The following is a 56056-nucleotide window of genomic DNA, read 5'->3' as shown; positions in this document are numbered from 1 at the left end:
GTTTTCACTTTGTTGGTCTACTTATCAGAAAACTGCGGGCGACACACCCTATACTTTAAAGACAATCTCGTGCCGGTGCGGGGTGGAGTGACGGCCTTAGAGTCAGGTGAGAACGACTATACTCTTGGTGCAATAGCCACACAAAAAGCGTGTGAGAGATTACCTCAATTCTCCTGGAGCGGCAAGCGCCTGAAACCGGCCTTTGTTTCGTCGGAACAACGATAGCCGCCGCGGCTGGCTGATAGTCATCGTATCATCGGTGAAACCTGATGAAAGCACCGCCAGGATGTAGGTTTCAATTCAAAAAAACCTCGTAACTGATTAATTATTAATCTTTAACCCATCCAAAACCCGACCGGACCGGGGATAGGAGGGCTTTCACTACCCCCCCCGTGCCCGGTGCGGCGCAAATACCCAGTTTCACGGTAAGCCATGCACCGCAGGCCCACACCTGGAGGGCAGGTGCCCAGCAATTTCTACACAACAAGAGTTGTTTTGTGACCCCACCCTCCATAGAATACCCAGGGTCCAATCTCTGCCGACAAAATAACTTTCCAACAACAAGCTGCAGGGATCCACAAGCCTCGGTTCCACACCATTCCGTACCGCGCTTTGGATTTTTTGCGAGCGGGAGTCAACTCTAACAATGAATATAAAGGTTGTGGTTTTCGGAGAAGGAAACAGCGGAAAAACAACTTTGGTGCGACTCTTCGCACCCGCGGCAAAAGGCGTGGAAACACAGTCCCGGGAGGGGCACGCCATCACCGTCGGGCTGGATTTCGGCATTCACACCCTTGCGGGTTATTCGCTTCATTTTTTCGGCACACCGGGCCAACCCCGGTTCGAATTCGTCCGCCGGGTCATCGCCAGGGGCGCCCACGTCGGCATCTTGCTGGTGGACAGTGAGCTGGCGGTCGCAGAAGGCGTGCCACCCCGCGCCCGTGTTATTGAGCAGGAGATGATCGATCAGGGCCTGCCCCATATCATCTGCGCCAACAAACGGGACCTGCCCAATGTGCTGCCGGTGGCGGACATTCAGACTCATTTTCAAAGCGAAGTGCTGCCCATCTCAGCCAAATCAGGCGAAGGCGTGGAACACATGAAAGCGTCTTTGACCACACTGCTGGAAACGCACTACGGCGAATCAAAACGCGGCAACGGCACCTCGGGCTAGCGCCTTCTCAAATATTGGGGGGGCAAAGCCTCCCCGCGGGGCGCGGAGTGGGAGTGCCCCCGAGCCGTTGCCACCGCCCGCCAATATTCCGGGCGGGACCCACCGGGCACTGCTGTCAACCGGGCGGCCACCCCATCCTGCGCCCACCCAAAACGTGCAGATGCAGGTGAAACACCGTCTGACCCGCCGCCTCATTGCAGTTTATCAGCGTGCGGTATCCCTCCGTGGCAATGCCCTGTTCCTCCGCCACGCGCTTCGCCGCCAGATACAACCGCCCCACCAGAGGCCCGTGTTCCAGCTTCAGATCATTGAGGGTGGCAATGTGCTGCTTCGGCACCACGAGCACGTGAACCGGCGCTTGCGGATTGATATCTTTGAACGCCAGCACGTCATCGTCTTCATAAACCACATCGGGCTTGATCTCACCGGCGACCATTTTGCAAAACAGGCAGTCCGACATGTGCAAATCCTTCTCGGTCAGTCTTCAGAGAAAACCGTGCCAATGGTACCACGCCGCCCGGCTGGGGCGCTTGCAAGGCGCCGGGGAAATTCCCATCATAGGCGGGCCCGGAAACGCTGCCCCGACACTTGATAAGGAGAACACCATGAAAGTCACGCTGGTGCACGTGCGCGTCAAAGCGGAGCATGTGAACGACTTTATTGCGGCCACCAGACTCAATCATTACGCCTCGGTGCAGGAACCGGGCAATCTGCGCTTTGATGTGCTCCAGGATGCCACCGACCCGCAGTCGTTCATTCTGTACGAGGCCTATCGCAGCGAGGCGGACGCCGCCGCCCACAAGAAAACGCAACACTACCTCAGCTGGCGCGAAACGGTGGCCGGCTGGATGGCGGAGCCGCGCCGGGGGGAGCCCTACAGCGGCCTGTTTCCCGTGGTCAGCGAATGATCCCGCCGCGCCCGTTTCAGCTCTCGCGCCTGCCCCGCATCCATTTTGGCACGGGACAGATCCAGGCGCTGCCGGCCCTGGTGGCGGCACAAGGTTCCCGCCTTCTGCTCATCACCAGCCGCACCGCTTTTCCGGCCTCGCCCCACTTCCAAGCCCTGTTGGACGGGCTGCGTGCCGCCGGCCTGCACTGGCATCACGAAACCGTATCCGGCGAACCCAGCCCGGCCACAGTGGACGCGCTGGTGGCGCGTTATCACGGCATGGGCCTGGAGCTGGTGGTGGGCATCGGGGGCGGCAGCGTGCTGGATGCCGCCAAGGCAGTGGCCGGGCTGCTCCCCAGCGGCGATTCGGTGATGGATTATCTGGAAGGCGTGGGCAGAGGGCGCCCCTACCAGGGTCCCGCCCTGCCCTTCATCGCCGTTCCCACCACAGCCGGCACCGGCTCCGAGGCCACCAAGAACGCGGTGCTCAGCGTGATCGGGCCCGAGGGCTTTAAAAAATCCTTTCGCGACGAGCGCCTGGTGCCTGTGGACGCGGTAGTGGATCCGGCACTGCTGGCCACCTGCCCCAAGCCGCTGCTGGCCGCCAACGCCCTGGACGCGCTCACCCAGTTGATCGAGTCTTATGTCTCCAGCCGCGCCCACGCGGTGTCCGACGCCCTGGCCCGCGATGGCATAGCCCGCCTCGGCCAGGGTCTGTTTCCCGCCTTGGAGGACAACAGTCAGGCCGCCGCCGGCCGCACTGCCCTGGCCTATGGGGCGCTGCTGTCCGGTATCACCCTGGCCCAGGCGGGGCTGGGGGCGGTGCACGGGCTTGCCTCCCCCCTTGGAGCCTTTTTCCCCATTCCCCACGGGGTGGTCTGCGGCCGCCTGCTGGCCCCCTGCACGGCGGTCAATCTGCAAGCCCTCAGGGACCGGGCACCGGACCACCCGGCCCTGGGAAAATACGCCGACGTGGCCCGACTCCTCAGCGGACGCGACCATCCCGACCCCGGCGCCGCCACAAACGCCCTGGTGAAACTGTTGGAAGACTGGACCCGCCGGGTGTCCCTGCCCCGCCTGGGGGACTTCCGCCTCCGGTCGGCGGATTTCCCCAAAATCATCGCCCACAGCCGCGGCAGCAGCATGAAAACCAATCCCGTGGTGTTGACGGACGCCGAGTTGCACCAAGCGCTGGAACAGGCGCTGTAAACCGTGACGTGCCGCCGCGCACTGCTCCTGGCCCTGGTGGCGGCACTCAGCCCGTTGCCCGCCGGCGCCGGCGGGCTGCCGCTGTGGGAGCTGGGCGTCGGTGCGGGCGGCGTGGTGCTGCCCCACTACCGCGGCGCCCAGAGCGTAACCGCCTACGCCCTGCCTTTTCCGTTCGTGCAATACCACGGCGAGCGCCTGCAAGTGGATGAAGAGGGGGTCCACGGCCTGCTGTTTCGTTCCCCCCGGCTGGAAGCGGATGTCAGCCTGGCCGGCGGCGTGCCCGTACCCGAGGATGCCGATACCGCCCGTCGCGGCATGCCCAGCCTGGACCCCACCGTGGAGATAGGCCCGTCGCTGGATATCAGGCTGGGCCCACTCAAGCCACGCGGACACGCCCTCTGGCTGCGCCTGCCGGTACGAGCCGCCCTGGCCTTTGACCGGAAACATGTGGATCACGCAGGGTGGGTGTTCAGCCCCTATGTGGAATATCTCAAGTTCAATGGCCGCCACAGCGGACCGTGGTCATTCTCGCTGTCCCTCGGCCCGCTGTTCGGCGACAAAAGCTACCACGAGTATTTCTACGAGGTAGCCGCCACCCACGCCAGCGCCGCCCGCCCCGAGTACCATCCGGCTGCCGGCTATGCCGGCAGCCGGGTCACCCTGGCCATGCAAAAAAGAACGCGGGGGTACTGGATCGGGGTATTCGCCCGGCTGGACTCACTCAGCGGCGCCACCTTTTCCGACAGCCCCCTGATGGAGCAGGAATTCTATTTCGCCACCGGCATCGCCGTTGCCAAGATCATCGCCAGCGCCAAAGAACCCGCCCGCCGGCAACGCGGACACTGAAACAGACCGTCCTCAACGGGCCTGATTGCAGGCCCGCATGCGCATGCCGCGCATCACGTATTTCATTTTCAGGCTGCGGTCACCGCCGATTTCCTCGATCAACACGTCCATATTGCCCTCGAAGTGATCACCGGCGTAGGTGATCTTCGCCTCGCCGGTCATTTCGCCCCGTTCGTCGGCACAGTTCACCTTCCAGGACACGTCATTACCGTCCACCTCGGGTTCGCTCATGTTACACCGCATGTTGGACTGGACGCTGTTGGGCACCAGGTCGTTCTGGTTGATGCACTTGCGCGATTTGATGGCCGGCATGGGAAAAGAACCACCTTCCACGTGCACCGTCACCGTGGTCTCCCACAAGCCCGGCACCACATTGGGGGCGGCGCCGGCCAAGCTGGAAGCCAGCGTCAAAACCAGACCCACGGCTCGCTTGCTGAACTCGCTGCTGGACACTGTCGTTGTTCTCCGTTTCCTGAGGGGACGCCAGTCTAGCATGGCACCGGTCAATTCACCGGGGGAATGGGGGTGGCGGTGAAAGTTTCGGTAAACCAGGGTTCGGCCAGGCCATCGAGGATAGTGCGCAAGCGGGTGTACTGAGTCTCGTCGATGCTGCTGGCCAGGCCCCGGGCCTGATGCCGGTAGGTGGACTCCACATCGTAGATATAGCAACCGCCCTCGATATCGGCACAAGTGGACTTGCAGGTGTTGGCCAAAGGGTCGTCCACTTCGTAGCACACCGACGCGCTGCTGGTCTGTACGGGCTCCATGAAATAGGGGTTGACATCATCATTTTCGTCAGCCCACAGCCCCTGTTCCATGGCCGACTGGGTCTTGTTTCTGGCCCACAGGCCATCGAAATCCACCCAGGACGCCTGAAAACGGCCCCCTTCAGAGCCGGCCGCCACGAAGCGTCCGCCGTCGGACATTTCCGCGGCGAAAACCGTGCCCAGATTCTGCACATAACCGCTGCCGTCGTTGCGGTCAATCAGGCGCGTCCCGAAATTGGGTGAGGCGGGGTCGATGTCCCACTGGAAGGCATAGGCCGCCAGGTTGACATTACCGCTGTAGCCTTCGCTCCGGGTGGTGAGCAGCTGAGCACCGTTGTCATGGCGGGAAAAATAACTGGTGAGCACCCGGCCGCCGTGGGCGACCCGGGTGATTTGCTGGGCAAAGGTCGCCCCATCGGCCGGGTCGGCGCCGATCACGTATGCGTAGCCATCGCTAGCGCCTGCCGCCACCCTGCTGCCGTCGGGAGCGAAGTCCACCACATTGACAGCCGTGCCGGCATTGAATGAACCCAGTTCCGCCGGCGGCATTACCGTGGCATCCCAAATCCGCACCACCCCGTCGGCGCCGCCGCTGGCCAGGCGGGTGCCGTCGGGAGAAAACACCGCAAACGCCGCACCGCCGGGATGGGCATTGGCGAGGGTGGCCAGCACCGTGCCGCTGGGATCCCACAGCATCAGCTTGCCGTCGGCACCGGCGGTCACCAAGCGGGTGAACGCCGGGTCGAACACCGCCGAATTCACCGCGCCCGTGTGACCGCTGTAGGTTTGCAGCACCGCACCAGTGGTGGCATTCCACAACCGCGCGGTGCGATCCACCCCGGCAGTCACCACCTTGGTGTCACCGTCGGCAAAAAAAGCGGTGTTGACGCCGGTGCGGGCGGAATTGTCCGGATCCGGCCCGTGGCCGATGAAGGCCTGCAAGGGCGTGCCCAACTGCACACTCCACAGCCGCGCCGTCCCATCACGGCCCGCCGTCAGCAGACGGTTGCCGTCACTGGAAAACGATACCCGCGACGCGGCACCCTGGTGACCGTTGAAAGGCTGGAACTGGTTCATGGCAAAGGGGTTGTAGGTGTCCACCACCCCGGTGCTGCGGCCCAGGAACACCACATCGTTGCCCGGACCGTAAAATGAAGCAGCGCGGGTGGGCGCAGTAATATAGGCGCTTTTGACCAGGGTCAGCGGAGTGCTGGGGGTTGCAGGCACGCTGTAAAAATAATGCCACCCCCCAAGGGCCAGCAACAAACGGGAACCGTCCGGGCTGAAGTGGAGAAAGTCATAACTGCTGCCGGCGAGATCCTGATAACTGTAAGCCGTTTGGATTTCCTGTCCGCCCACGGGGGAGGCATCCACCGCCGCCCAATGAAACAGGCCCAGCTGGGCACTGTCTGTGCCGCGGGAGGTAGTGGTAAAGACCTCACTGCCGTCCGGGCTGAAGGCGGCCCGCACATCCACCGTCTGGGTGCTGGTGTCGCTGGGACCGCTGTGGCGGAAAATCAGCTCGGTGTTGCGGGAGGGATCCCACAGGCGCGCGGTGGCGTCCCAATAGGCGGTGAGCACCCGAAAGCGGCCGGGATCGCCCGGTACCGCGGCAATATCCAGGCTGCGGAAACTGCGATTGCCACAATAATAGGTGGTGCCATTGGGGTCGAAAGTCCCCTCCACCACCGGCATAAACCATTGCTTCTGACTGCCGAGCAGCACGCCGTCGAGCTGCCAGTGCCATACCGTGGCGGCATTGCGGCCTTCACTGGCGCTCACCACCCCCGTGCCGTCCGGCGTGTACACCGCCCGGACGCGGGCAAGGCACAAGCCCTCCGCCGCATGGGTAAACGCCTTAAGCTCGCTGCAGTCGCTGCTGGCCAGGCGCAGGGCCCGGCCATCATCGCCGCCGGTCAGCACCTCGCTGCCGTCAGCGGAAAACTGCACACTGCGCACCGCCGCACCACCGTGGGGCGAACATTGCAGCAGTTCGGTGCCAAAAGTCGCGCCCATGGGATCAATATCGAAAATGCGCAAAGTGCCGTCTGCGCCGCCGCTGGCCAGACGCCGGCCGTCAGCGCTGACGGCCACCGCATTGACCTCGCCGCTGGCGGAGGCGGTAAAGCTGGGCAACAAGGCCAGATTGGCATCGTCACCATTCCAGACGATGGCAGAACGGCCGGTGTTCAGACCCAAAGAGGTGTACAGCGCTTCGGTATAAATTGTTTTCAGCAATTTTTTGTAGGCCGCCCACAGATGGGACCCTTTCAGGTCAGCGGGCTGCAAGTCCGCCGAGCGCGTCAGGGCGCCGCGGCTGTCGTCCGCCAGCACGGCGTTGAACAGGGCACGGCCGCCCGCAAACACATCTTCCGCCACCGCGGAGAAGTGCACCTTGGCATTGACCCCCCCCACAAAGGCGTGCCAGGTGAAAGAATCGCGCGCCGGATTGATTCCCAGTTCCAGGGCATAGTCGATGGTGCCCTGCACCACCCACAGGGCCGGATCGGTGTCCGTGGCAGGAATGCGCTGGATGCGGATCACGCTGGCGTCGTGGTGAAACTCGTCCTGACTGATGGGGGCGTATTTCATCACAAAGGATTTCGCCACCCCGCCGGGATCGGACTGGAACTGAAATTCAATCTGCGGCGGCCGGCAGTCAGACTGGTTGCAGGTAAAGGCCGGGCCCTGCATCAGATCGCGGGTCACGGTCATGCTACCGGAACTGCTGCCGTCGGCTTTCAACGTCCAGTCCATGCGGCCGATCAGACGGGTCTTGTCGGCCAACGGCGCCAGACCCACGGTAAAACTGTAATCACGCTGATCCACCGGCGCGGAACAATTGGCCACGCACTGGTATTTATATTGAATGGACAGACCCGTGCCGCTGTTGGTCTGCACGTCCGGGTTGGTGTACTCCACCACCGTGCCCTCGGCATTGGGCGGCGTATAGCGGGCGATGCTGGTGAGAATGCTGGTGGAAGAGGTGTAATCGAACACCGCCCGTTTCAGGGCGATGCGGATGGCGCGGGCGAAACACAGGCCCTGCAGTGCGCCATTGGCAAGCAAGGTGTACGGGGGTTCTTCCGGACCCCGACCGGGGCAGTTGGTTTGGGTGGCACTGTTTTGGCCCTCACCAAAGAAGGGGTCAAACATCAGGTTGAACGAAGTCTGGCCCGGATCGGAAGGCAGGGTCGCCGCCCCGGTGGACACTGAAATCGCCTTGAATTCGGGCAAAGAAAAACCCGTGGGCCGCCAGTTGGAATCGGCGGAAACCGGATTAGCCTCGGTGAGGGACAGCGGCAAGTCCACGGCCAGTTGATTATCGGCAGGAAGCCTGATGGCCGCCGAGGACTCGCCGCCACCCGAGCTGCCGCCGGAACAGGCGCCTAACGCAACCAGCAAGCCCCCAAGCCCCAAGACAAACCCGACCCGGGCCCAAACACCCCGGTGACCAGCGCACTTCATTCTAACCATTCGGCCTCACCTCAATGCAAAAACCCCGGAGGTTCCCGCCTCAATCGTTCGTCCGTCTGGATGCCTGCAATCTGCCGCGTGCAAGCTGCAGGTTTCGTAAAGCGCGTGGGCTCCAAGGCACACGGTGATGACTGCAAGCTAACGCGTGAATTAATCTTTCGCTGGTATTGTTGTTCTCTGTTTTATGATGCGTAGGAAAGACGGCCCAAAGGGCCTTAAGCTGATTGGCCAGGCGTCTTGCACGCCCGCGCCCGGCATCGAAAAACCACTGGGCATTCCGATTGCCCTTGACACCACTTCGCTACGGAAGGGTTTGCCCAACGTTCGCTACAGTACCGAACTTAAGCGCCACTAGTTTACCTTTTTCGGCCAGGGGCGAACAAGTCTTACATTGTTAGACATTCCGCACACGCACCCCGATCCCAGGGATCCCGCCCCCGCCCGTCATGACGCAGGCATCCACGCCCCTCACAGACACATTCCGGGTCATTAATATTAGCAAGTTATAATATACTAATACCCTTCCGGCCTTCCGCAACCCAGGAAGGTTAAGGGGTCAGAGCCCTTTAAGAAAGGCAACTGTCCAGCCCCCCTTGCCCCGGAACAAGACGATGTCTCTTGGATGCTGCAACGAGGTTCCGCGCTATCCTCCCATTCCCAACGCAATCCCCGAAGCGATATACCACTTCCCATCCACCCGCCGCAGATCAAGGGTTTCCCTGGTCTTGACGCTGCGTCCCGATGGCAGAAAGTGGTATTCGATCATCTGGGTGACACGCGCCGAATTGGCTTTGATGGACGGCCTTGTTCTTTTGTACCGGAACTCGATCTTCTCGTCGCTGGAGAACAAGCGTTCCATGTCGCTGACCACTGCCTCGAAGGGTATGCCGCTGGCGCTGTAGCCGGGCAGGATGATTGAGGCATAGAGATCGAGATCTTTGTTGTCAATGGCTTGTTTGCGGACTTCAAGCAGGCGGCTCACTTCTTTAATGGACTGTTCGACGGGGATTTCTTTTTCGCAACCGGCCAGCAGAATCAGCAGCAACGCCGCAGCGGCGATGGATGAATACTGCCGCAGCGTCATTGGCGACATGGACATGGTGTCTTACTCCTTACCGTTAAGCATTAATCCTGGAACGGGCGCCCTAAAAAAACTTGACCTGACGCTCATTCCATATGCTCGACCACCAACTGCGCCCGCCGTTCACCGCGGTATTCGTTGACGTCCAGCTTGTATGCCAGGCGGACACTGTCGGCCTCAATCGTGTCCTCGGCATTGAACCATATGGCATCGATGCTTCGCTCCAGCTCCGGAAGCCGCAGAGCAAGTTTGAGATGGCGCTCACCGACAATGCGGCGGGAGGCAACGTTGAACCGGCCGTCGAACACGGGCTCGGGGAAACCCTGCCCCCAGGGGCCGGCGGCGCGCAGGGTTTCGGCGAAACCGATATCCAGTTCCCGGGGGGACAGTTCACCGTCGGAGTGAATAACCCCGTGCAGATCGTCCTTCCCCAGATGACGTTTCACTTCTGCATCAAAGGCGACACGAAAGGCCTCGAACTGGTTCATGGGCAACGACAAACCAGCAGCCATGGCGTGGCCACCAAATTTGTTGAGCAGACCGGGATGGCGCGCCGCCACGGCGTCCAGGGCATCGCGGATATGCAAGCCGGGCACGGAGCGGGCGGAACCCTTCAGCTCGCCCTCTCCCGCGGCGGCAAAGGCGATCACGGGCCGGTGCAGCTTGTCTTTGAGGCGGGACGCCACCAAGCCCACCACGCCCTGGTGCCAATGGGGTTGATACAGGCACAGGCCGGTGGGCAGGACCGCGCCCTCATCCAGGGCCAGCGCGCTGAGTTCCGCCAGTGCTTCGTCCCGCATTTCCGATTCGATGGCACGGCGTTCGCGGTTGAGGGCGTCGAGCCGGGCGGCCAAGGCGCGGGCCTGCGTGAGATCATCGCTGAGCAGGCAGGCGATACCGATGGACATGTCCTCCAGACGCCCGGCGGCATTGAGCCGCGGCCCCACCATATACCCCATGTCGCTGGCGCCGATCCGCTCCCGCGGCCGCCCGGCCACCTGAAGCAGCGCCTGCACGCCGGGACAACACTGGCCGGCGCGGATACGGGCCAGCCCCTGGCTCACAAGAATGCGGTTGTTGTGGTCCAACGGCACCACGTCCGCCACCGTGCCCAGCGCCACCAGATCCAGCAAAGCCGCCAGATTGGGCTCCGTGATGCCGGCGCGGGCGAACCCGCCGCTGTCCCGCAAATGGGCCCTGAGCGCCAGCATCACGTAAAAAATGACCCCGACTCCCGCCAGGTTTTTGCTGGGGAAGCTGTCGCCGGCTTGGTTGGGATTGACAATGGCGTCCGCCTCCGGCAGCGCAGCGCCGGGCAAATGATGATCGGTCACCACCACCGCCATGCCCCGCTCCCGCGCTGCGGCCACCCCGGCCAGGCTGGAAATGCCGTTGTCCACCGTCACCAGCACCTCCGGCCGCAGGGATTCGGCGGCAACGACGATTTCCGGCGTGAGGCCGTAGCCGTAGTCGAAACGGTTGGGCACCAGAAAGTCCACGTGCGCCGCCCCCATGGCCCGCAAAGCCCGTACTGCCACAGCCGTGGCGGTGGCACCATCGGCGTCGAAATCCCCCACGATCAGAATGCGCTGACGATCACGCAGCGCCCGGGCCAGCACGGCCACGGCGGCGTCCATGCCTTTGAGCTGAGTGAAGGGCAGCAGCTGCCGCAGGGAGCAGTCCAGCTCCCGCGGATGAGATACCGCCCGGCTGGCGTAAATGCGGCGCAGCACGGGGTGCACATCGTCGGGCAGGATCAGTTCGCTGTCCCCGGCGGGGCGGCGGATGATGACTTTTTTCAATTCGGCTCCCTTCGCTGCATTGCCAACCCATTGAAATCAGACACAAACCAGACTGGCCCGGGCGCGGTGGCACCAAATCAAACCGCCGCAGCGTGGCTCAAACCTCCCTGCCACCCCCTATGGATATGGAGAAGCACAGGTGAAGGCGCTCCCTGAACGTTTAGTCCACCCTCACCCCGCCCTTCTCCCTGAGGGAGAGGGGACCGAAGGCATTACCGGCATTCAGTGCCGGCAAGGAACGGTGACGGCGCCACCAACGCTTTTGCGTTCTACTTGTCACGGAGAATATTGAATGTATTGTGTGAAGTGTGAAGTGCTGCAAACGGCCGCGGCGCACGGCCTCCGCCGCAGGCGCCAGCCAGGCATGATGCAGCACATTCAAGCCGTCCCGCCAGGCGTCCATATCGCCCATGGAAACCGCTTCGGACAGCCTGTCCCACACCAGCCAGTGGTGGCCCGCTTCCATCTGTTCCAAGCCCTCGGCCAGCCCAGCGGGCAACGGCTGGGTGTGCATCCCGGACGCCTGCGCCAAGGCGACCGCGAGGGCTTGTTCGCCCCACAGCACGTCGCCGGCTGCGGTAAGTCCCTCCGGCAGGCGGCCCCCGCCCCAGAACCACAAGCTGTTCACCACCGGCAGACCGCGCTGCCGGCGCACCCGGTTGACGGGGCTGGCATGGAGCAGCATCTGGGCTTCATTGAGCAGACTGCGCCAGCTTGCGGCATCGGGACCGTCGGGCATGTGGGCAAGCACGTCCTGCCCCACCACTTCCGACAAGGGCGAGGTGACCACGGCGGCGGCCCGGCTCAGGCGAAGATAAGCCCGCCCGCCACGGACCAGCTCCAGGGCCATGCCCAGCTCGGCGAAATGGGGCGCCAGCTCGGCGTTGAGCTGGGCGCGCTCTTCCGGTTCCAGTGCCAGTGCGCTGTTGCCCAGCATCACCAGGCGGTCCCGGTCGGCCCGCAGGTGCACGGGGTCGGCCCGCAGCCAATAGTCCTGCCCGGCATCACCCCTGTCCATTTGCCGGGTGAGGGCGGCGATGGGCAAATCCGCATTGTCTTCTGAATGAAGACCAAAACAGGCGCACAACGCGGCTTCGAAACTTCCCCCACCGCCGGCGCTGCGGTCGGCGCGGCTGAGCATGGCGGTGGTGGCGGACAGATCCAGCCCGGCCAGCCAGTCGCCTTCCCGGGGAAGGCCGGGCGGGCCGAAGAAGCCGGGGGCGAAGAGGGTGAGTTGGGCGGGCATTGTCTGATTGCCGTGGGTCTGGGTTGGATCGGGAAATTGATATTTTTGCCCCCCCTGATCCCCCTGTCTCATAGAGGGAGTGGAAGGCTGGAACTGTGGCGAACCGGGCACTCCGGTTTCTTGCTCTTCATTAATTTTAAAAGAACGGGCCGGGAGGGGGGACTTTCCAATTTCAGCCAACAAGCCCGTAACAACCCCCTCACGGCCAACCCCCCCCTTCGCGGACAATCACCCCCCCCGGTTCTGACGGGGCCGCGCCCGCCGGCTCACACACCAGCACCCCCGCGACGGCCAACAGCGCAGCACCATGATACAGCAAGGGCAGGCGCTCACGCGCCCATGGCGGCACACCCTGTTCCTGAAGCAGTTTTTTCAACGGGCGGGTGCCGCCCCGCCCCGCGGGCCGGCACCGTTCGCCGCCGCGGCGGTAGCGCACCGTCACGCGCCCGCCCGGACAACAAGCCAGCCGGATACCCTCCCCTTCCCCACGCCGGGCACGCAGGCGCGTGCCGTCGGGCAGGATCAGGGGCCCGGTCAAAGACCATTCCACGGCGAATTCCGGGTCAATGGGCGGCAGGGGCGGACCGGCGTAGAGCGCGTCCCGGTAGCGGCGCACTTCGGCGCCGGGCCAGTGAACCAGGGGTTCGGCGTCGGCGCGGGCGCGGAGCACGTTCTGCTCGATGTGGAGCAGACGGGCGGCGTTGGGCAGGGGCAGGCCTTTTTCCTTCAGCCAATAACGCAAAAGGTTGCGGCGGCGGGGACCGTCCATGGTCAGCAAGGAGGCGATGCTGAGGGTGCCCGGCGTCGTTCCCGCCGCTTGCACGAGATCGCCGGCGGCCAGTTGATCCAGCAAAGCGGCGGCCTCGGCCTGGTGGCCCGCCGCCCGGGCCAGGGCGCGGCCGGCGCCGGGCCAGCGTTCGGCAATGCCGGGAATCAGGGCGTGGCGGAGGTGGTTGCGGTCAAAGCGGGTGTCTTCGTTGGAGGGGTCGTCGATCCAGTGCAGCATCTGCCCGGCGGCATAGCGGGCGAGTTGAGCGCGGCTGTAGTCCAGCAGCGGCCGGAGGTGCAGCCCGTCCCCGAAAGCCGCCGCTTCGGGCATGGCCGCCAAACCGTGGGGGCCGGCGCCGCGCAGCAGTTGGAGCAATAACGTCTCGGCCTGATCGTCTCGGTGATGGGCGGTGAGCAGCAGTGTGCCCTGCTCCACACATTGGCGCAAGGCGCGGTAGCGGGCCCGACGCGCGGCGGCTTCAGGGCTCTCTCCCGGCGCGGCGCGGACGGTCACCTGGCGACCGAGGTAGTCGACGCCCAGCGCCTGGCACACCTGCCGGCAGTGAGCCGCCCAGGCGGCCGATGTGGCTTGCAGACCGTGGTCGATGTGAACGGCGGCCAGTGGCGGCAAGCCGTCCCGCACACTGGCCAGCGCGTGGAGCAGAACGTGGGAATCCCGTCCCCCGCTGTAGGCGACGAGCAGGCGCGCAGCAGGAAGGTGGGCCTGAAGGCGCTGCGCCAGGGCTTGCGGTGAAAACTGAGGGTGAGCGGACGTCACATCAGCCGGTGAAATGGCCGAACTGCATCAGCCGCTCGCTGCGCCGGGCCAGCAGCGCGCCGGTGTCCAGCGCCGTAAGCTGGGCGATGTGTTCCGCCAGGGTGTCTTTGAGACGCTGGGCCATGGCGTCCACGTCCCGGTGGGCGCCGCCCAGGGGTTCGGGCACCACCTCGTCCACCAGTTTGAGTTCCAGCAAACGGTCGGAGGTGATGCCCATGGCTTCGGCGGCATCGGACGCTTTCTCCGCGCTTTTCCACAAAATGGAGGCGCAGCCTTCGGGAGAAATGACGGAATAGGTGCCGTATTGCAGCATCAGCACACGGTCGCCCACACCGATGGCCAGCGCGCCGCCGGAACCGCCCTCGCCAATGACCGTGCAAATGATGGGCACCTTGAGGCGCGCCATCACCAGCAGGTTGCGGGCAATGGCCTCGGACTGGCCCCGCTCTTCGGCATCAATGCCGGGATAGGCACCGGGGGTGTCGATGAAGGTGAGGATGGGCAGTTTGAACCGCTCGGCGGTTTCCATCAGCCTGAGGGCTTTGCGGTACCCTTCCGGGCGCGGCATGCCGAAATTGCGGCGGACTTTTTCTTTAGTGTCGCGGCCCTTTTGGTGGCCGATGACCATCACCGGCCGGCCGTCCAGTCGCGCCAGGCCGCCAACGATGGCCCGGTCATCGGAAAAGCTGCGGTCACCGTGCAGCTCTTCAAAATCGGTGAACATGCGTTCCACGTAATCGGAGGTGAACGGCCGCATGGGGTGGCGCGCCAGCTGGGAAATCTGCCAGGCGTTGAGCTTGGAAAAAATGGATTCCGTCAGGCCCCGGCTTTTCTCCTCCAGCTTGCCGATTTCTTCCGACAAGTTGATATCGCTGTCGCTGCTGACAAAGCGCAGTTCTTCGATTTTCGCCTCCAGTTCGGCGATGGGCTGTTCGAAATCCAGGAAATGGCGTTTCATGAAAAGGCGTGTCCGTGGGTGTCGCGCGTGGGGGCGTTATTCTAGCGTCGCGGGGGGCGCTTAGCCACCGCCAAAAGGGGCACGAGCCAGCCCCCTCTCAAATGTAAACCTGGAACTCGGCCGCCTGCTGCAATACCAGGCGGGCAAAGGCCGAGGCGGCCGGACTCAGCCGCTTGCCCTCGCGGTGGACCAGGTGCCACTGCCGTCGCAATGGAAACCCCTGCACGTCCAGGACGCACAACTGGCCGGAGTCGATTTCCGCCCTGACCGTGTGGAGTGATACTACACCCAGCCCCAGGCCCGCCTCCACGGCGTGTTTGATCGCCTCGTTTTTGTTCATTTCCATGGCCGCCTGAAAAACGTGCCCCCGCTCAGCGAAAAATTTTTCCAGGGCGCTGCGCGTGCCCGAACCTTGTTCGCGCCCGATAAGGGGCTCATCCAGCAGTCTTTCGAGGGGGATATTCTTCTTGGCCGCCAAGGCATGGCCGGCGGCACCAATGACGACCAGGGGGTTGTCCATGAACGCCTGTGCCACCAGACGGTGGCCCTCGGGTGGCTGCCCCATCAAGGCCAGGTCAATGCTGTTGTCGCCCAGGTGCTTCAGCAGGGTTTCACGATTGACCACGTTGAGACGAAGGCGCACATCCGGATGAAGACCACGAAACACGGCGAGCAGGCGCACCGTGAAAATGCTGGCGGTGCTGGCCGCCGACACGGTGAGGGTGCCGCCTTTCAGCCCTTGCATATCCGCCAGGAGCTGGTCGAGGTTGGTCAGTTCGCGTTCCAACACCTCGCTCACCCGCAACACTTCCCTGCCCGCCTCGGTGAGGTGAATGTGCTTGCCCATGTGTTCAAATAGGGGGATCCCCAACGCGCCCTCCAACTGCTTGATCTGCATGGAAACGGCCGGCTGGGTGAGATGAAGCTCGGCACTGGCGCGGGAAAAACTCTCGCAGCGGGCCACGGCGGCGAGAATCTCGAGTTGTCGCAAAGTCAGCCTTCTCATAAACAATACTTTTATTTTGTGAAAGTAATTCTTAATTTTTCTTATATACCATATTTTTTATACTGCATTGAGAAATATATTGTCCCGTTGCAACCGTATTGGAGGAACTCATGGCAAACGATCAATCCGGCCGCTATGCCGATCTTGATTTGAAAGAAGAAGATCTCATTGCCGATGGCAAACACCTGCTGGTGGCCTACCGCATGAAACCCGCCCCGGGGCACGGTTTTCTGGCCGTGGCCGCCCACGTTGCGGCCGAATCTTCCACCGGCACCAACGTGGAAGTATCCACCACCGATGATTTCACCCGGGGGGTGGACGCCCTGGTCTATGACATCGACGAGAACGCCTTTGGCGACCAGGGCGGACTGATGAAAGTGGCCTACCCCGTTGAACTGTTTGACCCCAACCTGACCGACGGCGTCTTCAACGTCTCTCACATGTGGTCACTGATTCTGGGCAACAACCAGGGCATGGGGGACCATGAAGGCTTGCGCATGCTGGATTTCCTCGTGCCCGAGTGCATGATCAAGCGCTTTGATGGCCCCGCCGCCAACATCACCAACCTGTGGAAGGTACTGGGCCGTCCCGAAGTGGACGGTGGCTACATTGCCGGCACCATCATCAAACCCAAACTGGGCCTGCGGCCCGAACCGTTCGCCAAGGCCTGTTATGACTTCTGGCTGGGAGGCACTTTTATCAAGAACGACGAGCCCCAGGCCAATCAACCGTTCTGCCCGATGAAGGAAGTGATCCCGCTGGTGGCGCAGGCCATGGACCGTGCCCAGCAGGAGACCGGTGAAGCCAAGTTGTTTTCCGCCAACATCACCGCAGATTTCCATCAGGAAATGATTCATCGCGGCGAATACATCCTGGAAGAGTTCGCCAAATACAACTCTGCCGATCATGTCGCCTTCCTGGTTGACGGCTTCGTCACCGGTCCCGCCGGCGTCACCACCTGCCGACGTGCCTTTCCCGACACCTTCCTGCACTTTCACCGGGCGGGTCACGGCGCGGTGACGTCCTACAAATCCCCCATGGGCATGGATCCCCTGTGCTACATGAAGCTGGCCCGGCTGATGGGCGCCTCCGGCATCCACACCGGCACCATGGGCTACGGCAAGATGGAGGGGCATGCCGGCGAAACCGTGCTGGCCTACATGCTGGAACGCGATGAGTGCCAGGGACCCTACTTCTACCAGAAATGGCACGGCATGAAGGCGACCACGCCCATCATCTCCGGCGGCATGAACGCCCTGCGCCTGATCGGCTTCTTCGAGAACCTGGGCCATGCCAACCTGATCAACACCTGTGGTGGCGGTGCCTTCGGCCATATTGACAGCCCGGCGGCGGGGGGTAAATCACTGGATCAGGCGTACCAGTGCTGGAAGGAAGGCGCCGACCCCGTCGAATTCGCCAAGACGCATCACGAGTTTGCCCGCGCGTTCGAATCGTTCCCCGGCGACGCCGACAAGCTGTTCCCGGGCTGGCGTGAGAAACTGGGCATCAATGCCGCCTGAGCGGCCCGCAAACCCACACTGGAAAACAATAAAAGCGGGCGGTGACGCGGTGCGTCACCGCCTTCTTTTTTTCTGCCCGGCCTCGCAGCACCGCCCGGACCCCACGCTACGAGCAGCCGCTCAAGCCGCCTCCGGTGCCGGAGACCGTGCGTAAACAGCCCCCTGAATGCTGCGAAACAGCCAGCCGAACAATCCGCCGGTGAGGCGAGCCAGGTCTGAAGAGCAGTGCGACGACGACCACTCCCCATCCGGAATGAATGCCGCGGCACTCGACGTCAATCCGGGAAGCAACAACCATCAGGAGGATCAGCGGGGTAACATTCACCGGACGTTTTTTCATGGCACCCCCCCGCAACTATCGGGTACCCTGTCGGGGCAGAACAAATGCGTTTTTCAGATCGGTCAACCGCTGGTTTAGAGGAATATTCAGGGGTGCGGAAAAATACGTTTCCACTTTTCTTGCTCAGCCTCCTGATCGGCGCTGCGGGGGGCTGCTCGGCGGTGCGTGGCACCCTTTCAGGGTCTGATTTCGGCAATGCCGTATTGCGATCTTATGACAAAAGCGTCAGTGCGATTGGCACAGGAGTCAGCCGTTCCACCAAAAAGATAGGCGACTTCCTCAGCGACGCCGACGACAAATGGCTGAGGGGAATACTCAAATCAAAAAAAGCATCCCCGGCAGGCCGCCCCCCAGCTTCGAGAAAAAAGGCCAGCCCGCCCCCTCCGTCAGGAGTGGACCCCTCTGCCGGCGCGGCTGCTTTCCGGTGGCCCGTCGCGGCCGGAAAAAACACCGTTGTCACTTCACAGTTCGGTTGGCGAATGAGAGGCCGGCATCGCGGAATTGATATCGGCGGACCGACGGGAACACCTGTTTATGCCGTGGCCGCCGGAACGGTGATCTTTGCCGCAAACCACAGGAACGGTTATGGAAATCTGGTGATTGTGCATCACGCCAATGGCCTCACTTCCCATTATGCGCACAACGACGTGATCAAGGTGAAAGAAAATCAAGTGGTGCAACAAGGCCAAATCATCGCTTTGTTGGGCTCCACCGGCCGGTCCACCGGCCCGCATTTGCACTTCGAGGTGAGAGCGGGAGATCGTGCGGTGAACCCCTGCAAATTCCTGCCGAGCAACCCATACCTGACCTGCCGCGTGTAAACATGGAAAACCGACGAAGCTGTAAAATCAGGGACACAGAATCAAACATCACTCGGCGACAATGCCATGCAAATAACGGCTGCGCCCATTGGTGCTGGCGTCACTCACCGAGAAATACACGGCCGACCCTTCCAGCGCCATCGCACGATCCGTATCTGACACCAGGGACGAGCCGGCCAGATCGATTCGGCTTTCCGTAGCCTGCAGGGGCAAGGCACCCAGCAACCGGACCAAAGTGCCTTCAATCACGGACTGCCGCGCGGACAGCGCCGTGCCCCTGGCGACGATTTTGACGTTCTCAAGGATGACGCGCGATGCCGAGACTGTCAGCGATCTGGCAAACACGTCTTGCAGCATCACCTGCTCACAGCCTTGAATGTCGATGCGCCGGTACGGTCCATTGATTCGGACTCCGCTCTGGCCCCGGCAGGCGAAGTCATCGTTGACCGCCTGCGGCCGGGGCGCCCGGATGCGCTCCCCGGTTTGATCCGCCACCAGCGCGCCGCGCAACAGGGCATTGAAGGCGGCGGGCGCCTGCTTCATCGGCACATGATTGACGCCTTCCATGACCGTCAACGTTGCATCGGGCATGCGGCCGGCAAGCAGGATTCCGGTCCGCAAGGGCGCAACGCTGTCCACCCCGCCCCAAATTATCCGGGTGGGTACCTTGACCTCGCTGATGGCTTTCGAGAAATCTTCGTTGATCAAGGCCATGGCCGCATGGGTCATGTGGTGGTCTTTGAGCAGGTATCCGCGCGCCATCTCGTTGTTGAGAATAATCTGGGACCAATCAGGAACAGCATCGGCGGCCTCCAACAAGCGCTCGCTGAGGCTGTCCACGCGGCGGGTAATATCCGCCAGCCATGCGCCGACACGGCCCAGGCGCGCCTGGTACGCCCGGGTCAGGCGTGCCAGATGCTTGGTAAACACAGTGCGTTGCAAAATCCCTGCAGCGTCAACGAGGGCTAATTTCTCCACTTCGTGTTGGTAATCGTGCGCATAACGCAGCACGATGGCGCCCCCCAGCGAATGACCGATCGCGATCACTTTTCCTTTGGCCAGGCGGCCCGCCAGCCAATGAATGAGGCGGCTGTAATTGGAGGGAGAATACAGACCGGAACCAGAATCCGAGCGGCCAAAACCGGGCAGATCGAAGGCGACGACGTGAAAGTGATCTGCCAGGGCGGGGATGGTGTTCAGCCAGTCGTTGAGACCGTTATCGCCCAGGCCATGGACGAGGACAACGGTTTGCTTGTTTCCGACCCCCGCTTCCACGATGTAAAGACGGCCGTTGAATACCGGCTCGTCGATGAAGTAGGCGCGCCAGCCATCCGGGTAGGACGAAATGTCCGCGGCAGGTGCTGGTACAGCGTGTTGCGCGGCAGCGCCGGCGGCGAACATCAAGGCCAGCAGCAGGGCAACAATCCGCTTGTTCATGACACAGGTTCAATACCCCTTGCATTCAGTTGTGCCACTGGCACTGTTTCAGACGTCACTGGTAAACCACCCGCACACCCTCCTCCCCCGCCAAATCCCGCAAACGATGCAGCAATTCATCGCTGGGCATCACGCGCCAGTCATCCCCCAGGGCCAGGCGCGCCTGGGCTGAAGCGGTGCGGTAGTTTACCCACACCGGACACTGACCCTCCCGAAACGGCCCCAGGGTCCGCTCCAGCGCCTGCATAAAGCCATTGGCCGCGCGGCGGGCATCGACGGCGATTTCCAGACGGCGGGCGAAGGCGTCGCGGGCGTGATCAATGTCGAAAATACGCTCGGCGCTCATCTTAAAGCCACCCGAGTAATCATCCACGCTGACAGTGCCTTCCACCACCAGCAGTTTGTCCTTCACCACCAGGGTGCGGTATTTGGCGTAGACCTGGGAAAACACGGCCAGTTCGATGCGGCCGCTGCGGTCGTCCAGGGTGACAAAAGCCATGCGGTCGCCACGCTTGCTGTTGCGGGTGCGCAGACCCACCACCAGGCCCGCTACGACAACGGTCTGGTTGCGCTCGGGCTGCAGCTCGCTCAGGCGGGCGCGGACGAACTGGCGCAACTCGCTTTCGTATTGTTCAATGGGATGGCCGGTGAGATAGAGCCCCAGGGTTTCTTTTTCCCCTTGCAGGCGTTCGCGTTCGCTCCATTCTTCGGCGTGCACGAATTCGCCCTGTTCGGACACGTGCACGCAGCCGCCGAACAAATCGTTTTGTCCCACGGCAATATCGCGCACGTGTTGCTCTGCCAGCTTCAATGCGGTGTCCAAAGAAGCCATGAGGGTGGCCCGGCCCGGTCCCAGCTTGTCCAGGGCGCCGGCGCGGAGCAGGGCTTCCAGGGCCCGGCGGTTGAGTTTGCGGGTGTCGATGCGGCGGCAGAATTCGAACAGGTCCTGGTAGCGGCCGTGTTCCTGACGTTCGGCAACAATGCCGTCGGTGGCGGCCGAGCCCACACCCTTGATGGCCCCCAGGCCATAGTAGACAGTGCGCTCGTCTTTCACGGCGAAGGCGGTCTCGCAACTGTTCACATCCGGCGGCAGCAAGTCCAGTTTCATGCGCCGCGCTTCGTCGATGAAGGTAACCACTTTGTCAGTGTTGTGCATATCCGCAGACATCACCGCGGCCATAAAGGCGGCCGGATGGTGGGCTTTCAGCCAGGCGGTCTGATAGCTCACCAAAGCGTAAGCGGCCGAGTGGGATTTGTTGAAACCGTAGCCGGCGAACTTCTCCATCAAATCGAAGATATAGGTGGCGGTGCTTTCCGCCACCCCCCGCGCGGTGGCGCCGCTGACAAAAATTTCCCGCTGCTTGGCCATTTCCTCGGGTTTTTTCTTGCCCATGGCGCGGCGCAGCAGATCGGCGCCCCCCAAGGTATAGCCTGCCAGCACCTGGGCGATTTGCATGACCTGCTCCTGGTACAGGATCACGCCGTATGTGGGCTTGAGTATGGGCGCCAGATCGGGGTGGGGGTATTCCACCCGGGTGCGGCCGTGTTTGCGGTTGATGAAATCATCCACCATGCCCGATTGCAGGGGGCCGGGGCGGAACAGGGCCACCAGGGCGACGATGTCCTCGAAGCAGTCGGGCTGGAGGCGCTTGATGAGGTCTTTCATGCCCTGGGATTCGAGCTGGAAGACGGCGGTGGTTTCGCAGTTTTTCAGCAACTTGAAGGCAGCTTCGTCGTCCAGGGGAATGCGGGCGATGTCCAGGGGGGGCTCACCGGCCTGCTCCTGCTGGGCGTTGACGGTTTTGACGGCCCAGTCAATGATGGTGAGGGTGCGCAGCCCCAGAAAATCGAACTTCACCAGGCCGACGGCTTCCACGTCATCCTTGTCAAACTGGGTGACGGCGCTGCCGCCGCCCTGCTCGCAGTAGAGCGCCGTGAAATCAGTGAGCGCGGTGGGCGCGATCACCACCCCGCCGGCGTGCTTGCCGGCGTTACGCGCCACCCCTTCCAGCTTGCGGGCGAGATCAATGAGATCACGCACCTCGTCTTCTTGGTCATAGCGCGCTTTGAGCTGCTCTTCTTGTTCCAGGGCCTTATCCAGGGTCATGCCCAGTTCGAAGGGGATGAGCTTGGCAATCTGATCCACAAAGCCGAAGGGGTGGCCCAGCACCCGGCCCACGTCCCGCACCACTGCCTTGGCGGCCATGGTGCCGTAAGTGATGATTTGCGAGACCCGCTCGCGGCCGTAGGTCTGCACCACGTAGTCGATGACCCGGTCACGCCCCTCCATGCAAAAATCCACGTCAAAGTCGGGCATGGAGACCCGCTCTGGATTCAGAAACCGCTCGAAGAGAAGGTCATAACGTATTGGATCCAAATCGGTAATTCCCAGGGCATAGGCCACCAAGGAGCCCGCCCCTGAGCCCCGCCCCGGCCCCACAGGCACGCCGTTTTGCCTGGCCCAGCGGATGAAGTCAGCCACGATGAGAAAGTAGCCGGGGAAGCCCATCTGGCAAATCACGTCCAGCTCGCTCTCCAGACGTTCATCATACGGTTTGCGAATGTCGGCAAAATTCTCCGCCCCGGTATCAAATAAAAAGGCCAGCCGCCGCTCCAGCCCCGCGCGGGATTGCTGGCGGAAATAATCGTCGGTGGTCAGGCCCCCGGGAATAGGGAATGCCGGCAGCACTGGCTGGCCCAGGTTCAGCTCCAGATTGCAGCGCCGGGCGATTTCCACGGTGTTTTCCAGCGCCTCGGGCAGGTCGCTGAACAGCTCGGCCATTTCGTCCGGCGTACGCAGATACTGCTGTTCGGAGTACATTCGTGGCCGGCGGGAATCGCCCAGCACCCGGCCCTCGTGTATACACACCCGTGCCTCGTGGGCATCGAAATCGTCCGGGGAGAGAAAGTGCACGTCATTGGTGGCCACCACCGGCAGGTCCGCCGCGGCGGCCAGCTCCACCGCGGCGTGCAGGTAGTCTTCGTCCTGGGGCCGGCCGGTGCGCTGGACTTCAAGGTAAAAGCGGTCCGGGAACCAGCGCTGCCAGTCGGCCAGCAGCAGCCGGGCGTCCTGCCCGGCCAGCAGGGTCTGGCCCAGTTCCCCCTGGCGGCCACCGGAGAGAGCGATCAAACCCTCGGTGCCACCCTCCAGCCAGGCGCTGCGGACCATGGGCACACCCCGCTCCTGCCCCTCCAGATAACTGCGGGAAATGAGCCGGGTGAGGCGGTGGTAGCCGTCCTGGTTTTGGCACAACAGCACCAACCGGCTGGGATCCCCCCCGCCCTGGTCGCGCCGGAACCACACATCCACCCCGATAAGCGGCTTGATTCCGGCCGCCAGCGCCGCACGGTAAAACTTCACCGCCGCGAACAGGTTGCCCTGATCGGTCACCGCCACCGCCGGCATGCCCGCTGCGACCGCGGCTTCGACCAGGGACTTCACCCGCACAATGCCGTTAACGAGCGAATATTCAGTGTGTACCCGAAGGTGAACAAAAGGAACTGCCATGGGCGGCGATTCTAGCTCAGCAGACAGAAATCATCGACGGGGGCGGGCAGGACGGCTCGATTATCTGCCCACAGCGGCGAGGCGGCGGTTGACCCCGTACACCGCCAACAACACCACAAAGGAGAACAACAACAGCCCCGCGGACAGGATATGGGCCTGGCCGTAATCCAGGCTTTCCACGTGATCGTAGACAGCGATGGACAGCACCTGCGTCTGACCGGGGATATTGCCGCCTATCATCAACACAACGCCGAACTCGCCGACAGTGTGGGCGAACCCCAGGGTTGCGGCGGTGAGGAAGCCCCGGCGCGCCAGCGGCACGGCAACGGAAAAAAACCGGTCCAGCGGCGAGGCGCGCAACATGGCGGCAGCCTCCAGCGGTCGCTGCCCCACAGCGGCAAAGGCGTTTTGCAGCGGCTGCACCACGAAGGGGAGGGAATACAGCACCGAGCCGATCACCAAACCGGTGAAGGTGAACGCCAAAGAGCCACCGGTCAATGCGCGCCAGCCGCCGCCCAGGACACCCTCCGGGCTCAAGACCGTCAACAGATAAAAACCCAACACGGTGGGCGGCAACACCAGCGGCACGGCCACCACCGCTTCGATGCCGGTCTTCCACCAGCGTCCCGGCCGCGCCAGCCACCACGCCAGAGGCGTACCGAGCAGCAACAACACCAAAGTGGTGACCAGGGCCAGGCGCAAGGTAATCCACAGCGCCGCCCAATCCCCCTCGGACAACACCTACCCCTGCTCCCCGCAATCCACCACATAAAACCGCAAACGCCGCTCGCCGCCCTGGCCTTCCCCCCAGACCAGGGTGTCGCGCCCCACCAGCGTGGGCCAGCGCCTGGGACCAGCCAGCTCAGGGCGCCACAACACCGGCTGATACCAGCCTTTTTCATCCCGGGCAAAGTGGGCGGGCAGGCGCCGCTCAATGAGCGCCTTCACCATGGCGCGCTCAGCCGTTTCGGCGCAAAGTTCCACGGTGCGCTCCAAGGGGGGCTGTTCGTACAAAGCGGTCACCCGATAGCGTTTCACGATAATTCCCGGGGGAACTAGCGGGCTTCGTTTCTGGTCAGCCCACAACGCCGGCAGCGGTAAGCCGTGATCAGCTTTCCCTGTTTGACATCGAAACGGCGCTCCGCCTGCACGGTCCATTGATGAAAGCCGCTGCGGCACAACGCACGGCCCCGGTGTTTGTCTGATAATTTCGGTCGTTTGAAAGGAACAACGTCACCCACGGCAGGCTCCCGGCAGCTTGACAAAACAAAACCACACAGCTTTTGCTTGTATTCATTTTAAAACTACGGTACTTTGGCGCCATCCGCAACGGATATGCGATTCGGTTGTAACGCACAATGAAAAAACGGCTCCCAGCGCTCGCGCTTTGCGCGGTGATCATCGCCCCCGCCCATGCTGTTGAAACTGTCCCGGACGCGGTCACCGTGTATTGGGAAGTCAGTTTCGGCGGCGCCAGGGAAAATCATGACCAAGCCAGTCTGGGGGTACGCTTCGACACCCTGGACATCAGCCCGCCGCCCGGCACCCCAGCCCCCCGTTTCCGCCTGGAAGAACCTGCGCTGCTTGACTTCGCCGTGGGCGGCAGCGGCGCTGCAGCGCTGCGCTTTTCCGGTCACAATGTTCTAAGCTCCGCGCCTTAGGACTGTCGGATTTAGGAGGATCGAGCGAAAAAGCGGGAGAACGAGGGCAGATTGTCGCGATGTTGAGACGCCCAGGGGGTGCCTGGTGACGAAAAATCGCGCCAACAAGGACCACATCTCCCGGTTTTGCAGCCGATTCATCCGAAACCCGGCAGGTTCCTGGCCCGCATTGCCCGGCAGGAGGAGACGGCACGGCGGAATCTACCGTTGCGGCCGCGCCCGGGGGTGAAACCCCTGGCTCTCGCGGTGCCGAAACCGCTGCAGGGCCTCATGCCGCTCCCGCGGCGTCATCTGCCGCAGTGCGTCGCGCGCCCGGTCCCGCTGAGCGGGCGACAGTTCACGCCAGTGCTCTTTCAGCCGCTGGCGCTCGCTCTGTGGCAAAGCATGGATCCCCTCCTGCAAGCGCCGTCTCTCATGGGGCATCAAATCGCCATGACGGATTTGCTGCCGTGCCTTGCGGCGCTGTTCCGGTGTCAAACTTTTCCATTCCTGCCGCAGCTTACGGCGCCGCTCGGGGGGCTGCGCCTTGAACCACTGCCACATCCGCCGGATTCGAGCCTGTTCCGCCGGTGGCAAGGCCTTGAATCGCCTGAAACGTTCGCGCATCTTCGCCCTTTGCTCGGGTGACAGTTCACGCCAATGCTTAAACCGTTGTTGCGCCAGCTTCCGTTCACCCGCATCCATTTCCGCCCACCGCTGGGCGCCCCGTTGCAGACGGGCCTGACGATCTGCTGGCAATTGATCCCATTTATCGGCGAAAGGCTTGAGCACGGCTTGTTCCCCCGGGCTGAGGGAGGACCAATCCAGGGCGAAAGCTCCCGGCAACCACCCGCCGAGCCCCACGGAAAAGGCCAGTATCAGGGTTCTAATCTTCATCGCGCTCATCCGCCTGTACTGCTGTTGTTTGGGATTCCGGACCTTGAAAGCGCATGGGATCCACCCATTCACCGTCATCCGTTTCCCAATCAGCGAGAAATTCCAAGAGTTCAAGAGAGGGCGACTCGTCTTCCGGTGCGTCGTCTGCCACTGCCGCAAAAGGGATCAGCACCAGCATCAACAACCAGACGACGCTAACCCGTTTCATGCACATCGGCCAACCACAGGTAAAAATCCGCGTCTTCGAAAACCTCCAGCTCTTCCCCTGACAGCAAGAGCTCCATATCATCCAGTTCAGCAGCGGGAACCACCGGATCCAACCCCTGTTCAGGGCCGGACCACAACACGACGGCAAGCACCACTACGGCGGCGGTGGCGAAAGCGCCCCCGAAGGCACGCCCTTTCCACGGCGTGCGAACAGGCGCTGCGGCGGCCAGGGCCTGCTTGCGCGCGGCACGCAAACGGGCGCGGGTGAGTTCGTCCAGGGATTCGGCCCGCGCCTCCAGCACACGCTTGGCGTGGTCCAGAAAAACCTGCTCATCGTCACGCGGGGTCACGGCCAATGATCCTGAAGTTGCTCGCGCAGGGTGTGCACGGCACGGGAGTAATGGGTTTTCACACTGCCGGCGGAGCACCCCATGGCTTGTGCTGTCTGGGCCACATCCAGACCTTCCCAGGTGCGCAGCATGAACGCCTGCTGCTGACGCGGCGGCAGCCTGCGCAATGCACGTTCCAGTGCTTCAGCCGCCCGCTCGCCCGCCACGCGCCGCTCAGTGCCGGGGGCCTCAGGGTCGTGCCAGTCCAGCTCAGGATGGTCATCGCCCTCCTCCGGCGCGCGGCGCCACGCCATCCAGCGCCGCCGCACTGCGCCGCGGCGGTGCCAGTCGTTGATGCGGTTGTTCAACACCCGGTAAAACAACGGCGGCCACTCGGCCTCGCTGCGGTCCGCGTAGTGTTGGACGAGTTTCATCATGGCGTCTTGTACCACGTCCAATGCCTCGTCGGTATCGCCGGTGGCGATCCGCGCCATATGCAGGGCGCGTTTTTCCACTCCGGCGAGAAATCGCTCCAGAGCTTCGGTGGCGGCCAGTGTCTGCTTCCTCCCCGTCTATGCCGTCTCAAATTCCGCGCCTGTTGCAACAAACAAACGGTCCTCATCTGACACTTGCATCCCCCCCACGCCCGCGATCCGCCCTGGCTGCCATCAGTCCAAACCCGGTCACGGCTGTTTGTCATTCTAACGTCGCACGGCGGCGTCGGTTGACATCGCAAGGCACGGAAACGCAAGAGTAGAGTTATTTGTAGACCTTGCGCCGAAACAGGTCGTTGCGCCGGCTCACCAGGCGGTCGAGGAACAGCAGGCCGTCGAGATGATCGATTTCGTGCTGCACGGCCCGGGCTTCAAAACCGGCGCACTCGTAGCGCTGCCGCGCGCCATGCTCATCGAAGGCGTCCACCACAATGCGCGCCGCCCGGATCACGTTGCCGGTGTAGTCGGGCACAGACAGGCAGCCCTCCCGGCCCACGTCCAGGCCCTCCCATGCGCTGATTTCGGGGTTGATCAGCACCATGCGGCCGTGGCTCTCCACCTGGCGCCGGGCGGAGCAGTCCACAATGACGATGCGTTGGAAACGGCCCACCTGGGGCGCGGCGATGCCCACGGCACCGGGACCCTCGCCCATGGTGGCCGCCAGCTCCGCCACAAACGCCAGCAAAGACTGATCGAAAACCTCCACCGGTGAAGAGACTTGCTTCAGGCGCGGATCGGGATAGGTCAGAATCTCCAGCGCCATCAGCCCACCATGGTCTCAACAAGGCCAAGGCGGGCTTCCACGCCTTCCTGGCGCACGACACTGAGAGCGGATTCCAGGGCTTCAACACCTTCAGTGGCCTGACCCTCGATATGCATGATATAGAGGGGTGCGTCAGTGCTGCCCGCCACATCCGAGTCCAGATCGAGAATATTCAAGCCCGCCTCCGCCAGGATGCCGGTCACTTTGGCGACGATGCCGGCGCGATCCGCCCCGAACACGGTAATACGCACATCGGGAAGCAAGTGTTCGTGCAGGCGGCCCTCGATGGCGTCCACGTGCAGGTGCAACCCCAAGGATTGGATCACCGGCTCCACCGTCACTGCCAGCTGCCTGGCCGTGCCGTCGAACTCCACCATCAGCATGATGGTGAAATTACCCCCCAGGCGCAGCATGGAAGCCTCCCCCAGATTGGCGCCACCCTCGTACAAGGCGCGGGTCACGTGGGCCACGATACCGGGCCGGTCCCTGCCCACCACCGTCAACATATACCAGTGCTTCATGTCCGAACCCCCTCAATGCAGGGTGCTGTGGGCCAGATAAACGGTCAGCACACCTGCGGAAATCAAGCCGATTTGCTGCAAGCTTGCACTCAGTTCCACCCGTTCGTGCAAACCCGGAATCAAGTCCGCCACCGCCACGTAAATAAAGCTCGCCGCCGCGACCGCCAAGGCATAGGGCACCAGTTGCTGGGCATCCTGCAAACCATAATAGGCCAGCACCGCCCCCACCACCGTCGCCAGGGACGACAACAGATTGAACCCCATGGCCCGGCCCCGGCTGAAGCCGCTACTCAGCAGCACGGCGAAATCGCCCACTTCCTGGGGGATTTCATGGGCGGCCACGGCCAGGGCGGTAACCATGCCAAGATGACTGTCGGAGAGAAACGCGGCGGCAATGATGATGCCGTCCACGAAATTATGCAGACTGTCCCCCACCAGCACGATGACCCCCGCCGACGCCTCGCCCTGTGAGCCGCTCTCCGTCGGATCGTGCGCCTCGCAATGGCGATGATGACAATGGCGCCACAGCACCATTTTTTCCAGCACGAAAAACGCCAGCACACCCAGCAACACCGCCAACATCAAATCGTGCACATCGTGCACATCGTCCACACCGGGCGCCCCCATGGCGTGGGGCAACAAAGCCAGAAACGCCGCCCCCAGCAAAGCGCCGGTGGCGAAACTGATCAAGTACGGCAGCAGGCGCTCACGCCACAGCGACGGCAGCAGCAAAAACGTTCCCGCCGCCACCACACTCAGCACACCACCCAGCAGGCTGAAAAGAATGATCCACCCGAGCACGCCCATTCAACAATCCGGTCAACAAGGTAGCCGGGCAGTCTACCCGAATTGTCTGGAGGGTCCAGCCTGAAAAGGCGCCAGGATCGGTCCCCCCGCCGTCAGCGCCCACCTCCCCGCGCTCACTCCCCTCTTTGAGAAAGAGGCAGGCCATAGAGGAGATGGCTTTCTATTCCCCTTTTGAAAAATGGGGGACTTAGCACGGGGCCAGCCAAACCAAGGCCGCCATCCGCCCCGTGAGACCGTCGCGGCGATAGGAGAAAAAACGTTCAGCATCGCCCACGGTGCACCAATGCCCACCGTACACCGCGGTGACATGAACGCGTGCGAGGCGCTGACGGGCCAGGGCGTATAAGTTCGCGAGGTAGCGGTCCCCGCGCCCGGGGTGAAAGGCGTGTTCCGCCGCGGCGTCCTGTTGGATGAAGGCTTGGCGCACCTCGGGGCCCACCTCGAAGGCGGTGGGGCCAATGGCGGGGCCAAGCCAGGCGAGCAGGCGCCGCCCCGGCCGGCCCAGGGCCCGCACGGCCTGTTCGATGATGCCGGCGGCCAGGCCACGCCAACCGGCGTGGACGGCGGCCACTACAGTACCGCCAGTGTCGCACAGCAACAGGGGCAGGCAGTCGGCGGTGAGCACGGTGCAGACCAGGCCGGGGTGGCGGCTGAAACTGCCGTCCGCCACCACTCCGGCCCTGGCACAGGCGGCATCCACCACAACCGTGCCGTGCGCCTGTGCCAGCCACAGCGGTTCCGCGGGCAAGGGCACGGCACGCCGCAAGCGACGGCGGTTTTCCTGCACCTGCTCCGGCTCATCGCCCACATGACCGGCCAGGTTGAGGCTGCCGTAGGGCGGCTCGCTCACCCCGCCGCTGCGGGTGGTGGCAAGCGCCCGCACCGTCGGGGGCGCGGGCCAGTCCGGGGTAATCCAGGCCGGGCCGGTCATGCCTGGGCGTCCGTATCGGCTTTTAGCGCGGCGAGCAGCTGGCATATATCGTCCGGCAAAGGCGCCTCCCACGACACCGGTTCGCCCCGCCGCGGATGCCGCAGGGCCAGGCGGCGGGCATGCAAGGCCTGGCGGGGAAAACCGCGCAGGGCTTGAATGAGTGCGTCTCCGGCGCCGGAAGGCAGGCGCGCGCGGCCGCCGTAGGTGGCATCCCCCACCAGCGGATGGCGGATATGGGCCAGGTGCACCCGGATTTGGTGAGTGCGCCCCGTCTCCAGGCGCACAGCAATATGGGTGTGGGCCCGGAAGCGGCCTTGGACGCGATAATGGCTGATGGCCGGCTTGCCCCTTGGCACCACGGCCATGCGCTTGCGGTCCACGGGATGGCGGCCGATGGGGGCGTCCACCGTGCCCCCCGCCACCAGGGCGCCCACCACCACCGCCGCGTACTCCCGGCTCACGGTGCGGGCCTGCAATTGTGCCACCAGACTTTTTTGCGCCGCCAGGGTGCGGGCCACCACCAGCAGCCCACTGGTGTCCTTGTCCAGACGGTGCACCACTCCGGCACGGGGCAGGCGCTCCAGCTCGGGGGCGTGGTGCAACAGGGCATTGACCAAAGTACCGTCCCAGTTGCCCGCCGCGGGATGCACCACCACGCCGGGCGGCTTGTTGATGACCAGCAGGCTGTCGTCCTCGTAGACCACGGCCAGGGGCAAAGACTGGGCCTGCCAGCTTACCGCCTGCTCTGCCACCACTTCCACGACAACCCGTTCACCCCCGCTGAGTCTGGCGCGACCGCGCAGAACCCGGCCGTTGACGGTGACGCGCCCGGCCTTGATCCACTGCTGCAAGCGGCTGCGGGAGTACGCGGGAAACAGGGCCGCGAGAGCCTGATCGAGACGCCTGCCCGCCACGCTCAGGGGGACGGTGGCTGAAAGTATCTGGCGGTTTTCTTTCTCCGGGCTCATACATGTATTCTTGAATCACTGAATTGCACGTATAATCACTGTGCAGAAAAGCCATAAATCAACGCTGTACACCGAAGGTCAGCTCTGAAAATCGATGAAGGCGGGGCAGAAACAAGCGGATATCCAGGGCTCGCCGGGTACGGGGGAATGCCGCAAGTGTACAAAGATTGCGGTCTGATGTGCCAACCTAGGGAAGGGTTGTTGAAGTGAGGTGTTACGCTTTCATGCTGGCCTGCTTCGTGCTTGGTGTCAGTCAAACACCCTTGGCCCAGAACGCAACGGCCGCCGAGGACCGGCCCTCCAGAAAGCATTTTCTGGCCGGCCACCAGGCCATGAAGTCAGGGGACTATGTGACCGCCATAGATGAATTCGAAAAAATCAAAGGACTGGCGGTGGAAGAAAAATTCGCCGCCCAAAGCCTGCTGGAAATGGCTTACGCCTACTACAAGAATCTGAAATTTTCCGCCGCCTACGCCATGGCCGACGCTTATATCCATCGTTACCCGCGCCACCGTAGCGTGGATTATGCCTACTATTTACGCGCCCTGGCGGTGTTTCAACAGGCGGTGATGATGGGCACCGGCGGCCGGGAATGGCGGGCCGGCCTGCACCGCGCTTATATGCTGTTCAACGAGATACTGGACCGCTTCCCCGCTACCCGCTATCGGGAGACTGCGGAACAATATTTACGCTATCTGCGTCAATACGTGGCAGAAGACGCCCCCATGCTGGTGCAAAGGGAACGCGCCATGCGCGAGGCCCTGGCTGCTGCCCGGCAGGGCGAAAGCCAGGCCGGCAGGGATGCACAAGGAGAAGCCACCGCACTGAGCGCAGCGAACGCGCCATAAACAACAGCCGTTTGCACGGACGCCGGGCAAGCGGACGGAACGCAGTCATACGGCCCCGGGCCGTCATTCGAGCACAGTATCATGCCCACGCTACGCAGCTTTGTCCCTTTACTCACGGCCCTGATGTTGAGCGCCTGCGCCGCATTCACCAGCTCCGTTGACGACCCGGAAAACTGGCCGGCGGAGAAATTTTACCAAGAAGGCAAGCGGGCCATGGATGTCGGCGACTACGAAGTCGCCATCGAACACTTCGAGGACCTCATCGCCCGCTTCCCCTTCGGCGCCTATGCCCAACAGGCGCAGTTGAACATCGCCTACGCCTACTACAAGTTCGAAGAACCGGAATCCGCCGTCGCCGCTGCAGACCAGTTCATCAAGCTCTACCCCCGCCACCCGCGGGTGGACTACGCCTATTACATCAAGGGGCTGGCGCGCATGCCCACCATGGGGCCGCTGGAGAGATGGTTTGAAACCGATCCGGGCCAGCGGGATCCCCGCCCGGCGCAGGAAGCCTACCGCTATTTTTCGGAACTCATCCGGAAATTCCCGGGCAGCCCCTACGCGGCCGATGCGGCGCAGAGAATGATTTACCTGCGGGAAGTCCTGGCCAGAAACGAGCTCTATGCCGCACGCTTCTACATGGAAAAAGGCGCCTATGTGGCGGCGGCCAACCGGGCCAAATTCATATTGGAGCACTACGACCAGACACCCGCCATTCCCGCAGCCCTTAAGATCATGAGCGAGGCCTACCAGCACCTGGGTTTGAGCGACCTGGCCGCCGACGCCCGGCGAGTGCTGAGTTTGAACTTTCCGGACACCGGGGCCAGTAAAGAGCAGCCAGCCGCGGGCGGCACGGGGGACTGACCACCCCCGTCGGCGGCTCGAAGCGCGTGTTTGAACTTGCAAACCAGTTCAAACTCAACAAGCCGACAAGATGTTGAAAAAGGCCTTCCCGGCCTTTTTCAACACCGGCCGCCGCCAAGGCAGCTTGCGACTGCCTCACATGCTCAATGACTTGTCGTCATTGAACATGACGGTGCAGCCCCACACTGCACACAGCTTGTTGCAAAGCAGGGTTTTTCAACAAGCTGCTAGATTGCGTCGGCGCCCTCCTCCCCGGTGCGGATGCGCACGACGCGCTGAACGTCAGAGATAAACACCTTGCCATCGCCGATCTTACCGGTGCGGGCAGCCTGGATTATGGCTTCCACCGCCCGCTCGACCTGCTCTTCTTTCACCACCAGCTCGAGTTTCACCTTGGGCAGGAAATCCACCACGTACTCAGCGCCGCGGTAAAGTTCGGTGTGCCCCTTCTGACGGCCAAAGCCTTTCACTTCCACCACCGTCATACCGGTAATCCCCACCTCCGACAGCGCCTCACGAACGTCGTCTAATTTGAACGGTTTGATGACAGCTTCAACCTTTTTCATTCTTACATCCCCTCTGTTGGCCTGGGCCTGTATGGAAAACTGCTATTTTGGGCAAAATGTTGCTCTGGCGCCAGGGCTGGCCCGGTTGATATCCAGTTCGGCCGAGCTTCGATAGCCCGAGGTGATGGGATAGCGCCGGTCGCGCCCGAACGCCCGGCGCGTTACCCGCACCCCGGGCGGGGCCTGGCGGCGCTTGTATTCGTTGCGGTTGACCATGGCCACCACCCGCGCCACCACCTCCGGCGGAAAACCGGCGGCGATAATCTCTTCTACCGGACGGTCCTGCTCCACGTACAGAGCCAGGATGGGATCGAGCACCTCATAGGGCGGCAGGCTGTCCTGATCCACCTGGCCGGGCTTGAGTTCAGCAGACGGCGCCCGGGTCAGCACCCGCTCGGGGATGACGCTGCCAAGACGGTTGCGATAGCGCGCCAGGCGGTACACCAGGGTTTTGGGCACATCTTTGATAGGGGCGAAGCCGCCGGCCATGTCCCCGTACAGGGTGGCATAACCCACCGCCATCTCGCTTTTGTTGCCGGTGGTCAGGACGATTTTGCGCTTTTTGTTGGAAATGGCCATAAGAATGACGCCCCGGCAGCGGGCCTGAATGTTTTCCTCGGTCACGTCCGGCGCAGCGCCGGCGAACTCCTCCGCCAGGCTGTCGAGAAAGGCCTGGTAGCCGGGCTCTATGGCGATGACGTGGTATTCCACCCCCAGGGCCCGGGCCTCGGCGGCGGCGTCCTCCAGGCTCATCTGCGAGGTGTAGCGGGAGGGCATCATCACCGCTTCCACCCGGTCGGCGCCAATGGCATCCACGGCGATGGCCAGGGTCAGGGCGGAATCCACACCGCCGGACAAGCCCATTACCGCGCCGCGAAAACCGTTTTTTTCGATGTAGTCCCGCACCCCCAGCACGATGGCCTGATAAACGCCGGCCTCTTCCTCCGGCGCCGGTGACAACTCGCCGGGCCGCGGTCGCACCCCCTGCCCGCGGCACTCGAATTCCACCACCCGCAGGGCTTCTTCGCCAAAGGGCGCGCGCCACACCACGCGCCCGTCGCTGTCCATCACGAAGGACGACCCCTCGAACACCAATTCGTCCTGTCCGCCCACCTGATTGACATAAACAATGGGAAGGGGCGCCTCACCGATGCGTTGGCGCAACACGTCTTCCCGCTCACGGCGTTTTTGCGCATGGAAGGGGGAGGCATTGAGGTTAAGCATGAGTCGCGCACCCGCCGCCTTCGCCTGCGCCATGGGACCGGGATGCCACAAATCCTCGCAAATGGTGATGGCCACGGGCACACCTTTAATGTCCACCACTGCCGGCTCGGCGCCCGGCACGAAATAGCGCTTTTCGTCGAACACGCTGTAATTGGGCAAGTGTTGCTTGCGATACGTGGCAAGAATGTCGCCATCGCGGATCAAAGAGGCGCTGTTGTACAGGCCGCCGGTGCCGGGGCAGGGATAGCCGATGACAACATCAATGCCCCGCACTTGGCGTTTCAACATTTCCAGCGCCCGCAGCACCTGCTGGTGCAGGCCGGGCCGGAGCAAGAGATCTTCCGGCGGATAGGCCGTCAGGCTGAGTTCGGGAAACAGCACCACGTCGGCCCTGAGTTCGTCCCGCGCGCAAACCAGCGCCCGCTCCACCCTGGCCAGATTGCCGGCCACATCCCCCACCAGGAAATCAAGCTGGGCCAACGCCACCCGCAGGTGCTTGCTCATCCTCTTCCCTTATTTCAGCTCCCGCAGCCGCTGGGACTGTTTTCCGGACGGCGCGCTGAGATCAGCCGGTAAAGTAATCCAGCATCAGTTTTCCGATGTCCGCCGGCGACCGGGCCACTTGCACGCCCGCCGCCTCCAGGGCGGCAATCTTGTCCGCCGCCCGGCCTTTGCCCCCTGCAATGATGGCGCCGGCGTGGCCCATGCGCTTGCCCGGCGGCGCGGTCACGCCGGCGATATAGGCCACCACCGGCTTGCGCACCCTGGTGCGGATGTAGTCGGCGGCTTCTTCTTCGGCAGTGCCACCGATTTCGCCCACCAGCACGATGCCCTTGGTCTGGCGGTCTCCCTCGAAGGCGGCCAGGCAGTCGATAAAGCTGGTGCCTTGGATGGGATCGCCGCCGATACCCACGCAGGTGCTCTGTCCCAGGCCGTTTTGGGTGGTTTGATACACTGCTTCGTAAGTCAGGGTGCCGGAACGAGAGACGATACCGATCATGCCTTTTTTGTGGATGGCGCCGGGCATGATGCCGATTTTGCACTCGCCCGGCGTGATGATGCCCGGGCAATTGGGACCGATCAAACGGGCGCCGTAAGACTTCAGCGCCGCCTTGACCCGCAGCATGTCCTGCACCGGAATGCCCTCGGTGATGCAGGCAATCATTTTGATACCGGCGTCCGCCGCTTCCAGGATAGCATCGGCGGCGAAGGGCGCGGGCACGTAAATCATGGTGGCGTCGGCACCGGTGGCGGCCACTGCTTCGCGCACGGTGTTGAAAACAGGCCGGCCGAGGTGGGTTTGTCCGCCCTTGCCCGGCGTGACACCGCCCACCAGATCCGTGCCGTATTCCATTGCCTGCCGGGAATGGAAAGTGCCTTGTTTGCCGGTGAACCCCTGGCAGATCACCTTGGTGTTTTTATTGACGAAAACAGCCATCAGTGTGCTCCTGCCGCCAGGGCGACGGCCTTGCGGGCGCCATCGGTCAGATCGTCGACGGTCTCGATGGCCAGGCCGCTGTCCTTCAGCATGGCCTTGCCCTGGTCCACATTGGTGCCTTCCAGGCGCACCACCACCGGCACAGCCACGTGCACCTCCTGCACCGCCTTGATGATACCCTCGGCGATGAGATCGCAACGCACGATGCCGCCAATGATGTTCACCAGCACCGCCTGCACTTTGTCATCGGACAAAATGAGCTTGAAGGCCTCGGCCACCCGCTCGGCAGTGGTACCACCGCCCACATCCAGGAAATTGGCCGGCGCGCCACCACACAGTTTGATAAGGTCCATGGTGGCCATGGCCAGGCCGGCGCCGTTCACCATACAGCCGATATTGCCGTCCAGGGAAATGTAGTTGAGGCCATACTGCTCTGCTTCCAGCTCCCGCTCGTCTTCCTGGCTGGGGTCTTTCAGCGCCGCCACCTCGGGATGGCGGAACAGGGCGTTGTCGTCGAGATTGATCTTGGCATCCACCGCCAACAGCTCACCCCCCCCGGTCACCACCAGCGGATTGATTTCCACCAGGGCGGCGTCTTTTTCCACGAACAGGCGGTACAACCCGGTCATCACACGGCCCAGCTGTTTGAACTGATCACCCGCAAGACCCAGTTCAAAACCCACCTGGCGCCATTGGTAGGGCTGCAGGCCCACCACGGGATCCACCGAGGTGGTGAGAATCTTGTCGGGCTGGTCCACCGCCACCTGTTCGATATCCATGCCGCCAAGGGCGGAGGCCATGAACACCACCCGCTCGCGGGCCCGGTCAATGACTGCACCCAAATACAGCTCCCGCGCCACTTCGCAAGTGGGCTCGACCAACACCGTGTTGATGGGCAGCCCGTCGGGCGGGGTCTGGTGGGTCACCAGGCGGGCGCCCAACATGTCGCGGACGGCGCTTTCCAGGTCTTCGGGATTGCGCACCAGCTTGACGCCCCCGGCCTTGCCGCGTCCGCCGGCGTGCACCTGGGCCTTGACCACCCAGGCGTCACCGCCCAGTTCAGCGGCCGCGGCGCGGGCCCGGCCCGCGTCGGTGACCACCTTGCCGGAAGAGACCGGTATGTCAAACCCGGCGAAAAGCTGTTTGGCTTGGTATTCGTGTAGATTCATGCTGCCACCGCGATAGTCCTTGGCTGTGCCGGTCCGGGCGCTGGGAACGCCGCAGTGCGACCACTCACAGAAATGAGAGGAAATGGGGCGCGGCGACCGCCGGCCCACCTGAGGTTCTGTGTAGTAGTTCGGACACCTATCCCGAAGCTTGACTCACCCGGAAGGTGGGGTATTGCCTATTGTTTACACATTGTTGACAAACCCGGCCCGCGCTCCCCCTCATGCGGCAGCCCGGATCAAGGCGCCACGCTTCACTGGCTCAACTAAAGAAACCTAAAAGGGAATATCGTCATCGAAATCCTGCGCCGGACCGGAGGAGGCGGCGGCGGACGGGGCCTGCGCGGACGGGGCCTGCGCCGGCCGGTCCCAGTCAGTGCCGTTGTCGCGCGCTGTGGCACTGCCGCCCGCGGTCCCGCGGCTGTCCAGCATCTGCATCTCCGAGGCCACCACCTCGGTGGTATAGCGGTCGCGGCCTTCCTTGTCCTGCCACTTGCGGGTACGCAGACTCCCTTCCACGTAAACCTTGCCGCCTTTTTTCAGGTATTCGCCGGCGATTTCCGCCAGCCGCCCGAAAAACACCACATTGTGCCACTCGGTGCGCTCCTGGTTCTCCCCCGTCTGCTTGTCCTTCCAGCTGTCAGTGGTGGCCACCGAGACGTTGGCGACCGCGGAGCCGCTGGGCATGTAGCGCACTTCGGGATCACGACCCAGGTTACCGATCAAAATCACTTTGTTGACGCCTCGTGCCATGGCTGTTCCTCGCAAGATCTGGAAATAGTTAAGGCGATAGTTTACGACTGCCCGGTGGAAAACTCACGCAGAGCGTCTTCCGCCAGACGCTGATGGTCCACTTTCAAATAAGCCACGCCCTCCTCCCCGGCCACCACCGCCTCCTCCACCCCGGGAACGGCGCGCAGACGCTCCGCCAGCGCCATTGCCTCTGCCTCCCCCAGCGGCCCGACGTGCAGCAGCCGGCTGCTGAGATAACGCGGCGGTGCCATGGTGGCCGCCACCGCCACCCAGACCGCCGCCGCCACGGTGCAAAATCCGAACACGCCGGACAGGCCCAGGGCGCCGTGCAAGCCCCCGCCCAGGGCGCCACCGGCAAAGGCGCCCAAAAACTGGGAGCTGGAATAGACCCCCATGGCCGTCCCCTTTTTGTCTGCGGGCGCGACCTTCGCGACCAGGGAAGGCAGGGTAGCCTCCAGGACATTGAAGGCGGTAAAAAACACCAGCAGCGCCAGGACAATCCCGGGCAGGGACTCCCAACCCAGCAACAGCAGCAACTCACCCACTCCCAGCATGGCAACGGCGGTAACGAATATCTGCTTGAGCTTGCGCCGCTTCTCACCAATGATGACCAATGGCACCATGGCCGCCAGTGCCACCACCATGACGCCCAGATACACCACCCAATGAAAAGCGGTGGCCAGGCCGGCATGATCGCGCAGCGCCAGCGGCACCACGACGAAACTGGCCGTGAGCAGCATGTGCAGGGTGAAAATGCCGAAATCCAGCCGCAGCAATTCGCCGTCGCGCAGCACCGCACCGAAGGAGGACAACACCGGCTCCGCATCCCGGTGGACCTGGCTGTGGCCGGGGGTCGGCACCCACAGGTAGAGAATAGCTATCCCCACCAGGGCCAGAAGCGCCGTCAGCCAGAAGATACCGGGCACACCGATCCAGTGGTTGAGCACGGGGCCGAGAATCAGGGAAACGGTAAAGGCCAGGCCGATGCTGGCGCCGATGGTGGCCATGGCCTTGAGGCGGTGCTCCTCGCGGGTGAGATCCGCCGCCAGCGCCATCACCGCCGCAGCGATGGCGCCGCTGCCCTGCAGGGCGCGGCCGATGATAACCCCTGTGATAGAATCCGCCACCGCAGCCACCACGCTGCCCAGGGCGAACACCACCAGGCCAAAGGCAATCACCGGCTTGCGACCTAAGCGGTCGGACATCAGCCCGAAGGGGATTTGCAGGACTGCCTGGGACAGGCCGTAAATGCCGATGGCCAGCCCCACCAGCGCGGGCGTCACCCCGTCCAGGTGTTCGGCGTAAAGGGCAAACACGGGCAGAATCATGAACAGACCCAGCATGCGGGTGGTGAATATCGCCGCCAGCGATACGGCGGCGCGGCGCTCTGTGGGCGTCATATCCTCTGCACTCATGGATACCCCCTTCGCGTTGATCCGGTGACAAGAAAGGGGCGTATCTTAGCAGCTTGGTCTTTTAGAACAACTCCAGCCTTCCAAGCTCCCGCTTTTGAAAAAGGGGGTTGGAAGGATCGACCAAATCACAATAGAACAGGCTCTGAAACTGGTGGTTTTCGGGGGGCAGGCCCGGTGTGGAAAATCCCCCCGCCCCCTTTTTCAAAGGGGGGCACAAAAAGACGAGAAGAGCGACTCGATGGACAGCATTCACATACGCGGCGCCCGCACCCACAATTTGCAAAACGTTGATCTGGACCTGCCCCGTGACCGGCTGATTGTCATCACCGGCCTGTCGGGCTCGGGCAAGTCGTCCCTGGCCTTCGACACCATTTATGCCGAGGGCCAGCGGCGCTACGTGGAATCCCTGTCCAGCTATGCCCGCCAGTTTTTGTCCATGATGGAAAAACCGGACGTGGACCACATCGAGGGCCTCTCCCCCGCCATTTCCATAGAGCAGAAGTCCACCTCCCACAACCCCCGTTCCACCGTGGGCACGGTGACGGAGATCTACGACTACCTGCGCCTGCTGTTCGCCCGTGCCGGCGAGCCCCGCTGCCCGGACCACAACACGGTATTGGAAGCCCAGACCGTGAGCCAGATGGTGGATCAGATTCTGGACCTGCCAGCAGGCAGCAAAATGATGCTGCTGGCCCCCGTGGTTCAGGACCGCAAGGGCGAGCATCTGAAACTGCTGGACGATTTGCGCATGCAGGGCTTCGTGCGGGCACGCATCGACGGCGAGGTGTTTGAGCTGGACGATCCGCCCAAGCTGGATCTGCGCCGCAAACACAGCATCGAAGTGGTGGTGGACCGCTTCAAGGTGCGGCCCGACATCCAGCAACGGCTGGCGGACTCCGTGGAAACCGCGCTGCGCCTCAGCGAAGGGCTGGTGAAGGTGGCTTTCATCAACGCGGACGAAGGCGCGGAGCTGCTGTTCTCCTCCCGCTATGCCTGCCCCCATTGCGGCTACAGCCTGTCGGAGCTGGAACCCCGCTTATTCTCGTTCAACAACCCCGCCGGCGCCTGCCCCGACTGCGACGGCTTAGGGGTACATCAATTCTTCGATCCCGAGCGGGTGGTGGTTGACCCCGGCCTGAGCCTGGCTGGCGGCGCGGTGCGCGGCTGGGACCGGCGCAATGCCTACTATTTCCAGTTGTTGAAATCCCTGGCCAGGCACTACGGCTTCGACATCGAAAAGCCCTTCGGCAAGCTGCGCAAAAAAGTGCGGGAAGTGGTGCTGTACGGCAGCGGCGAGGAGGTCATCACATTCAACTACGTCTCGGAACGGGGCGTGCGATCCCGGCGCACCCACCCCTTCGAGGGCATCATCCCTAATATGCAGCGGCGCTACCGGGAAACGGAATCCAACCTGGTGCGGGAAGAACTGACCAAATACATGAGCACCCGCCCCTGTCCCGGCTGCAATGGCACCCGCTTGCGGCGTGCAGCACGTCATGTCTACCTCGCCGGGCTGAGCTTGCCCGAAGTGACGGCGCTGTCCATCGCAGGCGCCCACGAGTTTTTCCGCACCCTGCTGCTGCCGGGCCGGCGCGGCAAAATCGCGGCCAAGATTTTGAAGGAAGTGGACGAACGGCTCGGCTTTTTAGTCAACGTAGGCCTGGATTATCTCAGCCTGGACCGTGCCGCCGACACCCTCTCCGGCGGCGAAGCCCAGCGCATTCGCCTGGCCAGCCAGATCGGAGCGGGGCTGGTGGGGGTGATGTACGTGCTGGACGAGCCCTCCATCGGCCTGCACCAGCGCGACAACCAGCGCCTGCTGGACACCCTGCAACGGCTGCGCGACCTGGGCAACACCGTCATCGTGGTGGAGCACGACGAAGACGCCATCAAGGCGGCGGATCATGTGGTGGACATGGGTCCGGGCGCGGGGGTGCACGGCGGCCGGGTGGTGGCGCAAGGGACGCCGCAGGCGGTGATGGCGAATCCGGCCTCCCTTACCGGCCAGTATCTGTCGGGCAAGCTGTGCATCGCCGTGCCCGCCACACGCACCCGGGCGGATGCCGGCAGACAACTGATCATCCGCGGTGCCACAGGCAACAATCTGAAAAACGTCGATGTCGCCATCCCCGTGGGTTTGATGACATGTGTCACCGGGGTGTCCGGCTCCGGCAAGTCCACCCTGGTCAACGACACCTTGTACCGCCACGCCGCCCGTACCCTCTACGGCAGCGGCGACGAGCCGGCACCCTGCACCAAAATCGCAGGGCTGGATCTGTTCGACAAAGTGATCAACATCGACCAAAGCCCCATCGGCCGCACGCCGCGTTCCAACCCGGCCACGTACACCGGCCTGTTCACCCCCATCCGCGAGCTGTTCGCCGGCACCCAGGAAGCACGGGCCCGGGGCTATTCACCCGGCCGCTTCAGCTTCAACGTCAAAGGCGGCCGCTGCGAAGCCTGCCAGGGTGACGGTGTGATCAAAGTGGAAATGCACTTTCTGCCGGACGTGTACGTGCCCTGCGATGTGTGCAAAGGCCAACGCTACAACCGCGAGACCCTGGAAATCCGTTTCAAGGGGAAAAATATCTTTGAGGTGCTGAATCTCACAGTGGAAGACGCGCTGGCATTCTTCGACGCCGTGCCGGTGGTAAAAAACAAGCTGCGGACGCTGATGGACGTGGGCCTGAGTTACATTCGCCTGGGGCAAAATGCCACCACCCTGTCGGGCGGTGAAGCCCAACGGGTGAAACTGTCCCGCGAACTGTCCAAGCGCAGCACGGGACGCACACTGTATATTCTCGACGAACCCACTACCGGCCTGCACTTTCACGACATCCGGCAACTGCTGCACGTGCTGCACCGGCTGCGGGACCAGGGCAACACCATTGTCGTCATTGAACACAATCTGGATGTCATCAAAACGGCGGACTGGATTGTGGACCTGGGCCCCGAAGGGGGTGACAAGGGTGGCACCGTCATCGCCAGCGGCACTCCGGAAGACATCGCCGCCGCGGGGTGCTCTTACACAGGCCGATTCCTGCAAACACTGCTGGACGGCAACCAAAGGGCGCCTCGCGCGAACGACTCTATGCCCTGAGCAGCGCCCGCAAAGAGCGCGCATCCGCCACCGCGTGAGCCGATTCATCATTGTCAAAATAACAATACACGTCCCGGCCGTCCGCCAGGCACTGCCGTGCAAATGCCGCCCAGGGCCTCAGGCCCTGTTCACCATAGCGGCCGCAATAGGCTGCACCCGGTCCGTGCAAACGCAGATATACAAAATCGGCCGTCACGGCAAAGGGGGCGCTGCGGCCGGCAAGATCAAACACACAAAACGCCATACCGTAGCGCTGGAGCAGGCGGCAGACCTCCCCCCGGTGCCAGGACGCATCGCGAAATTCAAAGGCATAACGCCGACCCGGGGGCAGCCGGCGGACAAAGGCCTGCAGGCGCCCGGTGTTGCAGCGCCAGCGCGGCGGGAGCTGAAACAGAACCGGTCCGAGTTTGTCCTTGAGATGCGCCGCCCGCTCCAGAAACAAACGGGCGGCGCCGTGAGCCTTGTGCAGTTTTTTCTGATGGGTGATGTAGCGGCTGGCCTTGACGGCAAAAACAAAACCCGGCGGCGTGGCATTGCACCAGCGGGAAAACGTCTCCGCAACGGGCAGACGGTAAAAAGAATGATTGATTTCAACCGTGTCGAATTCGCGGGCATAATAAGCTAGGCGGTCGTCGGGCCGCAGCCTGGCGGGATAGTAAACACCGTGCCAATGCGCATAGGACCAGCCCGAGGTGCCCACGCGCAAACAGGCCCCAGGACCGGCACCGGTCACTCAAGCCTCCTGGCTTCAGCGTTGAAGGCGCCGGATATCAACCAGGCGCCGGTTCTGGTCGAACTCAATTTCAAACCACCCGTAGATCCCCTCATGCCCGACAAAGGGTCGCAGGACCGCGGCCGGAAATTCGATTCTCCGGCCGTCGGCCGCCACCACACTCACCGCGCGCGCGGCACCTTGATAGTAGGCGAGATAATCGTCCGCGGGAATACTCAAATGGAAGCGGACCAGCGACACGATGCCCCCCACCAGCCCCAGGCTTAGGCTAACACCTTCACGCTGCTGGCCTGAGGCCCTTCATCACCAGTGCTTTCGCTGAAGCTGACATAAGCGCCCACGGAAAGCTCAGCAAAACTCAGATTGATCAAGCTGTTTTTATGAAAGTAGATACGCCGGCCTTCCAGGGTTTCTATGGTGCCATAGTGTTGCTCGGGGAAGAGTTCAGCGACCCGCCCCTGGGGTGCCGACTCATGATGCTTGACCCGGCGCTGGCGCCGTTGACTGCGCTCCTCCAACTGGCGCCTGGCAGCATCGAAGGCATCGCGGATCGCCACGTAGACATCTTCATGCGCATGGCTCACGGCGGGGTCACGGCTTACCGCGATCTCACCACCCGGCACGGTAACATCGATACGGACATGATACACATTGCCCTGCTGGCGGCGCCGGGTCATGGCCTCCACCACGATACGGCATGCGATGATCTGATCGAAACAGCGCTCCAGTTTTTCCACTTTGTTTTTGATATTTTCTTCCATGGCTGGCGAACCCTCCATATTGCGGAAGGTGATCTGCAATGGCAACTTCATAGCGTGTCTCTCCCCTGAAACGGTACCTCCCCTGTAATCATAGACGATTGGCGGCATACCCGAACTCGTGACGGGGACAACGAACTTTGTCCAACAGCTTGTTGAAAAAGGCCGGGAAAGCCCTTTTCAACACCCTGCTAAAGTTGCCGGTCCCCGGCGCCGATAAGGGATAGGCGCCCAACGAACATAATAACTCGTTGTAATCACATAATATTTCCCGAGCCATGCCGCAGCAAGCCAACACCCCTGAGGGCAACACCGGCCAGCGCGCCAAACGAGCCGGCCTGCTCGGCAGCAGCGCCGCCAAGTTTGAATCGTTGCAGCAAATGCGCGTGTTGGTGGTCGACGACATCGACGACAATGTCGATTTGCTGAAGTCTTTGTTGCGCCGCAGTGGTTTCACCAACCTGGTCACCGCACACAGCGGCAAAGAAGCGCTGGTGCTGCTGCAAGAATGCCGCAGCGAGGGCCTGAGCGCCGTCGATGCAGTATTGACGGACATCATGATGCCGGGGATGAGTGGTCACGAACTGTGCCGCATCATCCGCGCCACCGAAGAATGGGAAGACATTCCGGTCATCATGATCACCGCCAACAGCGCCTGGCAGGAAGAGGTGGTGCGCCACAGCTACGAGGCCGGTGCCACCGATATCATGTTCAAACCGGTCCGCAAGGTTGATCTCGTCCCGCGGGTGATTTCAGCGCTGGCGCTCAAGCAAGAACGCGATCTCAGAAAAAACAAAGAGCGCCAGCTGGAGGCGGAACTGGCGGAACGCCGCATTATGGAAGCGAGGCTGCAACACCTGGTGGGTCACGACGACCTGACCGGCTTGTGCAACCGCAGGCGGCTGGAGCAGCAACTGGAAGTGGCAGTGTTCAGGGCAAGGAAACAACAGCAGCACAGCGCCCTGCTGTACATAGACCTGGACCAGTTCAAACTGATCAATGACTCAGAAGGCCACATCACCGGAGACCGTCTGCTGGTCGATGTGGGCAATCTGCTTCGCCGGCAGTGCAGCCCCCGGGGCCTGGTGGCCAGAATCAGCGCCGATGAGTTCGCCGTCCTGTACATGGATATCTCCGAGCACGACGCCCTGGAAACCGCCGACGCCCTGAGAAAATCCATGGACACCTTTCGCTTTGTCACCGACAACCGTCACTACCATATCGGCGCCAGTATCGGCGTGTCGGTGGTACGTCCCGGGGACATTTGCAGCGGCAGCGAAATACTGGCCCGCGCGGACGAAGCCTGTTTCGTCGCCAAAACCAACGGCAGGAACATGGTCCATCTGTTCAGTGCAGAGGACCAGGCCATGGCCACGTTGCGCAATGCCATTCAATGGGTGCCCCGCATCCGTGAGGCCCTGGCCAACAATAAATTCAAACTCGTGTTCCAACCGGTGTTGGACCTGCGCACCAATACCGTGAGCCGCTATGAAACCCTGATCCGGATGACGGCTGACGACGGCTCGCTCATCTCCCCCGGGCAGTTCATCCCCGTGGCTGAACACATGGGGCTGATCCACGACATCGATTCATGGGTGGTGTCAAGCTCCATTGACGTATTGAGCAAGACGGACCGTTCGTCCCCCCCCCTGGGCCTGAATATCAATTTGTCCGGCCATGCATTTCAAGACCGCAAGCTGTTGCCGCTGGTAAAAAGGAAGCTGGAGGAAACCGGCGTTGACGGCGGCAGAATCACCTTCGAAATCACTGAAACCGCAGCCATGAGCAATCTTTCCCAGACCAGGGACATGATCACGCGCCTGCGCCAGCTGGGCTGCCGGTTCGCCCTGGACGATTTTGGATCCGGATTCAGCTCCTTCAGCTATCTGAAGGAATTTCCCGTTGACGATCTCAAGATCGACGGCTCATTCATCACCAATCTGATCAATGACCCCGTCGACCAGACACTGGTGAAATCCATCATCGCCATCGCACGCACGCTCAATAAACGGGTGGTGGCGGAATTTGTGGAAAACGCGGAGGTGTTGCGGGTGCTCAAGGATTACGGCGCGGATTACGCCCAGGGCTATTTCATCGGCCGGCCCAGCGACACTCTGCTGCCGGCGCAATAAGCCACCGGGCTAGTGTTCCTGACTGCGGTGTACGTGCAATAACAACTCCGCCTCGCCCCGGGCCAGACCGCAGTGATCGACCAGCTCATCCACCTGCGCCCCCTTGCGCGCCAGGCGTATGGCATGATCGTAAATCTGTTTGTCCGGTTCGTACAGGTCCAAGCGGTCCTGACGCTCCACCAGGAGACGGTATTTCCGCTCCAGCGTCTCCAGGTGCAAACCCATGTTCCTGGCACCGGTACACAGCGCCTTGATGTCCGCCCGCAGCGCTTCCAGCGCCCGCAAATCAGGTGCGGATGCCCGGTCAAGGCGGCGCCTGGCCGCCACCAAGGCTGCGAGCAGAGCGATGTCAATGAGTACCAGCACAGTAATCAGAAACATAAACATGGAATACTCTGACGGTAAGCTGAGATGCCCGGCCGGGCTAGAATTCATCCTCCCCCAGGAATTTTTCCAGATCGATCATAATCAGCAGGTGACCGTCGCGGTTGCAGACCCCCGACACAAAACGGCTGCTTTCATCGGTACCCACGCTGGGGGCGCCTTCGATCTGGGAGTCGCGCACATAGGCCACCTCGGCCACGCTGTCGACCAACAGGCCCACCACTCTTTCGTTGCTGTCTATCACCACGATGCGAGACAGATCATCGATTTCCTTGGGCATCAGGCCAAAGCGGCTGCGGGTGTCGATCACGGTCACCACATTGCCACGCAGATTGATGATGCCGATGACAAAGGGCGGCGCTCCCGGAACCGGTGAGATTTCGCTGACTCTAAGGACTTCCTGCACTTGCAATACGTCTATGCCATACGTCTCTTCATCAAGCCTGAATGTGACCCACTGAGAAACCGTGTCGTTGACGGCAGGTTCTGACTGACCCATAGCTCACCTTCGCGTTGGTAACCGGTTCTGCGCGCGTCATAGGGTTGACGCCACACACTGTGCACAACGGGAATTGCACGAAGCGTGCCATCGAAATGACGCCGGCGGGGAAAAAACAAATCAGTGCTCAGCTCACGGGAGCTGGCAACGCTGTCAGATCGTATTGACGCAGTGCCTCGGCATCGAGGATGGCAAACTTGCGCTCCCTGTCCGCACCCGCCAGCCACCGCCGGCCGGTGCGCTCGCTGCGCCAGATGACCTTGTGTTGATCCACGGTCACCGCGGCCAGCACTTTGTCGCACAGCAATGCCAGGCCCTGCCTCGTCACGACGAAAGACGGGGGTGCCGTGCCCGCTGCCAGCGTTTGCCGCCGTCCGGCGCCAATGAGCTGCGCGGTATCCACCACCCTCAGCACACCCCACTTTGAGTTGTAGCTGCCGCGCCCGCCATCCTTGCCCGTTTTTTGTTCCGTTAAATCCGCATGCCGGGCAATGCCCACCACGTCTGCCTCATCAACGGCCAGGCACAGCCCGGCCACAAGAAACATCTGATAAATACCCCCCCCGTCGCCGTCCGTCCGGGCGGATGTCGCAGGTTCATGAGCGCTGTTTGACGCCGGCCCCGGCGGTTCCGGCTCATGGTCAGCCTCAACACCGCAGCGATCCGGTGACTCCGCCGACGCTCCTGCACCCGGTTTGCCGGAGTCATGACCGTCCATCAGTTGACCGAAATAGGACGCCAAGGCTTCGTTTTCTTCCAAGAGTGACTCGTTCATCTTCGATCACTGTCCAGGCAGGGCACGCGCTCTGTTGACACCGGCCAGCAATCCGTCAGCAGGCCCCGGCGCACTGGGATTCTGCTTCCAGCAGGCAGTCCATCAGCGCTCTGTAGGCCAGGGCGCCCTTGGATCTTTCCTGCATCACCGGCAGCGGACAGACACGCTCGCTGGCCTCGCGAAACAGGGTATCCACCGGTATCACCAGATCCCACAGCTTATCGCCATAACACTCGCGCAGCGTGTGCAACGTCCGTTTTGACGCCCGTGTCCGGGGGTCATATTGACTGGCGATGATCAGGTAAGACAGCGGCCTTGGCCGCGCCTTGCTGATCATGCCCACCGTGCGAATCATGCGCTCCAGCCCTTTCAGCGCCAGGAATTCTGTCTGCACCGGTATGATGAGTTGGTCTGCCGCCGCCAGCGCATTGACCATCAAGATGCCAAGTGTGGGCGGGCAGTCCAGGATCACGTAGTCGAATTCGTCCCGCCAAAACGCCAGGTTGCGGTGCAGCACATGCCCCTTGCCCCTGGTGGCACCCAACTGCCGATCCAGAGTCGCCAGTGCCGGCGATGCAGGAATCAGCCGCAAATGCGGCACGGCCGTATCCACAACCAGGGCTTGCGGCATCGACCGCTGCTCACCAAACAAGGCGTAGCTGCTGCACGCCACCGTATCAGGATCCACACCACACCAGACGCTCAAAGAACCGTGAGGATCCAGGTCCACCAACAGCGTACGGGCGCCCTGCTTGGCCAGCCAGGCGCCGAGGCTCACCGCGGTGGTCGTTTTCCCAACGCCACCTTTCTGATTCGCCACGGACCAAACACGCATAGCCCGACCCCCCTACAGCGGGACACCGCGCGCCCGGGCCGGCCGTATCCGCATACCGTGTCTCATCGGCAGCCGTCTTGACAGAACACGGACACCAGCGCGGCGCCAATGTCCTGCAAGGCCAGTGTCTTATCAGCCAGTCCCGCCGCCGCCACGGCATGCGGCATGCCGTAGACCACGCTGGATTGTTCGTCCTGCGTCCACACCAGCCCCCCGCGGGACTTCAGGGCCGCGGCGCCCGCGCAACCGTCGGCACCCATGCCGGTCAAAATGATGGCCAGGGCACGGCCGTTGTGATGCAGGGCCAGGGATGACAAAGTCACATCTATGCTGGGTCTGTATGCCGTGTCGATTTTGTTTTCTGATATCAGCGCGATACCGTTACCGCCGACTTTCTGAACGACCAGTTGTTTCCCGCCCGGCGCCAGCAAGGCGCAGCCAGGCACCAGTCTGTCACCCTGCTCCGCCTCCTTGACATGAATCCGGCTCATCTTGTCCAGCCGGTCCGCGAACGGACCGGTGAAGGCGCCGGGCATGTGCTGCACAATCACAACAGGCAGGGGAAAATCACGGGGCAGCGCCGGAAGAATGTGCTGCAGGGCCGCGGGGCCGCCGGTGGAGGCACCGATGAGCAGGATGTCGGTATTGCGCACCGAAGCGCGCTCACCGTCCCGCTGGCACGCTGGCACCGGCGTCACCGGGACCGCCGTGCGCGCGCTCCTGAACCTTGCCGCCCCTGCACTTCTCCGGGCAATGCTCAATATCCGCGCACACAGCAACCCGGTCACTTCGTTGTGGACATCGCTTATCGCCTCGAACCGTTTGGGCAGGAAATCCACCGCGCCGGCATCAAGGGCATCCAGGGTGGCCTGGGCCCCTGCGCTGGTCAGGCTGGAGAACATCAGAATGGGAACAGGGTCGCGGGCCATGATACGGCGCACTGCGGTGATACCGTCCATCACCGGCATTTCCACGTCCATGGTGATCACGTCGGGACGGAGCGTGTGGGCTTTCTCTATGGCTTCCTCCCCGTCTTCCGCCGTGGCGATCACGTGCAAAGACGGATGGCTCTCAATCATGGCGCTGACCCGCTTGCGAAAGAAGCTCGAGTCATCGACCACCAGGACCCTGATCGGCATGAGTCTGCACGGCCCCTACATGCGCGCGGCATAGCCCGACATCAGGCTGGGCATATCCAGTATCAACGCAATACGTCCATCTCCGGTAATGGTCGCCCCCGCCAGGCCGGGCGTGCCCTGAAGCAGGGCACCCAGGGGTTTGATGACGACTTCTTCCTGGGCAATGAGCTGATCGACCACGCAGGCGATCTGCCGGTCGCCGATCTGCACCACCACGACATACCCCGCCGCACCATCGTCGGGCCCTGCATTCTGTACCAACCACTTGCGCAGATAAAACAAGGGCAGGGTGTGCTCGCGGATGACCGCCACCTGCTGGCCGTCCACCACGCTGGTCTGGGCGGAATCCATTTGAATGATTTCGCTGACATTGGCCAGCGGCAAAGCAAAGATCTGCCGGTCCAGCATGACCATCAGGGTGGGCACGATGGCCAGGGTGAGCGGCAGTTTGACCTTGATTTTGCTGCCGCGGCCCAGCTCAGAATCGATTTCCACGCTGCCGTTGAGCTGGGTGATACGGGTTTTCACCACATCCATGCCCACACCGCGGCCGGACACGTCCGAGATCTCTGTTTTCGTGGAGAATCCGGGGTGGAAAATGAGGTTGTAACACTCCTTGTCGTCCAGGCGCGCGGCGCTGTCGGCATCGAGCAAACCTTTCTCCACCGCTTTTTCCCGCAAGCGGTTCGCGTCCATGCCCGCCCCGTCATCCTCGATGGTCAGCAGAATGTGATCACCCTCCTGGCATGCCGACAACAACACATTGCCCACTCTGTCCTTGCCCGCGGCCTCCCGCACATCAGGCGTTTCAATGCCATGATCCACCGCATTGCGCACCAGATGCACCAAGGGGTCCGCCAGGGCCTCCACCAGATTTTTGTCCAGGTCGGTTTCTTCTCCCACCACTTCCAGATTGATCTCTTTGCCCAGGCTGCGGGAAAGATCGCGCACCACCCGGGGAAAACGTCCGAACACTTTTTTGATGGGCTGCATGCGCGTTTTCATTACGGCGCTTTGCAGATCGGCAGTGACCAAATCCAGATTGGCGACCGCCTTGGCGATTTCGTCGTCTTCCATGGACGATTTCAAGGTCGCCATGCGGTTACGCACCAGCACCAGCTCGCCCACCAGATTCATGATGTCGTCCAGCCGCCTGGTGTCCACCCGAACGGTGGTCTCCGCCTGCGTGCCCCCACCGTCCTTGAACAGCGGCTTGCGGCCCGCAGGTTTTTCCGGGCTTGGAGCCGGAACGGCCGATGGCGGCGGGCTGGGCGCCGCCGCTGCGGGCGGTGGTCCATCCCGGGCCGCGTCGGCAAGGGGGGCTGCCGCCGGCTCCGCGGGAGCAGGCGCGGGCGCCGCCTTGGCGGCCGGAGCCGGACCGTGCAACTGGTCCAACAGCGCTTCGAACTCTTCTTCCGTGATGTCGTCCGACCCGCTGGCGGGAGCTGCGGCGTCAGGCTGGGCATCAGGCCGGGCGGCCGGCACCGCGCCGTGCAGTTCATCCAGCAGCGCCTCGAATTCCTCCTCGGTGATGTCGTCGCTGGCAGGTCCGCTCGCGGCCTCATCAGCCGCAGGCGCATCGTCCACCGCATCCAGCATGGCATCAAACGCCGCATCGGCAGGATCCGCTTCCGACGCGGACGCTGCGGGCGCCTCCTCCGCCGGGGCGGGCGCGGCGGCCCGGGGTCCGGTGCCGGCGGCCTGGGTGTAGTCCTCCAGCGTCTTGAGCAAAGCAGGATCGGCGGGCTCGGGCTGTTCGCCGTTTCGCACGGCATCCATCATGACGTTCACCACGTCGACCACCTTGAACACCACGTCCATCAGGTCCGCGTCAACCTGGCGCTGACCCTGGCGCAATACGTTAAACACGTCTTCCGCGCGGTGGCACACCTCGACCAGGGGAACAATGCTGAGAAACCCCGCCCCACCCTTGACGGTATGAAAACCGCGAAAAACCGCGTTCAATATGTCAGGATCGTCGGGGCACTGCTCCAGGCCAATGAGCTGCTCGCCCAGCTGCTCGAGGATTTCTCCGGCCTCAACCAGGAAATCCTGAAGAATGTCGTCGTCGGCATCCATAAATTCAAACCGTTCCTTCAGGCACTGCCTGTGGGCAGCGCGCACCTGAGCGTAGCCGCTATTCCCGCAAAGCTAAAATCCCAGGCTGGAGAGCAAATCGTCCACCTCGTCCTGGCCGTCCACATAGCCGTCACCATCCGCCCTGGCCACCCGCGGCCCGCAGGCGGTGATGTCGCGCTGGTGCCTGGCAACGGGTTCAGGGCGGGGGCCGGCCTGCTCACCGGTGGCACGAATCAAGCCCACCAGACTGGTTTCCAAATCCTGAACGAGATTGATCACCCGCTTGATCACCTGGCCGGTCAGGTCCTGAAAATCCTGCGCCAGCAGCATTTCCGACAAATGACCGTGCAGGATCACGGCGTTGGATGTCGTGGAATTCAAAAACGCGTCGATCTCCCGCGTCATGGTGCGAAAATCATCCACGGTCATGTCCCGGGACTGGAATTTGCGCCATTTTTCGAGCAACTCTTTGGACTGCTGCTCCAGATCGGCCGCCACCGGCAAGCTGGCTTCCACTTCGTTCAACACGCGGTTGGCGGCCTGCTCGGTGATGGTGATGACGTAGTTCAAGCGTTCCTTGGCATCGGGTATTTCATTTTCTGCCAGGGCCACCACTTTGTCGTCCGAGCTGAAGGTGGACAGCGTTTCGTGCAGGCCCCGGGTCAGCTTGCCGATTTCCTGATACAGGCTGCCTTCCTGTTCCTTGATAAAGGCCGCCACCCGCTGTTGCGCCTCTTCAGCGGACACGTTTTCGATCTGTTCCAGCAGCGACCGCAGTTGCGCCCGACAATCGCCAGCCAGCTTTACGTCAGTGGAATCCATTGAGCACTCTCCCAGTTGTCAGGCGGATTTGGCGGTCGCTTCGATGCGCTCGAATATCTTTTCTATCTTTTCCTTCAGGGTGACCGCGGTAAAGGGTTTGACGATATAGCCGTTCACACCGGCCTGGGCGGCCTCCACAATCTGATCTCTTTTGGACTCTGCGGTCACCATCAACACCGGCAGACTCGCCAGTTTGGGATCTTTGCGCACGGCCTTGAGCAAATCGATGCCCTGCATCCCCGGCATGTTCCAGTCGGTCACGAGGAAATCAAAGTTGCCCGCTTGCAGCATGGGCAGGGCCGTATTACCGTCGTCGGCCTCGGCAGTGTTGTTGAAACCCAGATCACGCAGCAGATTTTTGATGATCCGCCGCATGGTGGAGAAATCATCCACAATCAGTATTTTCATGTTCTTGTCCAAGGTCACCTCCTCGGCGCACTTCCACCAATAAACAATGTCTCGCGGCCGTTTGCGCCCGGCATCTAGTTTCCGTCGGGATTCAGCCAGCGGCCCAGACGGGCCTGCAGCCGGATCAAGGCCTGGCTGTGTATCTGACTGACCCGCGATTCACTGACACCGATGACGGCGCCGATTTCCCGCAGATTCAGTTCTTCGTCGTAGTAAAGCGTCATCACCAGACGCTCCCGGTCGGGCAGGCTGAGTATGGCTTCGCTGAGGCTCTTCTTGAAATCATCGTTTTGCACACCGTCATCGGGGCCAGGGGAACGGTCGGACAGCTGCGAGGCAACGGCTTCATCATCCACCCCCATGTCATCGAAGCTCATGACGAGGTAGCCGCTGGCGTCCTGGAGGGTTTGGTGATATTCGTCCAGGGTCATACCCAGTTCCGATGCCACTTCATGATCCCGGGCATCGCGCCGCTCGCGGCTTTCGATCTGGCGCACGGCGTCGGCGACCTTGCGCGCCTTGCGGTGCACGGACCGCGGCGCCCAGTCGTTGCGGCGGATTTCATCCAGCATGGCGCCGCGGATGCGTATTCCGGCGTAGGTCTCGAAACTCGCCCCCTGACCCGAGTCATAATTGCGCGCCGCTTCCAGCAGGCCGATCATGCCCGCCTGGATCAAGTCGTCCGCCTGGACGCTGGGAGGCAGACGGCTCATCAGATGGTAGGCGATCCGCTTGACCAGCGGCGCATGCCGGGTGACAAGATCATCCTGATCGATATAGCTCATCGCAACACCACGTTTCTTGACGGCGGACTGCGCTGCGGCACTCATAGTGACGCCTCCATTTCCTGACTGCTTTGAATCAACCGCTCTACAAAGAACTCCACATGACCACCCGCGGCGCGCGGCACGGGCCATTTATCGGCCTTTGCCGCCAGATTCTTGAACGCGGTCGCAGATTTGCTGCGGGGAAAAGCTTCCACCACGGCGCGTTGCCGCTGCACAGCCTTGCGCAGATATTCATCGTAGGGAACGGCTCCCATGAATTCCAGTTGGGCATCGAGAAAGCGGTCGGTCACGATCTGCAGTTTGGCAAAAAGTTCGCGGCCCTCTTGCAGGCTGTCCACCATATTGGCCAGCACCCGAAAGCGGTAAACACCGTGGTCTTTGTTGAGCAGCTTGATGGTGGCGTAGGCGTCGGTGATGGAGGTGGGCTCGTCGCACACGACCACAATCACCTCCTGGGCCGCGCGGCTGAACGTCACCACGCTGGGAGAGATGCCCGCCGCGGTATCGATTACCATCACATCGAGGGTATGGCCCAGTTCACTGAAGGCCCGAATCAGGCCGGCGTGTTCCATGGCGCTGAGTTCCGCCATGGACTGAATGCCCGAGGTGGCGGGCACCACGCGCACGCCGGCAGGCCCGGTGAGAATGATTTCTTCCAAAGTGCGATGACCGTCGAGCACATCGGCCAGGGTGTGGCTGGGATGCAAACCCAGCATCACGTCCACATTGGCCAGTCCCAGGTCTGCGTCCATCAACACCACCCGCTGACCCGCCAGCGCCATGGCGACGGACAGGTTCACCGAGACGTTGGTTTTTCCCACACCGCCCTTGCCGCTGGTCACCGCAATCACCCGAACCGGGTGCGGCTGCACCATGTTTCGCAGACTTGCTGCTTGGTCCACCTGGGGCCTCGCCTGCATGGTTCACCGTCCTCCTGCCACAGCGGTCCGCCAACGCGCGCCGAGCGGGTACATCATTGGAATGACAAATGGGAACACCGGCTCAATGTGCACTGCTCGCCGCCCTCCCCACAAGAAAAGGTATGCTGTCGTCGTCAATGGGCACGCCGCCCTGTTCCAGCAGCACCAGGGCCCGGCTGACCAGGTTCTCCGCCCGGGCACGATGGAGATCCTCGGGCACACGCTGGCCGTCGCTGACGTAGACAACGGGCAGCTGCTCCCGCACCACGGTGTCCAGCGCACCGCCCAACTGGCCGGCTTCGTCCAGCTTGGTGAGCACGCAGCCGTCCAGCCTGACACGCTGAAATGCTTTGGCCGCCTCTTCCAGGCTTTGCGGGGATGTGCTGGCCGCCAGAACCAGCAGGGTCTTGAGTTTCCTGCCCGCGCCGCGCAACACGGAAAGCTGTTCCGACAAACGGATATCCCGCTGACTCATGCCGGCGGTGTCCACCAGCACCACGTCCTTGTCGGCCATCTCGTCCAGGGCACTGCGCAATTCCCGGCCGCTGGCCACAACCCGCACGGGGATGTCCAGCAGACGGCCGTAGGTGCGCAACTGTTCGTGGGCACCGACGCGGTAGTTGTCAGTGGTGACCAATGCGATGTGGCGGACCCCGCGCCGGAGGGCGTAGCGCGCCGCAAGCTTGGCCACCGTCGTGGTTTTACCCACCCCGGTGGGGCCCACCAGGGCGATCACCCCCCCCTCATCCAGGGCATCTTCCCCGGCAGTGGGCAACTTGGCGGAAAGATGAGACACGGCGGCGCGCCAGGCGGCGTCGTTATCGCGCACGCCCTCGGCCACTGCCGCCAGTTCGCGGGCGGTGACATCACTCAGGCCGAGGCTCAAGGCCCGCTTCAAGACGTGGGCCTGAGAGGGTGAGCGGCGGCGGGTTTCGCCCCAGGCCATGGCATTGAGCTGGTTCTCCATGTACCCACGCAGGCTTTTGAGTTCCTCACGCATTTCCACTAGCAAGGGGTCTTGACTCCATTCCACCCGGCTGCCCCCTCCCGCTGTCGGCGCCATTGCCGGCTCCTGCTCAGGGACATTGTCACCGAAATACGCCTGCCTTATCTGTCCGGTTTTGTCGGCCGGTACCCGACCGGCAGGCTGGGCTTGTTGTTTGTTCTTGTCGGCGGGTCCGGGGATTTTGTTAAACAGCTTTTCGTCATAGTCTGTCGCCGCGACG

The 56056-nt window shown here is 62.5% G+C and carries 53 protein-coding genes; 11 read left to right on the top strand and 42 right to left on the bottom strand.

All coding sequences use genetic code 11. The annotated features are described in order from the left end of the window. The first annotated feature begins 646 nt into the window (after positions 1-646). Positions 647-1174: a GTP-binding protein gene (locus tag ENJ19_04060; protein ID HHM04903.1), complete on the top strand. Its 528-nt coding sequence runs from the start codon at positions 647-649 to the stop codon at positions 1172-1174. A 115-nt stretch (positions 1175-1289) separates the two neighbouring features. Here ENJ19_04060 and ENJ19_04055 read toward each other — a convergent pair whose 3' ends face one another. Continuing rightward, positions 1290-1634, bottom strand: a complete 345-nt coding sequence (locus ENJ19_04055) for a histidine triad nucleotide-binding protein (GenBank protein ID HHM04902.1) — start codon at positions 1632-1634, stop codon at positions 1290-1292. 145 nt (positions 1635-1779) lie between these two features. Here ENJ19_04055 and ENJ19_04050 point away from each other — a divergent pair, with 145 nt between their 5' ends. Genes ENJ19_04050 through ENJ19_04040 form a run of 3 tightly spaced genes read left to right on the top strand, consistent with a single transcriptional unit; the run spans position 1780 to position 4118 of the window. Then, a complete protein-coding gene (locus tag ENJ19_04050) occupies positions 1780-2082 on the top strand; it encodes an antibiotic biosynthesis monooxygenase (GenBank protein HHM04901.1) in 303 nt (100 codons plus the stop codon). Beyond that, a complete protein-coding gene (locus tag ENJ19_04045) occupies positions 2079-3272 on the top strand; it encodes an iron-containing alcohol dehydrogenase (GenBank protein HHM04900.1) in 1194 nt (397 codons plus the stop codon). The genes ENJ19_04050 and ENJ19_04045 overlap by 4 nt, the downstream gene beginning before the upstream one ends. Before the next feature lie 3 nt (positions 3273-3275). Further along, positions 3276-4118, top strand: coding sequence for a MipA/OmpV family protein (locus tag ENJ19_04040; GenBank protein ID HHM04899.1), 843 nt, complete (start codon positions 3276-3278; stop codon positions 4116-4118). A 12-nt stretch (positions 4119-4130) separates the two neighbouring features. Here ENJ19_04040 and ENJ19_04035 read toward each other — a convergent pair whose 3' ends face one another. The 8 genes from ENJ19_04035 to ENJ19_04000 form a co-directional block, all read right to left on the bottom strand. Next, on the bottom strand, positions 4131-4613 hold the full coding sequence (locus ENJ19_04035; GenBank protein HHM04898.1) for a DUF3617 family protein: 483 nt from the start codon (positions 4611-4613) through the stop codon (positions 4131-4133). 8 nt (positions 4614-4621) lie between these two features. Beyond that, positions 4622-8362 (bottom strand): hypothetical protein, encoded by a 3741-nt coding sequence (locus ENJ19_04030; GenBank protein ID HHM04897.1) that lies wholly within the window; start codon positions 8360-8362, stop codon positions 4622-4624. A gap of 643 nt (positions 8363-9005) precedes the next feature. Then, entirely contained in the window at positions 9006-9461 is a 456-nt protein-coding gene (locus tag ENJ19_04025; GenBank protein ID HHM04896.1) for a hypothetical protein, read from the bottom strand. Between the two features lie 68 nt (positions 9462-9529). Next, positions 9530-11245: a single-stranded-DNA-specific exonuclease RecJ gene (gene recJ / locus ENJ19_04020; GenBank protein ID HHM04895.1), complete on the bottom strand. Its 1716-nt coding sequence runs from the start codon at positions 11243-11245 to the stop codon at positions 9530-9532. Between the two features lie 160 nt (positions 11246-11405). After that, on the bottom strand, positions 11406-12491 hold the full coding sequence (locus tag ENJ19_04015) for a hypothetical protein (protein HHM04894.1): 1086 nt from the start codon (positions 12489-12491) through the stop codon (positions 11406-11408). A 199-nt stretch (positions 12492-12690) separates the two neighbouring features. Then, positions 12691-14001: a tRNA lysidine(34) synthetase TilS gene (gene tilS, locus ENJ19_04010; GenBank protein ID HHM04893.1), complete on the bottom strand. Its 1311-nt coding sequence runs from the start codon at positions 13999-14001 to the stop codon at positions 12691-12693. A 37-nt stretch (positions 14002-14038) separates the two neighbouring features. After that, positions 14039-14995 (bottom strand): acetyl-CoA carboxylase carboxyltransferase subunit alpha, encoded by a 957-nt coding sequence (locus tag ENJ19_04005; GenBank protein HHM04892.1) that lies wholly within the window; start codon positions 14993-14995, stop codon positions 14039-14041. Positions 14996-15092: 97 nt separating this feature from the next. Beyond that, entirely contained in the window at positions 15093-16001 is a 909-nt protein-coding gene (locus ENJ19_04000; protein HHM04891.1) for a LysR family transcriptional regulator, read from the bottom strand. Positions 16002-16111: 110 nt separating this feature from the next. Here ENJ19_04000 and ENJ19_03995 point away from each other — a divergent pair, with 110 nt between their 5' ends. Both ENJ19_03995 and ENJ19_03990 read left to right on the top strand, forming a co-directional pair. After that, positions 16112-17521: a ribulose-bisphosphate carboxylase gene (locus ENJ19_03995; protein HHM04890.1), complete on the top strand. Its 1410-nt coding sequence runs from the start codon at positions 16112-16114 to the stop codon at positions 17519-17521. Between the two features lie 384 nt (positions 17522-17905). After that, the gene (locus tag ENJ19_03990) at positions 17906-18682 is read left to right on the top strand and encodes a M23 family metallopeptidase (protein ID HHM04889.1); all 777 of its coding nucleotides are present in this window, start codon (positions 17906-17908) and stop codon (positions 18680-18682) included. Between the two features lie 48 nt (positions 18683-18730). Here ENJ19_03990 and ENJ19_03985 read toward each other — a convergent pair whose 3' ends face one another. Genes ENJ19_03985 through ENJ19_03965 form a run of 5 tightly spaced genes read right to left on the bottom strand, consistent with a single transcriptional unit; the run spans position 18731 to position 24868 of the window. Further along, entirely contained in the window at positions 18731-20119 is a 1389-nt protein-coding gene (locus ENJ19_03985; protein HHM04888.1) for an alpha/beta hydrolase, read from the bottom strand. 55 nt (positions 20120-20174) lie between these two features. Further along, the gene (locus tag ENJ19_03980; protein HHM04887.1) at positions 20175-23627 is read right to left on the bottom strand and encodes a DNA polymerase III subunit alpha; all 3453 of its coding nucleotides are present in this window, start codon (positions 23625-23627) and stop codon (positions 20175-20177) included. A 60-nt stretch (positions 23628-23687) separates the two neighbouring features. Beyond that, positions 23688-24368 carry a molybdate ABC transporter permease subunit gene (gene modB / locus ENJ19_03975; protein HHM04886.1) on the bottom strand — a complete coding sequence of 227 codons (681 nt, stop codon included), beginning with the start codon at positions 24366-24368 and terminating at the stop codon, positions 23688-23690. Next, the gene (locus tag ENJ19_03970; GenBank protein HHM04885.1) at positions 24369-24665 is read right to left on the bottom strand and encodes a hypothetical protein; all 297 of its coding nucleotides are present in this window, start codon (positions 24663-24665) and stop codon (positions 24369-24371) included. A 17-nt stretch (positions 24666-24682) separates the two neighbouring features. Further along, positions 24683-24868 carry a hypothetical protein gene (locus tag ENJ19_03965; protein HHM04884.1) on the bottom strand — a complete coding sequence of 62 codons (186 nt, stop codon included), beginning with the start codon at positions 24866-24868 and terminating at the stop codon, positions 24683-24685. 117 nt (positions 24869-24985) lie between these two features. Between ENJ19_03965 and ENJ19_03960 the strand changes: the two genes are divergently transcribed. Next, positions 24986-25288 carry a hypothetical protein gene (locus ENJ19_03960; protein HHM04883.1) on the top strand — a complete coding sequence of 101 codons (303 nt, stop codon included), beginning with the start codon at positions 24986-24988 and terminating at the stop codon, positions 25286-25288. A 201-nt stretch (positions 25289-25489) separates the two neighbouring features. Here the strand turns inward: ENJ19_03960 and ENJ19_03955 are convergent, their stop codons facing one another. From ENJ19_03955 to rluD, 8 genes are all read right to left on the bottom strand, one after another. Next, positions 25490-26278 (bottom strand): DUF3106 domain-containing protein, encoded by a 789-nt coding sequence (locus ENJ19_03955; protein HHM04882.1) that lies wholly within the window; start codon positions 26276-26278, stop codon positions 25490-25492. Between the two features lie 80 nt (positions 26279-26358). Beyond that, positions 26359-26721, bottom strand: coding sequence for a hypothetical protein (locus ENJ19_03950; GenBank protein HHM04881.1), 363 nt, complete (start codon positions 26719-26721; stop codon positions 26359-26361). After that, complete coding sequence (locus tag ENJ19_03945; GenBank protein ID HHM04880.1) at positions 26718-27254, bottom strand: RNA polymerase sigma factor; 537 nt, start codon at positions 27252-27254, stop codon at positions 26718-26720. The genes ENJ19_03950 and ENJ19_03945 overlap by 4 nt, the downstream gene beginning before the upstream one ends. 205 nt (positions 27255-27459) lie before the next feature. Beyond that, a complete protein-coding gene (def, locus tag ENJ19_03940; GenBank protein ID HHM04879.1) occupies positions 27460-27960 on the bottom strand; it encodes a peptide deformylase in 501 nt (166 codons plus the stop codon). Next, a complete protein-coding gene (locus ENJ19_03935; protein ID HHM04878.1) occupies positions 27957-28478 on the bottom strand; it encodes an ACT domain-containing protein in 522 nt (173 codons plus the stop codon). Before ENJ19_03935 ends, def begins: the two co-directional genes overlap by 4 nt. 12 nt (positions 28479-28490) lie before the next feature. Further along, positions 28491-29285 (bottom strand): ZIP family metal transporter, encoded by a 795-nt coding sequence (locus ENJ19_03930; protein HHM04877.1) that lies wholly within the window; start codon positions 29283-29285, stop codon positions 28491-28493. Positions 29286-29472: 187 nt separating this feature from the next. Continuing rightward, positions 29473-30216 carry a peptidoglycan editing factor PgeF gene (pgeF, locus tag ENJ19_03925; protein ID HHM04876.1) on the bottom strand — a complete coding sequence of 248 codons (744 nt, stop codon included), beginning with the start codon at positions 30214-30216 and terminating at the stop codon, positions 29473-29475. Continuing rightward, positions 30213-31184, bottom strand: coding sequence for a 23S rRNA pseudouridine(1911/1915/1917) synthase RluD (gene rluD / locus ENJ19_03920; GenBank protein ID HHM04875.1), 972 nt, complete (start codon positions 31182-31184; stop codon positions 30213-30215). The genes pgeF and rluD overlap by 4 nt, the downstream gene beginning before the upstream one ends. A 206-nt stretch (positions 31185-31390) precedes the next feature. On the opposite strand from rluD, the gene bamD reads away from it, so the two are divergent. After that, positions 31391-32032, top strand: a complete 642-nt coding sequence (gene bamD / locus ENJ19_03915) for an outer membrane protein assembly factor BamD (protein ID HHM04874.1) — start codon at positions 31391-31393, stop codon at positions 32030-32032. Between the two features lie 81 nt (positions 32033-32113). Then, entirely contained in the window at positions 32114-32896 is a 783-nt protein-coding gene (locus tag ENJ19_03910) for an outer membrane protein assembly factor BamD (GenBank protein HHM04873.1), read from the top strand. A 227-nt stretch (positions 32897-33123) separates the two neighbouring features. Here the strand turns inward: ENJ19_03910 and ENJ19_03905 are convergent, their stop codons facing one another. The 6 genes from ENJ19_03905 to ENJ19_03880 all read right to left on the bottom strand — a co-directional run bounded on the left by ENJ19_03905 (position 33124) and on the right by ENJ19_03880 (position 39443). Continuing rightward, positions 33124-33462: a P-II family nitrogen regulator gene (locus tag ENJ19_03905; GenBank protein ID HHM04872.1), complete on the bottom strand. Its 339-nt coding sequence runs from the start codon at positions 33460-33462 to the stop codon at positions 33124-33126. A 42-nt stretch (positions 33463-33504) separates the two neighbouring features. Continuing rightward, positions 33505-35190: an NAD+ synthase gene (locus tag ENJ19_03900; protein HHM04871.1), complete on the bottom strand. Its 1686-nt coding sequence runs from the start codon at positions 35188-35190 to the stop codon at positions 33505-33507. A gap of 61 nt (positions 35191-35251) precedes the next feature. Beyond that, on the bottom strand, positions 35252-36124 hold the full coding sequence (gene sucD / locus ENJ19_03895; GenBank protein HHM04870.1) for a succinate--CoA ligase subunit alpha: 873 nt from the start codon (positions 36122-36124) through the stop codon (positions 35252-35254). After that, positions 36124-37293 (bottom strand): ADP-forming succinate--CoA ligase subunit beta, encoded by a 1170-nt coding sequence (locus ENJ19_03890; protein HHM04869.1) that lies wholly within the window; start codon positions 37291-37293, stop codon positions 36124-36126. The genes sucD and ENJ19_03890 overlap by 1 nt, the downstream gene beginning before the upstream one ends. A gap of 273 nt (positions 37294-37566) precedes the next feature. Next, entirely contained in the window at positions 37567-38043 is a 477-nt protein-coding gene (gene ssb, locus ENJ19_03885) for a single-stranded DNA-binding protein (protein HHM04868.1), read from the bottom strand. A 41-nt stretch (positions 38044-38084) separates the two neighbouring features. Continuing rightward, a complete protein-coding gene (locus ENJ19_03880; protein ID HHM04867.1) occupies positions 38085-39443 on the bottom strand; it encodes an MFS transporter in 1359 nt (452 codons plus the stop codon). 253 nt (positions 39444-39696) lie between these two features. Between ENJ19_03880 and uvrA the strand changes: the two genes are divergently transcribed. Further along, positions 39697-42558, top strand: a complete 2862-nt coding sequence (uvrA, locus tag ENJ19_03875; protein HHM04866.1) for an excinuclease ABC subunit UvrA — start codon at positions 39697-39699, stop codon at positions 42556-42558. Here uvrA and ENJ19_03870 read toward each other — a convergent pair. The 3 genes from ENJ19_03870 to raiA are packed head-to-tail and all read right to left on the bottom strand — an operon-like array spanning position 42548 to position 44103. Continuing rightward, positions 42548-43264 carry a DUF72 domain-containing protein gene (locus ENJ19_03870; GenBank protein ID HHM04865.1) on the bottom strand — a complete coding sequence of 239 codons (717 nt, stop codon included), beginning with the start codon at positions 43262-43264 and terminating at the stop codon, positions 42548-42550. The two genes, uvrA and ENJ19_03870, sit on opposite strands and share 11 nt — an antisense overlap. A gap of 42 nt (positions 43265-43306) precedes the next feature. Beyond that, on the bottom strand, positions 43307-43531 hold the full coding sequence (locus ENJ19_03865; protein ID HHM04864.1) for a DUF2835 family protein: 225 nt from the start codon (positions 43529-43531) through the stop codon (positions 43307-43309). A gap of 23 nt (positions 43532-43554) precedes the next feature. Beyond that, a complete protein-coding gene (raiA, locus tag ENJ19_03860) occupies positions 43555-44103 on the bottom strand; it encodes a ribosome-associated translation inhibitor RaiA (protein HHM04863.1) in 549 nt (182 codons plus the stop codon). 224 nt (positions 44104-44327) lie between these two features. Here raiA and ENJ19_03855 point away from each other — a divergent pair, with 224 nt between their 5' ends. Further along, the gene (locus ENJ19_03855) at positions 44328-46181 is read left to right on the top strand and encodes a GGDEF domain-containing response regulator (protein ID HHM04862.1); all 1854 of its coding nucleotides are present in this window, start codon (positions 44328-44330) and stop codon (positions 46179-46181) included. Positions 46182-46190: 9 nt separating this feature from the next. Here the strand turns inward: ENJ19_03855 and ENJ19_03850 are convergent, their stop codons facing one another. The 11 genes from ENJ19_03850 to flhF all read right to left on the bottom strand — a co-directional run. Further along, on the bottom strand, positions 46191-46616 hold the full coding sequence (locus ENJ19_03850) for a DUF2802 domain-containing protein (protein HHM04861.1): 426 nt from the start codon (positions 46614-46616) through the stop codon (positions 46191-46193). Continuing rightward, positions 46606-47064 (bottom strand): chemotaxis protein CheW, encoded by a 459-nt coding sequence (locus tag ENJ19_03845; protein ID HHM04860.1) that lies wholly within the window; start codon positions 47062-47064, stop codon positions 46606-46608. The genes ENJ19_03850 and ENJ19_03845 overlap by 11 nt, the downstream gene beginning before the upstream one ends. Positions 47065-47191: 127 nt before the next feature. After that, positions 47192-47839: a hypothetical protein gene (locus ENJ19_03840; GenBank protein HHM04859.1), complete on the bottom strand. Its 648-nt coding sequence runs from the start codon at positions 47837-47839 to the stop codon at positions 47192-47194. A gap of 55 nt (positions 47840-47894) precedes the next feature. Further along, positions 47895-48674 (bottom strand): ParA family protein, encoded by a 780-nt coding sequence (locus ENJ19_03835; GenBank protein HHM04858.1) that lies wholly within the window; start codon positions 48672-48674, stop codon positions 47895-47897. Positions 48675-48736: 62 nt separating this feature from the next. Continuing rightward, positions 48737-49813, bottom strand: coding sequence for a chemotaxis response regulator protein-glutamate methylesterase (locus ENJ19_03830; protein ID HHM04857.1), 1077 nt, complete (start codon positions 49811-49813; stop codon positions 48737-48739). A gap of 15 nt (positions 49814-49828) precedes the next feature. Beyond that, positions 49829-51892: a chemotaxis protein CheA gene (locus ENJ19_03825; GenBank protein ID HHM04856.1), complete on the bottom strand. Its 2064-nt coding sequence runs from the start codon at positions 51890-51892 to the stop codon at positions 49829-49831. A gap of 72 nt (positions 51893-51964) precedes the next feature. Next, positions 51965-52714, bottom strand: a complete 750-nt coding sequence (locus ENJ19_03820; GenBank protein ID HHM04855.1) for a protein phosphatase CheZ — start codon at positions 52712-52714, stop codon at positions 51965-51967. An 18-nt stretch (positions 52715-52732) separates the two neighbouring features. Further along, positions 52733-53134, bottom strand: a complete 402-nt coding sequence (cheY, locus tag ENJ19_03815; GenBank protein HHM04854.1) for a chemotaxis protein CheY — start codon at positions 53132-53134, stop codon at positions 52733-52735. A gap of 62 nt (positions 53135-53196) precedes the next feature. Next, positions 53197-53907 (bottom strand): RNA polymerase sigma factor FliA, encoded by a 711-nt coding sequence (locus ENJ19_03810; protein HHM04853.1) that lies wholly within the window; start codon positions 53905-53907, stop codon positions 53197-53199. A gap of 41 nt (positions 53908-53948) precedes the next feature. Continuing rightward, positions 53949-54785: a MinD/ParA family protein gene (locus tag ENJ19_03805; protein ID HHM04852.1), complete on the bottom strand. Its 837-nt coding sequence runs from the start codon at positions 54783-54785 to the stop codon at positions 53949-53951. Between the two features lie 127 nt (positions 54786-54912). Next, positions 54913-56056 (bottom strand): flagellar biosynthesis protein FlhF (gene flhF / locus ENJ19_03800; protein HHM04851.1); only part of this gene is annotated, 1144 nt, incomplete at its 5' end.

This window comes from Gammaproteobacteria bacterium (genome assembly GCA_011375345.1).
Taxonomy (GTDB): domain Bacteria; phylum Pseudomonadota; class Gammaproteobacteria; order DRLM01; family DRLM01; genus DRLM01.
This window is presented reverse-complemented; position numbering and strand designations above follow the sequence as displayed.

Excerpts from the sequence above, each read along its gene's own strand:
- uvrA (HHM04866.1), top strand. The coding sequence starts at position 39,697 with ATGGACAGCATTCACATACGCGGCGCCCGCACCCACAATTTGCAAAAC.
- ENJ19_03805 (HHM04852.1), bottom strand. The coding sequence starts at position 54,785 with ATGGTGCAGCCGCACCCGGTTCGGGTGATTGCGGTGACCAGCGGCAAG.
- ENJ19_03880 (HHM04867.1), bottom strand. The coding sequence starts at position 39,443 with ATGACGCCCACAGAGCGCCGCGCCGCCGTATCGCTGGCGGCGATATTC.
- ENJ19_04050 (HHM04901.1), top strand. The coding sequence starts at position 1,780 with ATGAAAGTCACGCTGGTGCACGTGCGCGTCAAAGCGGAGCATGTGAAC.
- ENJ19_04005 (HHM04892.1), bottom strand. The coding sequence starts at position 14,995 with ATGAAACGCCATTTCCTGGATTTCGAACAGCCCATCGCCGAACTGGAG.
- ENJ19_03935 (HHM04878.1), bottom strand. The coding sequence starts at position 28,478 with ATGAAGCACTGGTATATGTTGACGGTGGTGGGCAGGGACCGGCCCGGT.
- ENJ19_03900 (HHM04871.1), bottom strand. The coding sequence starts at position 35,190 with ATGAGCAAGCACCTGCGGGTGGCGTTGGCCCAGCTTGATTTCCTGGTG.
- pgeF (HHM04876.1), bottom strand. The coding sequence starts at position 30,216 with ATGACCGGCCCGGCCTGGATTACCCCGGACTGGCCCGCGCCCCCGACG.
- ENJ19_04000 (HHM04891.1), bottom strand. The coding sequence starts at position 16,001 with ATGAGAAGGCTGACTTTGCGACAACTCGAGATTCTCGCCGCCGTGGCC.
- ENJ19_03930 (HHM04877.1), bottom strand. The coding sequence starts at position 29,285 with ATGGGCGTGCTCGGGTGGATCATTCTTTTCAGCCTGCTGGGTGGTGTG.
- ENJ19_03810 (HHM04853.1), bottom strand. The coding sequence starts at position 53,907 with ATGAGCTATATCGATCAGGATGATCTTGTCACCCGGCATGCGCCGCTG.
- ENJ19_04055 (HHM04902.1), bottom strand. The coding sequence starts at position 1,634 with ATGTCGGACTGCCTGTTTTGCAAAATGGTCGCCGGTGAGATCAAGCCC.
- ENJ19_04045 (HHM04900.1), top strand. The coding sequence starts at position 2,079 with ATGATCCCGCCGCGCCCGTTTCAGCTCTCGCGCCTGCCCCGCATCCAT.
- ENJ19_03840 (HHM04859.1), bottom strand. The coding sequence starts at position 47,839 with ATGAACGAGTCACTCTTGGAAGAAAACGAAGCCTTGGCGTCCTATTTC.
- ENJ19_04035 (HHM04898.1), bottom strand. The coding sequence starts at position 4,613 with ATGCTAGACTGGCGTCCCCTCAGGAAACGGAGAACAACGACAGTGTCC.
- ENJ19_03905 (HHM04872.1), bottom strand. The coding sequence starts at position 33,462 with ATGAAAAAGGTTGAAGCTGTCATCAAACCGTTCAAATTAGACGACGTT.
- raiA (HHM04863.1), bottom strand. The coding sequence starts at position 44,103 with ATGAAGTTGCCATTGCAGATCACCTTCCGCAATATGGAGGGTTCGCCA.
- ENJ19_04060 (HHM04903.1), top strand. The coding sequence starts at position 647 with ATGAATATAAAGGTTGTGGTTTTCGGAGAAGGAAACAGCGGAAAAACA.
- ENJ19_04025 (HHM04896.1), bottom strand. The coding sequence starts at position 9,461 with ATGTCCATGTCGCCAATGACGCTGCGGCAGTATTCATCCATCGCCGCT.
- ENJ19_03890 (HHM04869.1), bottom strand. The coding sequence starts at position 37,293 with ATGAATCTACACGAATACCAAGCCAAACAGCTTTTCGCCGGGTTTGAC.
- ENJ19_03855 (HHM04862.1), top strand. The coding sequence starts at position 44,328 with ATGCCGCAGCAAGCCAACACCCCTGAGGGCAACACCGGCCAGCGCGCC.
- rluD (HHM04875.1), bottom strand. The coding sequence starts at position 31,184 with ATGAGCCCGGAGAAAGAAAACCGCCAGATACTTTCAGCCACCGTCCCC.
- ENJ19_03820 (HHM04855.1), bottom strand. The coding sequence starts at position 52,714 with ATGGATTCCACTGACGTAAAGCTGGCTGGCGATTGTCGGGCGCAACTG.
- ENJ19_03995 (HHM04890.1), top strand. The coding sequence starts at position 16,112 with ATGGCAAACGATCAATCCGGCCGCTATGCCGATCTTGATTTGAAAGAA.
- ENJ19_04030 (HHM04897.1), bottom strand. The coding sequence starts at position 8,362 with ATGGTTAGAATGAAGTGCGCTGGTCACCGGGGTGTTTGGGCCCGGGTC.
- sucD (HHM04870.1), bottom strand. The coding sequence starts at position 36,124 with ATGGCTGTTTTCGTCAATAAAAACACCAAGGTGATCTGCCAGGGGTTC.
- ssb (HHM04868.1), bottom strand. The coding sequence starts at position 38,043 with ATGGCACGAGGCGTCAACAAAGTGATTTTGATCGGTAACCTGGGTCGT.
- ENJ19_03825 (HHM04856.1), bottom strand. The coding sequence starts at position 51,892 with ATGGATGCCGACGACGACATTCTTCAGGATTTCCTGGTTGAGGCCGGA.
- ENJ19_03835 (HHM04858.1), bottom strand. The coding sequence starts at position 48,674 with ATGCGTGTTTGGTCCGTGGCGAATCAGAAAGGTGGCGTTGGGAAAACG.
- ENJ19_03830 (HHM04857.1), bottom strand. The coding sequence starts at position 49,813 with ATGCCGATCAGGGTCCTGGTGGTCGATGACTCGAGCTTCTTTCGCAAG.
- ENJ19_03980 (HHM04887.1), bottom strand. The coding sequence starts at position 23,627 with ATGGCAGTTCCTTTTGTTCACCTTCGGGTACACACTGAATATTCGCTC.
- ENJ19_03845 (HHM04860.1), bottom strand. The coding sequence starts at position 47,064 with ATGGGTCAGTCAGAACCTGCCGTCAACGACACGGTTTCTCAGTGGGTC.
- ENJ19_03985 (HHM04888.1), bottom strand. The coding sequence starts at position 20,119 with ATGAACAAGCGGATTGTTGCCCTGCTGCTGGCCTTGATGTTCGCCGCC.
- ENJ19_03850 (HHM04861.1), bottom strand. The coding sequence starts at position 46,616 with ATGAATTCTAGCCCGGCCGGGCATCTCAGCTTACCGTCAGAGTATTCC.
- ENJ19_03960 (HHM04883.1), top strand. The coding sequence starts at position 24,986 with ATGAAAAAACGGCTCCCAGCGCTCGCGCTTTGCGCGGTGATCATCGCC.
- ENJ19_04015 (HHM04894.1), bottom strand. The coding sequence starts at position 12,491 with ATGCCCGCCCAACTCACCCTCTTCGCCCCCGGCTTCTTCGGCCCGCCC.
- ENJ19_03990 (HHM04889.1), top strand. The coding sequence starts at position 17,906 with ATGCGTTTTTCAGATCGGTCAACCGCTGGTTTAGAGGAATATTCAGGG.
- ENJ19_03910 (HHM04873.1), top strand. The coding sequence starts at position 32,114 with ATGCCCACGCTACGCAGCTTTGTCCCTTTACTCACGGCCCTGATGTTG.